At 45.9% G+C, this 57,671-nt stretch carries 42 protein-coding genes and 1 pseudogene (1 of these 43 running past the window's edge); 26 read left to right on the plus strand and 17 right to left on the minus strand.

Annotated features, from left to right (window positions below):
* Positions 1 to 361: 361 nt before the first annotated feature.
* From rodA to QT979_RS18220, 3 genes are all read right to left on the minus strand, one after another.
* Positions 362 to 1,621: a rod shape-determining protein RodA gene (rodA, locus tag QT979_RS18210; RefSeq protein ID WP_333311321.1), complete on the minus strand. Its 1,260-nt coding sequence runs from the start codon at positions 1,619 to 1,621 to the stop codon at positions 362 to 364.
* A 330-nt stretch (positions 1,622 to 1,951) separates the two neighbouring features.
* Positions 1,952 to 2,299 (minus strand): VOC family protein, encoded by a 348-nt coding sequence (locus QT979_RS18215; protein WP_190661613.1) that lies wholly within the window; start codon positions 2,297 to 2,299, stop codon positions 1,952 to 1,954.
* Positions 2,300 to 2,360: 61 nt separating this feature from the next.
* The gene (locus QT979_RS18220) at positions 2,361 to 4,772 is read right to left on the minus strand and encodes a tetratricopeptide repeat protein (RefSeq protein ID WP_333311322.1); all 2,412 of its coding nucleotides are present in this window, start codon (positions 4,770 to 4,772) and stop codon (positions 2,361 to 2,363) included.
* A gap of 214 nt (positions 4,773 to 4,986) precedes the next feature.
* On the opposite strand from QT979_RS18220, the gene QT979_RS18225 reads away from it, so the two are divergent.
* The 3 genes from QT979_RS18225 (at position 4,987) to QT979_RS18235 (ending at position 6,658) form a co-directional block, all read left to right on the plus strand.
* Entirely contained in the window at positions 4,987 to 5,199 is a 213-nt protein-coding gene (locus tag QT979_RS18225) for an NfeD family protein (RefSeq protein WP_333311323.1), read from the plus strand.
* A gap of 29 nt (positions 5,200 to 5,228) precedes the next feature.
* Positions 5,229 to 5,411, plus strand: a complete 183-nt coding sequence (locus tag QT979_RS18230; protein ID WP_333212176.1) for an NfeD family protein — start codon at positions 5,229 to 5,231, stop codon at positions 5,409 to 5,411.
* A 614-nt stretch (positions 5,412 to 6,025) separates the two neighbouring features.
* A complete protein-coding gene (locus QT979_RS18235) occupies positions 6,026 to 6,658 on the plus strand; it encodes a polysaccharide deacetylase family protein (protein WP_333311324.1) in 633 nt (210 codons plus the stop codon).
* 431 nt (positions 6,659 to 7,089) lie between these two features.
* Here the strand turns inward: QT979_RS18235 and QT979_RS18240 are convergent, their stop codons facing one another.
* Complete coding sequence (locus QT979_RS18240) at positions 7,090 to 8,304, minus strand: lipid-A-disaccharide synthase-related protein (protein WP_333311325.1); 1,215 nt, start codon at positions 8,302 to 8,304, stop codon at positions 7,090 to 7,092.
* Between the two features lie 122 nt (positions 8,305 to 8,426).
* On the opposite strand from QT979_RS18240, the gene QT979_RS18245 reads away from it, so the two are divergent.
* From QT979_RS18245 to QT979_RS18285, 9 genes are all read left to right on the plus strand, one after another.
* Positions 8,427 to 9,590: a GuaB3 family IMP dehydrogenase-related protein gene (locus tag QT979_RS18245; protein WP_333311326.1), complete on the plus strand. Its 1,164-nt coding sequence runs from the start codon at positions 8,427 to 8,429 to the stop codon at positions 9,588 to 9,590.
* 777 nt (positions 9,591 to 10,367) lie between these two features.
* Positions 10,368 to 10,691 carry a thioredoxin gene (gene trxA / locus QT979_RS18250; RefSeq protein WP_006631199.1) on the plus strand — a complete coding sequence of 108 codons (324 nt, stop codon included), beginning with the start codon at positions 10,368 to 10,370 and terminating at the stop codon, positions 10,689 to 10,691.
* A 189-nt stretch (positions 10,692 to 10,880) separates the two neighbouring features.
* Positions 10,881 to 11,948: an LOG family protein gene (locus QT979_RS18255; RefSeq protein WP_333311327.1), complete on the plus strand. Its 1,068-nt coding sequence runs from the start codon at positions 10,881 to 10,883 to the stop codon at positions 11,946 to 11,948.
* Between the two features lie 353 nt (positions 11,949 to 12,301).
* Positions 12,302 to 13,507 carry an urease accessory protein UreH domain-containing protein gene (locus QT979_RS18260; protein WP_333311328.1) on the plus strand — a complete coding sequence of 402 codons (1,206 nt, stop codon included), beginning with the start codon at positions 12,302 to 12,304 and terminating at the stop codon, positions 13,505 to 13,507.
* Positions 13,482 to 13,955 carry a hypothetical protein gene (locus tag QT979_RS18265; protein WP_333212168.1) on the plus strand — a complete coding sequence of 158 codons (474 nt, stop codon included), beginning with the start codon at positions 13,482 to 13,484 and terminating at the stop codon, positions 13,953 to 13,955. Before QT979_RS18260 ends, QT979_RS18265 begins: the two co-directional genes overlap by 26 nt.
* Positions 13,956 to 14,228: 273 nt before the next feature.
* Entirely contained in the window at positions 14,229 to 15,671 is a 1,443-nt protein-coding gene (locus QT979_RS18270; RefSeq protein ID WP_333311329.1) for a cytochrome ubiquinol oxidase subunit I, read from the plus strand.
* An 8-nt stretch (positions 15,672 to 15,679) separates the two neighbouring features.
* Entirely contained in the window at positions 15,680 to 16,693 is a 1,014-nt protein-coding gene (cydB, locus tag QT979_RS18275; protein WP_333311330.1) for a cytochrome d ubiquinol oxidase subunit II, read from the plus strand.
* Positions 16,694 to 17,128: 435 nt separating this feature from the next.
* Positions 17,129 to 22,510 carry an AAA family ATPase gene (locus QT979_RS18280; protein ID WP_333311331.1) on the plus strand — a complete coding sequence of 1,794 codons (5,382 nt, stop codon included), beginning with the start codon at positions 17,129 to 17,131 and terminating at the stop codon, positions 22,508 to 22,510.
* A 164-nt stretch (positions 22,511 to 22,674) separates the two neighbouring features.
* Positions 22,675 to 28,050, plus strand: coding sequence for an AAA family ATPase (locus QT979_RS18285; RefSeq protein WP_333311332.1), 5,376 nt, complete (start codon positions 22,675 to 22,677; stop codon positions 28,048 to 28,050).
* 86 nt (positions 28,051 to 28,136) lie between these two features.
* Here QT979_RS18285 and QT979_RS18290 read toward each other — a convergent pair whose 3' ends face one another.
* Together QT979_RS18290 and QT979_RS18295 are read right to left on the minus strand one after the other, a co-directional pair.
* A complete protein-coding gene (locus tag QT979_RS18290) occupies positions 28,137 to 30,359 on the minus strand; it encodes a PAS domain S-box protein (protein WP_333311333.1) in 2,223 nt (740 codons plus the stop codon).
* A 421-nt stretch (positions 30,360 to 30,780) separates the two neighbouring features.
* Entirely contained in the window at positions 30,781 to 32,259 is a 1,479-nt protein-coding gene (locus tag QT979_RS18295) for a leucyl aminopeptidase (protein ID WP_333311334.1), read from the minus strand.
* A 338-nt stretch (positions 32,260 to 32,597) separates the two neighbouring features.
* On the opposite strand from QT979_RS18295, the gene QT979_RS18300 reads away from it, so the two are divergent.
* Positions 32,598 to 34,799: a transglycosylase SLT domain-containing protein gene (locus QT979_RS18300; protein WP_333311335.1), complete on the plus strand. Its 2,202-nt coding sequence runs from the start codon at positions 32,598 to 32,600 to the stop codon at positions 34,797 to 34,799.
* 231 nt (positions 34,800 to 35,030) lie between these two features.
* Here QT979_RS18300 and QT979_RS18305 read toward each other — a convergent pair whose 3' ends face one another.
* A complete protein-coding gene (locus QT979_RS18305; protein ID WP_333083386.1) occupies positions 35,031 to 35,528 on the minus strand; it encodes a pentapeptide repeat-containing protein in 498 nt (165 codons plus the stop codon).
* Between the two features lie 109 nt (positions 35,529 to 35,637).
* Between QT979_RS18305 and QT979_RS18310 the strand changes: the two genes are divergently transcribed.
* Positions 35,638 to 36,006 carry a phage holin family protein gene (locus QT979_RS18310; RefSeq protein WP_333228596.1) on the plus strand — a complete coding sequence of 123 codons (369 nt, stop codon included), beginning with the start codon at positions 35,638 to 35,640 and terminating at the stop codon, positions 36,004 to 36,006.
* A 4-nt stretch (positions 36,007 to 36,010) separates the two neighbouring features.
* On the opposite strand, the gene QT979_RS18315 is transcribed toward QT979_RS18310, so the two are convergent.
* Entirely contained in the window at positions 36,011 to 36,808 is a 798-nt protein-coding gene (locus QT979_RS18315; protein WP_333311336.1) for a cobalamin biosynthesis protein, read from the minus strand.
* Positions 36,809 to 36,928: 120 nt separating this feature from the next.
* Here QT979_RS18315 and QT979_RS18320 point away from each other — a divergent pair, with 120 nt between their 5' ends.
* Entirely contained in the window at positions 36,929 to 37,291 is a 363-nt protein-coding gene (locus tag QT979_RS18320) for a hypothetical protein (protein WP_333212150.1), read from the plus strand.
* Between the two features lie 50 nt (positions 37,292 to 37,341).
* Here the strand turns inward: QT979_RS18320 and QT979_RS18325 are convergent.
* Positions 37,342 to 37,563 (minus strand): annotated as a pseudogene (locus tag QT979_RS18325) (TetR/AcrR family transcriptional regulator); the annotation flags it as partial.
* A gap of 98 nt (positions 37,564 to 37,661) precedes the next feature.
* Between QT979_RS18325 and QT979_RS18330 the strand changes: the two are divergent.
* Positions 37,662 to 38,024 (plus strand): hypothetical protein, encoded by a 363-nt coding sequence (locus QT979_RS18330; protein ID WP_333212148.1) that lies wholly within the window; start codon positions 37,662 to 37,664, stop codon positions 38,022 to 38,024.
* Positions 38,025 to 38,108: 84 nt separating this feature from the next.
* Here QT979_RS18330 and QT979_RS18335 read toward each other — a convergent pair whose 3' ends face one another.
* The gene (locus QT979_RS18335; protein WP_333212146.1) at positions 38,109 to 38,726 is read right to left on the minus strand and encodes a helix-turn-helix domain-containing protein; all 618 of its coding nucleotides are present in this window, start codon (positions 38,724 to 38,726) and stop codon (positions 38,109 to 38,111) included.
* A gap of 312 nt (positions 38,727 to 39,038) precedes the next feature.
* Here QT979_RS18335 and QT979_RS18340 point away from each other — a divergent pair, with 312 nt between their 5' ends.
* Positions 39,039 to 40,634, plus strand: a complete 1,596-nt coding sequence (locus QT979_RS18340) for a pitrilysin family protein (RefSeq protein WP_333311337.1) — start codon at positions 39,039 to 39,041, stop codon at positions 40,632 to 40,634.
* A 144-nt stretch (positions 40,635 to 40,778) separates the two neighbouring features.
* The gene (locus QT979_RS18345) at positions 40,779 to 42,260 is read left to right on the plus strand and encodes a pitrilysin family protein (protein WP_333212142.1); all 1,482 of its coding nucleotides are present in this window, start codon (positions 40,779 to 40,781) and stop codon (positions 42,258 to 42,260) included.
* Between the two features lie 95 nt (positions 42,261 to 42,355).
* On the opposite strand, the gene asnS is transcribed toward QT979_RS18345, so the two are convergent.
* The gene (gene asnS / locus QT979_RS18350) at positions 42,356 to 43,747 is read right to left on the minus strand and encodes an asparagine--tRNA ligase (RefSeq protein ID WP_333212139.1); all 1,392 of its coding nucleotides are present in this window, start codon (positions 43,745 to 43,747) and stop codon (positions 42,356 to 42,358) included.
* A 109-nt stretch (positions 43,748 to 43,856) separates the two neighbouring features.
* A complete protein-coding gene (locus tag QT979_RS18355; protein ID WP_333212137.1) occupies positions 43,857 to 44,222 on the minus strand; it encodes a DUF2203 domain-containing protein in 366 nt (121 codons plus the stop codon).
* 204 nt (positions 44,223 to 44,426) lie between these two features.
* Between QT979_RS18355 and QT979_RS18360 the strand changes: the two genes are divergently transcribed.
* Positions 44,427 to 44,702 (plus strand): DUF6439 family protein, encoded by a 276-nt coding sequence (locus QT979_RS18360; protein ID WP_333311338.1) that lies wholly within the window; start codon positions 44,427 to 44,429, stop codon positions 44,700 to 44,702.
* A gap of 272 nt (positions 44,703 to 44,974) precedes the next feature.
* Here QT979_RS18360 and QT979_RS18365 read toward each other — a convergent pair whose 3' ends face one another.
* Positions 44,975 to 45,463 carry an anti-sigma regulatory factor gene (locus tag QT979_RS18365; protein WP_333083403.1) on the minus strand — a complete coding sequence of 163 codons (489 nt, stop codon included), beginning with the start codon at positions 45,461 to 45,463 and terminating at the stop codon, positions 44,975 to 44,977.
* A 696-nt stretch (positions 45,464 to 46,159) separates the two neighbouring features.
* Here QT979_RS18365 and QT979_RS18370 point away from each other — a divergent pair.
* Together QT979_RS18370 and QT979_RS18375 are read left to right on the plus strand one after the other, a co-directional pair.
* Entirely contained in the window at positions 46,160 to 47,053 is an 894-nt protein-coding gene (locus tag QT979_RS18370) for an alpha/beta fold hydrolase (RefSeq protein WP_333212133.1), read from the plus strand.
* Between the two features lie 144 nt (positions 47,054 to 47,197).
* Positions 47,198 to 48,184, plus strand: a complete 987-nt coding sequence (locus tag QT979_RS18375) for an aldo/keto reductase (RefSeq protein ID WP_333311339.1) — start codon at positions 47,198 to 47,200, stop codon at positions 48,182 to 48,184.
* Between the two features lie 351 nt (positions 48,185 to 48,535).
* Here QT979_RS18375 and QT979_RS18380 read toward each other — a convergent pair whose 3' ends face one another.
* Together QT979_RS18380 and QT979_RS18385 are read right to left on the minus strand one after the other, a co-directional pair.
* Positions 48,536 to 48,676, minus strand: coding sequence for a hypothetical protein (locus QT979_RS18380; RefSeq protein ID WP_006631167.1), 141 nt, complete (start codon positions 48,674 to 48,676; stop codon positions 48,536 to 48,538).
* A 108-nt stretch (positions 48,677 to 48,784) separates the two neighbouring features.
* Complete coding sequence (locus QT979_RS18385) at positions 48,785 to 50,476, minus strand: transglutaminase domain-containing protein (RefSeq protein ID WP_333212200.1); 1,692 nt, start codon at positions 50,474 to 50,476, stop codon at positions 48,785 to 48,787.
* A 422-nt stretch (positions 50,477 to 50,898) separates the two neighbouring features.
* On the opposite strand from QT979_RS18385, the gene QT979_RS18390 reads away from it, so the two are divergent.
* The 3 genes from QT979_RS18390 (at position 50,899) to QT979_RS18400 (ending at position 54,203) form a co-directional block, all read left to right on the plus strand.
* Complete coding sequence (locus QT979_RS18390; RefSeq protein ID WP_333212129.1) at positions 50,899 to 51,765, plus strand: DUF928 domain-containing protein; 867 nt, start codon at positions 50,899 to 50,901, stop codon at positions 51,763 to 51,765.
* 116 nt (positions 51,766 to 51,881) lie between these two features.
* On the plus strand, positions 51,882 to 52,007 hold the full coding sequence (locus tag QT979_RS18395) for a hypothetical protein (RefSeq protein ID WP_333212128.1): 126 nt from the start codon (positions 51,882 to 51,884) through the stop codon (positions 52,005 to 52,007).
* A 75-nt stretch (positions 52,008 to 52,082) separates the two neighbouring features.
* Positions 52,083 to 54,203, plus strand: a complete 2,121-nt coding sequence (locus tag QT979_RS18400; protein ID WP_333311340.1) for a ShlB/FhaC/HecB family hemolysin secretion/activation protein — start codon at positions 52,083 to 52,085, stop codon at positions 54,201 to 54,203.
* Between the two features lie 62 nt (positions 54,204 to 54,265).
* On the opposite strand, the gene QT979_RS18405 is transcribed toward QT979_RS18400, so the two are convergent.
* The gene (locus tag QT979_RS18405; RefSeq protein ID WP_333225423.1) at positions 54,266 to 54,664 is read right to left on the minus strand and encodes an alr0857 family protein; all 399 of its coding nucleotides are present in this window, start codon (positions 54,662 to 54,664) and stop codon (positions 54,266 to 54,268) included.
* Positions 54,665 to 54,944: 280 nt separating this feature from the next.
* Positions 54,945 to 55,460 carry an HNH endonuclease gene (locus tag QT979_RS18410; protein ID WP_190660760.1) on the minus strand — a complete coding sequence of 172 codons (516 nt, stop codon included), beginning with the start codon at positions 55,458 to 55,460 and terminating at the stop codon, positions 54,945 to 54,947.
* A gap of 582 nt (positions 55,461 to 56,042) precedes the next feature.
* On the opposite strand from QT979_RS18410, the gene QT979_RS18415 reads away from it, so the two are divergent.
* Together QT979_RS18415 and QT979_RS18420 are read left to right on the plus strand one after the other, a co-directional pair.
* Positions 56,043 to 56,378 (plus strand): ribbon-helix-helix domain-containing protein, encoded by a 336-nt coding sequence (locus QT979_RS18415; RefSeq protein ID WP_039886507.1) that lies wholly within the window; start codon positions 56,043 to 56,045, stop codon positions 56,376 to 56,378.
* A 262-nt stretch (positions 56,379 to 56,640) separates the two neighbouring features.
* Positions 56,641 to 57,671, plus strand: the 5' portion of a protein-coding gene (locus QT979_RS18420) for a D-alanyl-D-alanine carboxypeptidase (protein ID WP_333311341.1). The gene runs 319 nt beyond the window's last position; only the first 1,031 of its 1,350 coding nucleotides appear in the window; it begins with the start codon at positions 56,641 to 56,643; its stop codon lies beyond the right edge, outside the window.

Below are 57,671 nucleotides of genomic sequence, written 5' to 3' on the forward strand. Positions count from 1 at the left end.
GCTTGAATATAATCTACAATTATAACGGGGTGGAATCAATGCCGAAACAACTTATATTTAACCAAGCTTGAATATATGGATCGCTCCTGCTCTTGGTTGGCTATCGATTATTCAGCAAGCCCTAATTAAGTTGATCTACTTAAGCTGTTAGGACTCTAAATTTTATTGTTGGGCGGGTTCTCGCCGCGCGCGCCAGACAATAATTGTATCAAACTTGACACTCATCAAGGCTCCGCTCAGGAAGCGTAAAATTTAGATGCGCCTTGGCAGATCAAAAAAAAATGCGATCGCCCGCAGAATTTCTCGAAAGAAATCAAAAGGGCGATCGCATTCCCAAAACTCATTAGCCATTACCAATGACCTAATTCCAACGCTTCTTGCGCTGTCGTTGGCTGGCCACCGCCTCCACCAGCCCCAGGGCGAGAAAATTACTCAGCAGCGACGCATTCCCGTAACTTAGGAAAGGCAGCGGAATGCCCGTAACCGGAGCCAAGCCAATGTTCATCCCAATATTGACGAATACCTGAAAAATCAACATTGACAGTACGCCGATTGCCAGCAAAGAACCAAAATTATCGTTAGCAGTTTGAGCGATCGTCACCAACCGGAAACAAATTATCCAGAATACCAACAACACGCTAATACAGCCAATAAAACCCAATTCTTCGCCAATAGCTGAAAAGATAAAGTCCGTATGCTGTTCGGGAATAAAGTTAAGCTGAGTTTGCGTTCCCTGAAACAAACCCCGGCCCTTCAGTTCTCCAGCGCCAATAGCAATCCGAGATTGAATCAAGTGATATCCGCTGCCTAAAGGGTCTTTCTCGGGGTTTAAAAACCCTGTCAGACGCATTTTTTGATAATCCTTGAGCACATTCCAAAAAATATGTCCGAGGTGTCCAGAAACAACGTTCACCAACACAGCACCGAAAGTGCCTAACCAAGGCCAAGGCAGGGTTCGCCAAGCAATAATACCCGCAACAACTACCCAGGCTATCCAAATCGGTGTAGACAGGTTATTGAAGAGAACTGAGATGAGAGGAGAGAATAGCAATATTAGCCAGCCGGGATTGACATTACCCCAGTAAAACATCCCCATTGTGATTGCGCCGAAGACTAAGGAAGTACCTAAATTTGGTTCGGCAAAGATCAATCCCCAGGGTACAGCCATAATCGCCAGCATCTTCAACATATTACCCACCGTGGGGACAGCCTTGTCGTGCAGGAGAGCTGCTAAAGTGACAATCATGCCTACTTTGGCAAATTCTGAGGGTTGCAGGTAGAAGCCGCCGATGTTGATCCACCGCTGGGCACCGAGCCCGGTAGTACCGATAAACCGCACTGCGATCAGGGACAAATTGATTAATATGTAAATCAGCCATTTCCACTCAAGCAGTATTTGGTAGCGACAGCGGGAAATGATGATGGCGAGGAACAAACCGACTGCCCCAGTTACCCAGTGTCGCCACCAGTCGATCAGCCCCTGGTTGATTTCGACGCTGCGGATCATGACTCCCCCGAAGATGGTGAGGGCGATGCAAGCGCCAAACAGCCAAGGGTCTGCTTCTTCCCAGGGTTTGAAGATTGATTTCCAGCGGTTTCTGACTTGTATTCTCTGCAACATGAGGATTTTAGATTTTAGATTTTAGATTTTAGATTATCGAGCCGATTTTCGGAAGTTGTGGATATATTTCGGATTCACAGCCTGCACCTTACTTGAGAAGCCTCGGTGTTAGTACCTCAGATTATTCGGGGAGTTGTAGGGATGTTCCGGGAACGGAAGAAGGAACGCCCAACCGGGTATCTGGTGTATTCTATTTTTTTCTGGGCGCTTACTTAATTTAGTTCGCGCACGTGGTCAGAAACCGGGTTTTTGTCGAGAAGACGCACTGCAACTTGCAGAAACCGCTAAAAACCCGGTTTTTTGGGTTTTGATTCGTAAGCCCTAGAATCGTCAGGCCGGTTCGTAAAGGTATTCAAAACCGTTCCCATCTGGATCTCTGCCGTAAAAAGATGCAGTACCGTCGCGGTGTTCGTGGATGTGGGTGACGGAAACACCATCGGCTTTGAGTTGTTCGTAGGCGGATTCCATTTCGGTACGATCGTCAAATACAAACCCAAAATGCGGCCCTGCTTGGTCGTAACTCGGACTCAACAGCGCCAGTCCGTCCTCTCCTGCTTTCAAATAAGCCCAGTCTGCATCTTTCCAAACTAACTCCATACCCAAGTTGCGGTAGAATTCAGCAGACTTCTCTATGTCTTGCACGCAGACGGCTACGTGTCCCAATCGTTTTAGTTTCATATCTACAAAGTTTATGGTTGTTCTTTCATTTATTGTATCTATTTTATGATTTTTTGCTCGATTAATTAGCTATTTTTTCTGTTTTTTTTGTTGCGGCTAACTGTACTTTTTCTACTTGTTTGCTGGCGTCCATTTCGCTGAACAGTTGAATGGCGCACTCAAAATTTTCTTGACTTTTCTCGATGTTACCAAGTTTTTGTTCTGTTAGTGCTAGTTGATAGCAAGCTTCGGCTCGGTCTAATTTAGCGCTGGTTCGATCGAGTATTTCTATTGCTTCTGCATGGTGCTGCAGGGCTTGGTCAATTTCTCCCTGTTCTCGGTACAGCGCTGCTATACCGCTGAGAGATTTGGCTTTGATGGTGCTGTACTGGTTTTGGTCGGCTTGGGCGATCGCTTGGCGGTACAAGCTCAAAGCTTTCTCTGTCTCTCCCAGGTTTTGATAGGTGGCGGCGAGAAAAACTAACTTGTATCCAGTACCCACCAACTGACTGTTTTCCCGCTCGGCATAAAGTTTTTCGGCGAGTTCTTCCGCCTCTTTTTTTGCTCCCACACAGGAGTTGAGGAAAGCTAAGCCGACATTGATTGAATAGCTATTAATCCCGATTTCGTCCCGCGAAGTTTTCAGCTTGACAAATATCTCCATAGCAGATTCTAATTCGCCCATTTCTATTTGACAAAAACCTATATTAATTGCAGCGTTAACTTTCCAGAATTCCAGATTAGCTTGTTTGCCGTTTTCAGGCTCGCTGCTTTTCGCTATAATTTGCAAAGATTTAGTTGCTTTTATTTCTGATATTTGATGGCATTCTATGGCTTGATTTATTTCGCCTAAAATCCGGTAGCAAATGCCTAAAATACTGTATAATCCACTCAAATAGTAATCAGAAGTCACATTGTTGACGATGCGAGTAGTGGCTGAAATTATGGGGTGCAAGAAACCTAATTTGTATAGTGCTCTACCGAGCTTGTAATCTTTGGCAAACTGGATATTGATTTTTTTGAGGATGACGCTAGCGGCCTGCTCGAAACAGCTAATTGCCACATAATGATAGTAAGCTTCAAAAGCTTTCAGCGCATCTTCTACAGTCTCAATATTGTCAACACTCTCTGTCCAGAACTCGGCGGCTTTGCGATTGGCAGTCTCCCAGTCTCCGGGCGATAGCCGATCAACCGCTTCTTCCCGAATTGCTGGATGCAGCCAGTATTCGCCCTTCTGAGACTCAACTAGCGATCGGTGCAACAGCGATTTAATGATTTGTCGGCGTCCGGCTTCGGGCACGTCCCACAGCAAACACAAAAGTCCGTCAGTAGGGACTGTCGGCACGTCTTGATAGCGGTAACAGCCCAAGCGACACAGGAGTTGATAGGCTTCGGCATCGAGTTCTTGCAGGCGGTTGAATTGACTGGTAACTAAATTTTTTAAGTCTGTTTCAAGGAGGGGATCTTCGCTGTTTTCTAGCCAGTAAGCTGCCATATCTCCGTCAAAATCTTCTCGGATCGTGCCGCAAATAATGCCCATTGCTTTGGCATTACCGCCGTAAACTTTGTGCATTTCCTTGAGGGCGACATCATCTATATTGATATTGCGGGCGCTAAAAAACTGCCGCCAAACTTCAACTTCCAATCCTGGAAGCAGGTAGTGTTCGACGGTGACATCAGAATCGCACAGTCGATCGCGACTGGTAATCAGCGTTACTGACTGCACCGCTGCGTCAGCCAAAACTCGCAACAGTTCCACGTAAAGCCGATGGGGTTCAATAAACTTACCTTGTCCGTCGAGTGCGGCTTCCAAATTGTCAATCAATACGCCGACTTTGTGAGTCTGAAGCTGCCGCTTCAGTCGCCCCAGGGTGACGCCAAAGTCTGGCCCTGGTTCTTCCTGAAAGTCTTGCTTGAGCCATTCTTCGATCGCGCTTTCCAAAGCTGTGATATTCTCTGTCTCTTTTGCCATCAACAGTTCAATTACTCGATCGAACCCTTGAGATTTGAGATACTGTCTGGCCAAAGTCGTTTTGCCGATACCGCCGGCACTTTGGATGACAATCACTTTTGCACCTTGATCGACAAGAGTATTGAGATCTTCGATCGCCCCGAACCGGCCCAAAAAATTCGGGTTTTCGATTTCCAAATCCGCATCAAGTCCGAGAGATACTTGTGCCGGAACAGTTTGTCCCGACTGCGGTTCTACTTTCGAGTAGCTACGCCAATAGCGCTCTACAACCGCCTGAAGGTTGTCTCTTTTGACTTTTTCTCCTTCTCCAAACAGCGCTGAAAGCCGCTTCCACAAATTAGAGGCAGCATCCTTAACAGTCCCTACTCCATACCCTTCACTATCTGCAACCTGTTGGTACGTCCTGCCTTGCACTCCCATCCAAGCTTCGCGAAATATCGCGCTGTCAAGGTTGTCGAGAGTTTTCAGGTTTCGAGCCACAAGTAACGAGTTGGTAAAATCCAGTGCACGATCGGCTTCCATTGAGTCACCAGGTTTAGCGTTACCAATATGACACAACTTTAACAGACTTTTTCCGACTCGCTTACACGCTCAAACAGTGGACTTGTATAGACTTTTACCGACTGACACGGCCGAGGTTGGCCGGGGATACTGTTGAGTGTGCAGGGGAAGTTGACAGACAAGCTTCTAACTTACACACCGATCGAGTCGAGTTTATATTTGGGAGCAAGCAGCGATGTCTATTAACGATGTTGATGTTGAAACAGCGATCGTAGATGAACAAATTCGCCCTCAAGAATGCGGCCGGGTTCGTTTCCAAAACAGTTGGTGGCCGGCGAAGTGCGATCGAGACATGACTTTTGAACCCGGTGAGGTGGTTCGCGTCGTGGGGATTGAAAATATTACTTTGATCGTTGCAGCGTCGTTTGCGATCAATGCTGAAAGTTAAGGCAAATCTACAATCGGGAGAAAGTAATCATGACTGTCAGCCATTTAGAAAGAGCGATCGTTGAAGAAGAAATTAAACCCAATCAGTCCGGCAGTGTGCGATTTCAAAGCAGTTGGTGGCCTGCCAAATGCGTTCGAGAAATAACTTTGCAACCCGGTGAAATTGTTCGCGTCGTGAGACTTGAGAACATTACTCTGATAGTTGAAGCGTAGTGGGGAAGTAAGGAGTTAGCGAGTCGAGCTATAAGTTGCTCGCATCTCCAAGTTCCGCCAAACTTGGTATTATGAACCCAAAATCATGATTTTCGGCTATTTGGAAAAAGCGATCGTAGAAGAAATTCCGTCTGACAAATGTGGCTTCTTTCGCTTTTAAAGCAGTTGGTGGCTTGATTGGGTGCGATCCTCTTCGAGGGCTTCGCTAACGAGGCATAATTTTTACACTGGCGAAACTCGTTTAGGTGGTGGGAATTGACAAGATTACCTTGCTGCTGGAGGGTATGGCTTAAAGTGTCGGAATTTGCGATTGCGCTGCCATTTAGGTGGATATCTCTTCAAATCTCTTCACAGGCGCGATCGCTCTTCTCACCTCTGTTTGCTTTGATATTTTAGCGTAGAAACTCAACAAGGAATCTCCGTCGGCAGTAGTGCTGACATTTTTTTGCAGACGGGACAAGCGCGATCGATATTAATGCCATCCGCAGCAAATTGTGATAATCTGACAACAATCCAATTTCATTCTCGATCGAGTGCGTGCAGCTATGCGAATCGGTAAAAATTTACAAAACTTTCTGCTTTTCACAATAGCATTATTTTTCGCAGTATCGCTGTTGATTAAAGTTACTAAATTTCATAATTATTTCGGCATCAACCGCGCCGATACCGACGTGAAAGTTGTTGCCCTCACCTACGATGACGGGCCATATCCTCCATATACAAATCAGCTTTTAGATATCTTAGACCGCTATCAAGTTAAAGCAACTTTTTTTGAAATCGGCCGCAATATTGAGAAACATCCAGAAATCGTGAAAATGATTGTCGCGAGGGGAGATGAGTTGGCAAACCATTCCTACTCTCACAAAGACATGATGTTTAAACCCCAGGAATTTTTGCTGTCTGAGATTGAAAAAACCGACAAACTTTTGCAGGAAGTTGGGGTTAAGCAAGACAGTATTAGTTTTCGGCCACCTTGGGGTCGGCGATTTGTAGTTTTGTCTTATTTGCTATCCCAAATGCACAAAAAACTGATTATGTGGGATGTGGATTCCCACGATTATGAAAAAACACTCACGGCGGAAGATATCGCAAATCGGGTGATTGACAATGTGCGATCTGGTTCGATTGTGGTGATGCACGACGGCGGGGGCGATCGCTCGAAAACCGTAGCAGCAACTGAGATGATTGTCAAGGATTTGCAGTCGAAAGGTTACGAATTTAAAACTGTTTCTGAGTTGTTGAAATAGCAGTAGGGTGCGTCAGCCACAATTATTTTTGCGACAAATCAACACTCTCGTACTGACGCACCAGGAAATAAATAGTGCGTCAGAATTAGACTTTTCGTGGCGCTTGAAAATTTTAAACCTGACCGAAAGCATCCAGGATACAAGCCCCCGGATTCATTCCGAAAGCAGACTCAGAACCCAGAAATAAAAAACCTGTATCCGATGAAACTTGCCCCCCGAATTTATCCCTGGGGTCAGTCGATTTTAGATTTTCGATTTTAGATTTTAGATTCTCGATTTACCCCACAGATAAATCTGGGAGCTTGAACTAGGGTCGAAAATTTTTATCTTTCCACGACTCCTGTACGTGGCAGCGTATCCGTTTTTGGGCTGGGTCAATGCTTCAATCTAAAATCTAAAATCTAAAATCTAAAATCGATTGACGCACCCTACTACAATCCATAGCGAAGATAGTTTGCCACATAATTAGCAATTTTTATGCTGCCGCCCGATCGCCCCATTCTCTCTAAACCATTTTGAATGCAACTGGCTAAATATTTATCATCTTGTAAAGTGCGATCGACTGCCAAAGCAGCTTCCTTGAGAATATCAGAATTTGCTGGTTGTGTGCCAATAACCTGCACCGAATCACCTAAAAGCCGATTTTGAGCCTCCGCAAATCTATAGGTAAAGGCAGGGCCGTTTCCCGGTACTGCAATTACAGGTTTTCCCAAGCCCACAGCTTGTTCGACAGCAGTTCCCGTCATCCCAATTACTAAACTCGACTGCTGCAAAATATCGGCAAAAGCATCGGCTGAACACATCACTTCGACTAAGTTTTGTTCATAAAAAGACCGTTTGATTGCTGGAAACATGAGCTTGCCCGATCGCATTTGCCATGCGGATAGCGCCGCAATATCATCTAATTCAGGCATCAAAGCTGGAACTAAAGCAGCCCGAAACTGCACCGGTAAAGTAGAGTTACTAGCAATTTCTTTAACCAGTTCCAGCAGCAAAACGAGGTTGTCGGTGGCTTCCGGGAGGCGAGAACCGGGGAGAAGGGCGATCGTCCGAACTCCGGGTATTAACTGCAAATCTTTGCCCGTAGAATTGAGGTTGTCCATGACAGGATTGCCAACAAACTGAGCTTTCTTTAAACCCTGTTGGTTTAAGTCAGCAGCAGTCAAAGCATCTCTAGTAAAAACCGCCAGACATTTCTCTGAGCAAAGCAACTGCCACAAGATTAAACCCAAATTGACTCGCCCCTCGTAATAACTAGAATGAGCCGATAGAAAAATTATATAGGGGCGGTTGCTGGCATGGGCGATCGCCCCGGCGACAATATCCCCAGTCGCCACCACCAAATCGCAGTGGCGCGAATGCGTCCAAACAGCTTGCAATTGCTGCCAAGTCAAAGCAATCAGCCCCGCCCCAATATCTTTGAGGAAAAACAGGGGATTCATGTAAAAAACTCCCCCAGACGGCATTTGACTGGTGGGCCCAATAATTGGCACGGTCGATCGGCGGTAAGCAGCCCCGTCACCGACAACCGGCATCGCCGAAACATCAACATCCGCGCCAGATCCTCTCAAAGCTTTGATAATTTGACAGTTAATCGCGTCTTCCCCGTGTCCGTTGCTGAGGAAAAGTATCCCCTTCGATTTCATATAATCAGAATACAATCAGAATCAGTGCCGAGCTTTTTTTAAAGACAGCCGTGCGATAGCTAAACTCGGGCGGGCTAACTTTTTGTTAGTCTAATTTAAATACATTGTGGAAGTGAAACAGCGTGAATATTGAAATTGGGCGGGGCAAAAGCGCTCGCCGAGCTTACGGCATAGATGAAATTGCGCTTGTACCCGGACAGCGCACCCTCGATCCGAGTTTGGCAGATACCAAGTGGCAGATTGGCGGGATCGATCGAGAAATCCCGATCATCGCCAGCGCCATGGATGGAGTAGTCGATGTCCGCATGGCCATTTTGCTGTCAGAATTAGGAGCAATGGGCGTTCTCAACCTAGAAGGAATTCAAACCCGCTATGCCGACCCCCAGCCAATATTAGAGCGCATCGCCAGTGTGGGGAACCACGAATTTGTTTCTCTGATGCAGCAACTCTATGCCGAACCCATCAAGCCAGAATTAATCGACCTGAGAATTAAAGAAATTAAAGCAGGAGGAGGGATTGCCGCCGTCAGCGGTACACCAGCCGGCGCGAGCAAATACGGCCGGACGGTTGCTGAATCTGGAGCCGATATATTTTTTGTGCAAGCAACAGTAGTCTCGACAGCTTTCCTTTCCCCTGAAGCGATCACGCCTCTAGACTTAACTCAATTCTGTCAAGAGATGCCGATCCCAGTAATTTTGGGCAACTGCGTGACCTATGAAGTCGCCCTGAATTTAATGAAAACTGGCGCTGCGGGCATTCTCGTGGGCATTGGGCCGGGGGCTGCTTGCACATCTAGGGGCGTATTGGGTGTCGGCGTGCCCCAAGCCACAGCGGTAGCAGACTGCGCCGCCGCGCGGGACGACTACTATCGCGAAACTGGCAAATATGTGTCGGTGATTGCTGACGGCGGTTTAATTACCGGCGGCGATATCTGCAAGTGCATTGCCTGCGGTGCCGATGCAGTGATGATTGGTTCGCCTTTTGCCAGGGCCGCCGAAGCTCCTGGCCGCGGCTTTCACTGGGGGATGGCGACTCCCAGCCCGGTTTTACCGCGCGGCACTCGCATTCGCGTGGGGACTACGGGTACTGTGGAGCAAATTTTGCGGGGGCCTGCGGTGCTAGATGACGGTACGCACAACTTGGTCGGAGCTCTGAAAACTAGCATGGGTACCTTGGGTGCTAAGGACATTAAGGAGATGCAGCAAGTGGAAGTGGTAATTGCTCCTTCTCTGCTGACTGAGGGTAAAGTCTATCAAAAAGCTCAGCAGTTGGGCATGGGTAAGTAGATTTACCGATCGAATACCAGCATACCTTGACAAAATTTGTTCCACAGTCTCGAAATTTACAGAATTATTGTGGAATTATCGAGAAGGAGATGTCACAATAGAAGAAGCGGAGACGCATGTTTCCGTTCACTCCTCACACCACACTCCGCCCGGACTACTGTTCGGGCGGTTCCTTTTTTGCCGGAAATCTTGGCTCTTGCTTACTAGATACACAACTGAGGCTTTTACCTCCGGAGAGGGGGAGAGGGGGAGAGTGGGAGAGTCTGGGGGTGGGAGAATTTTTTTTCTACATAAGTGCATTCTGCCTTGGGAAACATCAGTGCCTTGGGAAACATCAGTGCCTTGTTCCTTCAGGAATGAGAATTAAATAACTTCCACTCTTGAAAGTGGGATGGGCCTAAGAGCCCGTCCAAAAAAGACGGGCTCTTAGGCCCATCCCACAATAACAATTAAAATTGTAAGTTATTTAATTCGTGATCCTCAGAAACCTTGTGCCTTCTTCCTTATACCGTCTTCCCTCTTCCTTCTTCGTTCAGAAGCCTTCTCTTAAAATCGTTGACCGAAAGCAGACTCAGGACCCAGAAATAAAAAACCTGTATCCGAGGAAACTTGCCCCCCGAATTTATCCGTGGGGTCAATGCTTCAATTCTAAAATCTAAAATCTAAAATCTAAAATCTAAAATCTAAAATCTAAAATCTAAAATCGATTGACGCAAGTGGTTACATTTTTTGCTAGACTTGTTATCCGAGAAATAGTATTTACAAGGATGGCTAGGGATGTCAGCAGCCGCGCAAGTAACCGACTCTACCTTTAAGCAGGAAGTGCTCGATAGCGAAGTTCCAGTTCTAGTGGATTTTTGGGCTCCCTGGTGCGGGCCCTGTCGGATGGTGGCACCCGTCGTAGACGAAATTGCCCAGCAATATGAAGGGCAGGTCAAGGTAGTAAAAGTTAATACCGACGAGAATCCTAACGTGGCCAGCCAATACGGTATCCGCAGCATTCCGACGCTGATGATATTTAAGGGGGGTCAACGGGTGGATATGGTGGTAGGGGCAGTTCCGAAAACTACTCTAGCCAACACTCTGGAAAAGTACATTTAACTGAATTGCGAGCGGTTTCGCGCTGTTCTTTGTGGGCCGCGAAAGCTAACTCGCTTCAGAACCGGGGCAAAGCTACGGGAAAAGTTATTAGTGGTCAGCAGGGCAATTTGCTGGTGGCTATTGACTTCTAACTTTGGCTTGCCCCTTAATTTTTAGTAGCGACAATTTGTTACCGTTTCGGAAAAATTCATGATTCGTTCTGGGTCTGGTCAAGGTTTTGAGTCCCTCCAAGCTGAATTGATCGATTTGCTCGATCGCTTGCCAATGTTGAAGCACTCTGAGTGGATCGAACGATCGCTCTCTACTATAGTGCAAATGGCCGGAGAGGAGCTCGATCGCCTAGACTGGAAAATTATTGCGGCGTCGCTCCGAGATATGGAGAGCGCTTTTGAGATGTTTTATCCTTACCGACACGTTCGCAAAATTGTGATTTTTGGTTCGGCGAGGGTGTCACCGCAATCGGCAGAATATTTGATGGCCAGAGATTTTGCGCGGGCGATCGCCCAGCAGGGGTTTATGGTGATTACTGGCGGCGGCGGAGGAATTATGCAGGCGGGGAACCAGGGGGCGACTGCTGAACGTTCTTTTGGGCTGAACATTCAGTTGCCTTTCGAGCAGAGTTCTAATCCTTTCATTGCCGGCGATCCCAAATTGCTCAATTTTAAATATTTTTTCACTCGTAAGTTATTTTTTCTCCGGGAGAGCGATGCTTTAGCTCTGTTTCCGGGCGGTTTTGGCACTCTGGACGAGGCTTTTGAGTGTCTGACTTTGACTCAAACTGGCAAGTTCGGACCGGCTCCTGTGGTATTGATCGATCGACCGGGAGGAGATTATTGGCACGATTGGAATTATTTTGTACAAAAACAATTGCGCGGCCGGGGTTTGATTTCAGCCGACGATCGCAGCCTGTATACGATTACTGACGATATAAATGTCGCTTGCGAGGCGATCGGTAGTTTTTATCTGGTTTATCACTCCTGCCGCTACGTGCGCGAAAAACTGGTAATTCGCTTGAAGACACAGCTTTCTGATGAGAATGTCGATCGGATAAATACTGATTTTAGCGATATTGTTGTCACCGGAAAAATTGAAAAAAGTCAAGCTTTGCCGCCGGAAATTGGAGATGAAACTTTCGATATGCCGCGCCTGACTTTGCATTTCAACCAGCGGGATTTTGGGCGGCTTTATCAGCTAATTGCTGCTATTAATCAAATGGGTGCAGCTTCGCCGACGGCGGCCCATCCAGAACAAAAGTAGTTATTAGTCATTAGTCATTAGTCATTAGGGGCGGGTTTCACGAGAAATATTTGTAACTAACTCAGGGGATAAATAAACCCGCCCCTCTGATTGAGATAAATTTGACCACGAAATTCAAAGGTGATACCCGCCACGTGATTTATCCGTGGAATCAATCCAAAATCGAAAATAGAAAATCCTCAAGCCCCCGCATTTATCTCGCGCAAGTCAATCTAAAATCTAAAATCTAAAATCGATTAACAGACTGTCTTTTGACAAAATCGATAGGCTACATTTATGATATTCAACACTCATCAATAATCAATCAGCAGTAAAAAAACTAATAACTAATGACTGCTGACTACTGACTCCAGATGCTAGACCTGCTGCTAATTGCAATTTTGGGATTTCTCGGCAGTTTCGGTCACTGCGCCGGGATGTGCGGCCCGCTGACAATGGCGTTTTCTCTTTCTAATTCCCGCAACGATAAATTAGCTGCTTTCCGCTTTCATTTGCTGCTAAATTTGGGGAGAATTACTGCTTACGCTTTGGTTGGTGCTGCAATTGGCGGGCTGGGTTCGGTGTTAATTGCTGGCGGACTTTTGGCCGGTACGGGTAGCGAATTGCGGCGGGCGATCGCACTTCTGACGGGCACGATGCTGATTTGGTTCGGAGTAGTGCAAATTAAACCGAACTTGCTGCCGGAATTGCCGCGGTTGCACCCGCTGTCGCACGATCGAGTCGGACAAGCAATGAGCAAGCTTTCGGCACAAAAAAACTGGTGGGTGCCGGTTGCTTTGGGTTTGCTTTGGGGTTTGATTCCCTGCGGTTTCCTCTACGCGGCGCAGATTAAGGCGGCGGAAACGGGAAACCCGGTTTTGGGTGCGGCGACGATGCTGGCTTTTGGACTCGGCACGCTGCCAACTATGCTGGGAGTGGGTTTTTTTGCTGGCAGATTGAGCGCGGACAAGCGCAGTCAACTGTTTCGTGCGGGTGGTTGGGTGACGGTGGCGATCGGGATTCTTACCTTGTTGCGAACCGATGAAATGGTTGATTTTACTGGCCACGCAGCGCTGCTGTGCTTGATGCTAGCACTGTTGGCGCGTCCGGTTAGCAAGTTTTTGCCGCAACTGTTGCGCTACCGCCGCGCTTTGGGTGTGGGCGCGTTTTTCCTCGCAGTCGCCCACACGTTTCATATGCTGGATCATACGCTGAAATGGAATTTTGACGCGCTATCTTTTATGTTGCCGCAGCATCAGTTGGGAATGGCGGCTGGGATGCTGTCGCTGCTGTTGATGTTGCCGGCGGCGGTTACAAGTTGCGATCGTATTCAAAATTATTTAGGCCAACTGTGGCGAATGTTTCACCTGTTAAGCGTTCCAGCTTTCTTGCTGTGCGCTGTACACGCGGCACTCATCGGTTCCCACTATCTCGGCGGTTTTGAATGGAAGTTGCACAATCAACTGCTGACAGCGGTGTTAGCGGTGGTTGTGGTGTTAGTTATGTTTGTGCGATCGCGCTTCTTTTGGTCAGTTTTATCACTGGAGAATTTCTATGTTTCGCCTGTCAAACAAAAGTAAAAGTTTGGGATTGTTAGTTTTTTTAGGATTGCTAATTGAAGCAACAATTCCCAATGCGCCGCAGTTAAACTCGATTTTAGTTTTGGCGCACGAAGTCGAAGTATCGGGAGATGTCGCCGCTACCTTTCACCTAGAACCCAACCACAATCCCCGCGTCGGACAGCCTGCGAGAGTGTGGTTTGCGCTCACTCGCAGGGGAGGTCAAATTATCCCGCTAGAGCAGTGTAATTGCAAATTGGCTGTTTATCCTAAAAATCGTAAAGAGGGGGATAAGCCGCTGATGCAGCCGCTTTTAACCGCCATATCTGCAGAGAAATATCAAGGGATTCCGGGAGCTGATATCGTGTTTCCCAAGGCTGGAATTTATGAACTAGAATTGAGCGGAACAGCCAAAAATAAAGCTAACTTTAAACCCTTTAAACTGACTTATACAGTCACGGTTCGCTAAGATAATCTTTCCCTCACCGAACATAAATCTTGTAGGGCGGGTTCACCAACAATAAATGCCTCAAACCCACAATCTCATAAACCCGCCCCCACCCAAGGGCAAATCCTAATCTACCTATTTTAACATACAAAAAAATACAACCGAAATCTGTATAAAACCTTAAAAGTTGCCCACTCTACAAAATGTCACAAATTTTTACACTACATTATAACCAGTGTCCCTTATGGAATTTGTGCAAGCTAACCTCTCTTGAACTGAGCAAAAAATATAACGATGGATATCTTATCTAACACCGTGGCGCTATCGCGGATGCAATTTGCGCTAACCGCCATATTCCATATGCTGTGGCCAGTTCTGACTACGGGAATGGGAATTTATCTGGTAATTGTTGAAGGAATGTGGCTGAAAACTCGCAATCCCGACTACTACCATCACGCTCGTTTTTGGTCTAAACTCTACGTCCTCAACTTCGGTATTGGAGTAGCTTCAGGAATTCCGATGGAATTTCAGTTTGGCACAAACTGGGCACCATTTTCGGAAGCGGTTGGTGACTTTTTTGGCAGCATTTTAGGCTTTGAAGCTTCCATGGCATTTATGCTAGAAGCCGGCTTTTTAGGCATTATGCTGTTTGGTTGGGAGCGCGTTCACCCGATCGTCCATTATTTCGCTACAATCATGGTAGCCTTCGGCGCTAACCTATCCACAGTCTGGATTTTAGTCGCTAACTCTTGGCTGCAAACTCCTGCAGGCGGAGAAATGGTCAATGGCAAGTTTATTGTCAGCGATTACTTTCAAGCAATTCTGAACCCGTTCGCATTAAACAGCATTCTCCATATGTTTTTTGCGACGTTAGAAACTTCGCTGTTTGTCATTGGCGGAATTAGCGCTTGGTATATTCTTAATAAGCGCAACCAAGCGTTTTTTTCCAAGTCTTTAAAAATTGCCATAGCGACAGCAATCGCCGTTGCACCTTTGCAGATATACATCGGACATTTGAGCGCTGAACAAGTTTATCACTATCAACCCACTAAATTAGCAGCAATCGAAGCTAAGTGGGAAACTTCACCAGCGGGAGAGTCAGCCGATTGGACTTTGCTAGCTTTGCCTAATGAAAAAGCCCAAAAAAATGACTGGGAAATTAGCGTACCCAATGGCTTAGGCTACGTTCTGGAATTCAAGCAAAAACTCTCCGAACCCGTACTCGGATTGAAGGAATGGAAGCCAGAAGATAGACCCCGGATGGTGGGTTTAATCTATTATTGTTTCCGCATCATGTCCGGGATTGGGTTCTTCTTTTTAGCACTGATGCTGTTCAGTATAATTCAGTGGATGCGAGGCAAACTTTCTGCTGAAAATATTAGCAGTCAACCTTGGCTGATGCGCGCTTGGGTATTAGCTGCTCCCCTAGGATATATTGCTGTAGAATCGGGTTGGATTGTCCGCTGTGTCGGCAGACAACCGTGGGCTTTATACGGGCAAATTCGCACTGCTGATGCGGTGTCAAACATCCCCGCCAGCAATGTTTTAACTTCTCTTAGTTTCTTTGCAGTTATTTACAGCTTTTTGTTTGTTTGTGCATTGTATTTTGGCAGCCGAATTATCCGCCAAGGGCCTAATTTAAGTCTGCCTGTGCCTGGTTTAGACAATGAACCTGCCATCGAAAGTGAACCCGCAGAACACATTCCCGATCAACGTCCCTTGGAAGCACAACAATAGGAGATTTTATGCAAGCTTTGGAGCATTTTCTCCCACAAGTTTGGTTTGTAGTTTTGGCTTTGTTTCTCCTGCTATATGTCATGCTAGACGGTTTTGACTTAGGAGTAGGCATCCTGTCTCTGACTGCTTCCGACGAGGAACGCCGGGGCATTTTAATGACGAGTTTGGGTAACGTTTGGGACGCTAACGAAACTTGGCTGGTGTTAATGGGTGGCGCTTTATTTGGCGCATTTCCCCTCGCTTACGGTACGATTTTGACAGCGCTGTACATACCGATTTGCATGATGCTTTTTGGTTTGATATTTCGGGCTGTAGCCTTTGAATTTCGCGAGCATTCTAATCGCAAGTTATTCTGGAATTATGCCTTTGGTGCTGGCAGTTTTTTAGCAGCTTTAGCTCAAGGATTTGCCCTCGGTGCGGTGCTCGAAGGCATTGCGGTTGATGAAGCTGGTCACTTTGTAGGTTCTACTTGGGATTGGCTGGATTGGCGATCGATCTTGGTTGCTTTGACGCTGATTCAAGGCTATGTTTTGATCGGTTCAACCTATCTAATTATGAAAACGGAGGGCGAACTGCAAACAAATCACTATCGCACGGCTAAAATTGCGGCGGTGACGACTTTAATCGGAGCAGTTTTAATTACGATCGCCACTCCGATTTTTTACGAAAGCGCTAGATCCAGGTTGTTCGAGAAACCGCTAGTTTATGTCTTTGCCACGATTCCTTTGTTGGGAGTGCTATTGGTGGGACTGCTGCTGAAAAGTCTCGCAAATAAAGAAGAACGCACGCCGTTTGTCTGGACGATTCTGATTTTTTTGCTTACTTTCATCGGGTTGGGATTGATTGTTTTCCCCTACATTATTCCCTCACAAATCACGATTTACCAAGCCGCAGCTTCGCCCAGCGCCCTGGTATTTATGATTGTGTTCATGGGCGTTCTGCTCCCGATTATGATTTTTTACAACATCTACAATTATGTTGTGTTTCGGGGTAAGGTTGTCGGCGGCCACTACGGGGAATAAAACATAATACAACCGCAGATGCAGGCAAATATACGCAGACAGTATCAAGTTTATATACTGGTTAATCTGCGTATATTTGCGGTTAAAAATTACAAATAATTGTTTTATGATACCATCACAACTTACGAAACTATACTATACATACCATAGAGCCAATAGTGCAGAATAGAGAAAAGAACAGGTTGAGAATTAGCGATCGCACCTCATGCGATTTGAGATTTGAAATTTGAGATTGAACTCACGGATGAGTCCGGGGGCTTGTCACCACATTGCTTGGTTGTCAAATAATAGTTGATAAACATAGGGAAAAAATTACAGTTAATTCTGTACCTAGCGAGGGTGCAGAGTGTGCGATCGCTATCTTTGTCAAATAATAAAATACAATGGAATAGAAGGTTTTAATTTAACTGTTTTATAATAAAGGGTTAATAAGTTATGGATGCGATCGCAAATTTGTCAGGTTATGAAATTACAGAGAAACTTTATGTAGGTACACGTACCTTAGTCTATCGAGGCATCCGTACCCGTGACCAGTACCCAGTCGTCGTCAAACTGCTGCGAAACAAATACCCCACCTTCAACGAGTTCGTCCAGTTTCGCAACCAATATACCATTGCCAAAAATCTCGACTTCCCTCACCTCGTCAAACCCCTGACGCTGGAAGTATACCAGAATAGCTATGTCCTAGTAATGGAGGACTTTGGCGGAGTCTCCCTATCTACTTATCTCAAAACCGCAACAAATGAAACCGAACCATCTCAAGTTTTACCTTTAGCAGAATTTCTCCAACTCGCCATACAACTAACAGACATTATCCACTATCTATACCAAAAGCGAGTCATTCACAAAGATATTAAACCCGCTAATATTCTCATTAATCCAGACACCAAACAAATCCAACTAATTGACTTTAGTATTGCCTCCCTCCTACCGCGAGAAACGCAAGAAATACAGAATCCCAATATCTTAGAAGGAACATTAGCCTATCTCTCTCCCGAACAAACAGGGCGGATGAATCGAGGCATTGACTATCGGAGTGACTTTTATTCCCTGGGTGTGACTTTTTATGAATTGTTGACAGGAAGGTTGCCATTTATCTCCGATGATCCGATGAAATTGGTGCATTTCCATCTCGCCACACCGTCGAAACCGATCCATGAAATAAATCCAGAGATACCCGTAATTTTATCGCAACTTGTCAGTAAGCTGATGGCCAAAAATGCCGAAAAACGCTATCAGAGTGCATTAGGACTCAAGCACGATTTAGAGATTTGTTTAGGTCAGTTACAAAAAACAGGCCAGATAGAATATTTTGAACTCGGAAATCGAGATATTAGCGATCGCTTTACTATCCCTGAAAAGCTCTACGGTAGAGAAAAAGAAGTTGAGCAACTATTAGCTGCCTTTGAGCGAGTCAGCACAGGTAGCACCGAAATGATGCTAGTAGCAGGTTTTTCGGGAATTGGGAAAACCGCCGTTGTCAATGAAGTTCATAAACCGATTGTCCGTCAGCGCGGTTATTTTATCAAAGGCAAATACGATCAATTTCAACGCAACATTCCCTTCAGTGCCTTTGTGCAAGCTTTCCGCGACTTAATGAGTCAATTGCTATCAGAATCGGATACCGAACTGCAAACATGGAAAACCAAGATTTTAGCAGCAGTAAGAGACAACGGACAAGTCTTGATTGACGTGATTCCTGAGTTAGAAGGTATAATTGGCGCTCAACTTCCTGCAACAGAATTGTCAGGAAGTGCCGCCCAAAATCGCTTTAACCTGGTAATGCAGAAATTCGTGCAAGTTTTCACGAGCAAAGAACATCCTTTAGTGATGTTTTTGGATGACTTGCAATGGGCGGATTCAGCATCCTTGAATTTGCTACAATTATTGATGAAGGATACAGGATATTTATTAGTATTGGGGGCCTATCGAAATAATGAAGTTTCGCCAGCGCATCCATTTATCTTAACAGTGGATGAGATAGTTAAAACTGGGGCAACAGTTAATACGATTACTTTGCAACCCTTAAGCGAAACTGACATGAATTTGTTGGTGGCGGATACGCTGAATTGCGAATCATCACTTGCCCAACCTTTGACAAAATTAGTCTATCAAAAAACTCAGGGAAATCCTTTCTTTGCCACTCAGTTTCTCAAGGCATTACATGACGATCAGCTAATTAGCTTTAATTGGGATATTCGGCATTGGCAGTGTAATATTGCCCAAGTTAAAACCTTAGCTATCACTGATGATGTCGTTGAATTTATGGCATTACAGTTGCAGAAGTTTCCCAGAGAAACTCAGGATGTTCTCACATTAGCTGCTTGTATAGGAGCGCAGTTTGATTTGAATACCTTAGTAATTGTCAGTGAGAAATCTGCTGGAATGACGGCTACCGCTTTATGGAAAGCATTGCAGGAAGGTGTGGTGATTCCCACAACCAAAATCTATAAGTTCTTTACCCAATCGGATAATGATGAAGTTTTCCAGGCTTCAGCTAATCCAACTTATCGATTTTTACACGATCGCGTCCAGCAAGCCGCATATTCACTCATTCCCGATTCACAGAAAAAAGCAACTCACCTCAAAATCGGACAATTACTTCAGCAAAATTTTTCAAAAATAGAGCAAGAAGACAAACTGTTTGATATTATCGGGCATTTAAATCGAGGGATTGAGTTAATTACCCAACCTAGCGAACGAGAAGCCTTAGCTAAACTGAACTTGGCAGCCGGTTGTAAAGCCAGAAATTCTACCGCCTACATGGCAGCTAGAGTTTATCTGCACACAGGCATTGATCTACTAACAGCCAACTGCTGGCAAAGGCAGTATGAATTAACCCTGAACCTCTATGTTGCTGCTGCTGAAGCTGCCTATTTGAATGCTGACTTTGACGGCATGGAAGAGATAGCAGTACAAGTGTTGCAAGCATCCCAGACAATCTTAGACAAAATCAAAATTTACGAAATTCAAATCGCTGCCCAGACAGCACAAAGCAAGTCACTAGAAGCCATTGCAGTAGCAAGAGATGCACTCTGGCAATTGGGGATTGAACTACCCACTGCACCTGACGAAGCCTTGATTAGCCAAGCGCTACAAACCGTTGCTAGCCAACTCCAAGGTAGAACGATTGAGGAACTGGTGGATCTGCCTGTGATGAGTGATCCTCAGACTCAGGCAGCTATGCCAATATTGGCCATGTTATTTGCACCCATTCTCCAGGGAATTCCCGGCTTAGTGCCCCTACTTAGCTCCACGATGGTAAGTTTATCGCTCTCGTTTGGGAATGCACCCGCATCGACGGTGGGCTATGCGATTCACGGACTTGTATTAAGTGCTTTTTTGGGAGAGGCAAAAACGGGTTATAGCTTTGGTAAATTGGCACTCTCATTGCTCGATCGGGTAAATGCACCAGAATTTAAGTGCATTACTCATAATATGTTTGGGGCATTTATTCAGCATCATCAAAATGCTATGAGGGCAGGGCTACCAACGCTGAAAGAGGGCTTTATAGCTGGCATGGAAACTGGCGATTTTCTTAACGGTGGCTACAACATAGCTACTTACAGCTACATCAACTTTTACGGTGGGGTAGAACTGGATACTTGGGAACCGGAACTTGCAGGCTACAATGCTACCTTGGCTCAGGTGAAGCAATATTCTGCTCAGACTTATTTGCGTATGGAGCAGCAGATGTTGCATAACTTGAGGGAAGTCGTGCATCAGCCGGATTGCTTAATCGGAACTGCCTATGATGAAACGGTGATGATTCCTAAGCACTATCAGGATCATGAATTCAGTGCGATCGCCCTTATCTACGTCTACAAACTACTGCTTGCCTATTCCTTTGGTAATTATCCGGCTGCTCTAAACTACATTAGCTCAGCCAAAGAGTGTGTGATGGCATTATCAGGATTGGTTCATGTTCCCATTTTCCATTTCTATGCAGCCCTGACGTACCTGGCAGTGTTTTCCACACAGCCAGAAATTGAGCAAGCTGACCTTCTCGCCTCTGTGGAAATCCATCAAACGACTCTGCACCAATGGGCGCAAAATGCTCCCATGAATCATCTGCATAAGTGGTATTTAGTTGAAGCAGAACGGCAGCGGGTTTTGGGCAATAAAGCAGATGCACTGGACATGTACGATCGCGCTATCCAACTCGCTCAAGAAAATCTATTCATCAACGAAGAAGCTCTCGCCAACGAACTAGCAGCCAAATTCTACTTAGAATGGGGCAAAGAAAAAGTAGCTCAAGCCTACATGATTGAAGCGTATTATTGTTATGCCCGATGGGGAGCTAAAGCCAAAATTGAGGATTTGGAAAAACGTTATCCTCGCCTACTAGGTATTATCCTTCAACAACCTCAATCCTTTAGTTTATTAAAGGAAACGATCGCCCGCGGAACAATTACTTATAATACCAACTCTTCTAGCAGCCACTCGAATTTTCTAGATTTGCCTACTCTGATCCAAGCCTCTCAAGCCATTTCTGGGGAGATTGAACTAGATAAACTTCTGACTACTCTCCTAAAAATAGCGATCGCGAATGCTGGCGCCACTAAGTGCGTCTTATTACTCAAACAAAAACAGTATTTACAGGTAGCGGCTCTTGTAGCAGAGGGACAGGAACCTAAGCTATTACCATCAATACCTCTAGAATCTAGTCAGGATGTAGCAATTAGTTTGGTTAACACTGTCAAGCGTAGTTTGAAACCTGTGGTAATAGTTGATGCTAGGGTAAGTTTCCAGGTGGCTAGCGATCGCTATATTGAACAGCACCAGCCGATCAGTGTTCTTTGTATGCCCATTCTTAATCAAGGGCAGTTGATAGGAGTTTTATACCTGGAAAATAACCTGACGGTTGGGGCATTTACGAGCGATCGCATTGAAATGCTAAATTTGCTGGCTTCTCAAGCTGCTATTTCTTTAGAAAATGCCCGTTTGTATCAAGAATCTCAACAAGCATTTACCGATTTAAAACAGGCACAGATAAAAATAGTTCAAAGCGAAAAAATGTCAGCATTGGGAAACTTAGTGGCTGGGGTTGCCCACGAAATTAATAATCCAGTGGGTTTTCTGGTTGGTAATATTCAACCCGCCTTAGATTATATCAAAGATTTGTTTGGATTGCTCGATTTGTATGAACAAAAATATCCGCAACTCGCTCCAGAGATTCAAGAAGAAATCGAGAACATCGATCTGGAATACATCCGGGAAGATTTACCGAAATTAATAGGTTCGATGCGGGAAGGCGTGAAGCGGATTCGGGATATTAGTACCAGTCTACGGACATTCTCCCGTGCCGATACTAACTATCCCGTAGCTTGCAATATCCACGATGGCATCGATAGCACCATTATGATTCTGAAACATCGCCTCAAGGCTAACGATACTCGTCCAGAAATCAAAGTGATTAGGGAATATGGGAATTTGCCACCCGTGGAGTGTTATGCCGGACAGTTGAATCAAGTATTTATGAATTTGTTAGGTAATGCGATCGACGCTTTGGAGGAATCAAATCAAGGACGACATTATGCAGAAATTGCTAATGAAATTACCATTAAAACCGATATTTTTCGGGACAACAAACAAGCGAGAATTTGGATTAAAGATAACGGTGCGGGCATGAGTGAAGTTGTGCAAGAGAAAATTTTTGATGAGTTATTTACTACCAAGGAAGTAGGGAAAGGCACGGGATTGGGTTTGGCGATCGCACGGCAGATTGTGGTTGAGAAACACGGCGGTACAATCGAGGTAAATTCTGTATTGAGAGCAGGGACGGAGTTTACAATTTTATTGCCGATGAAAGGATAAGACTATTATCTTGATAGAGCGCCATCTTTCTCTTCAAAAGTGAAAAAGAATAAAAGCGGTAGAGTCTGTCGCTTGGGGATTTCGCAGTTTTATTTTCCTCAGACTAGACCAATAAAAGTGTATAATTAGTTACAATAGTCAATGTCTGAGATGGGGTAATCCAGATGAGTGCAGCAGTGGATTTGACGAAGCGAGTTTCAGGATATCATGTGGTTGAGCAATTATACTGTGGTTCCAGAACCCTAGTTTTTCGAGCCATTCGAGAAACAGATCAGCTTCCGGTTGTCATTAAACTATTAAATCGAGACTATCCCAGCTTTACCGAACTGCTGCAATTCCGCAACCAGTACACCATCGCCAAAAACCTACGTCTGCCGGGAGTCGTTGAACCCTACAATTTAGACTCCTATCGCCACAGCTATGCCCTAGTAATGGAGGATTTTGGGGGCATTTCTCTGCGAGACTACGCCCAAGAGGCCTCGCTGACTCTGGCAGAAATATTGGAAATTGCCATTCAAATAACTGACATCCTTGACGGACTGTACCGAAACCGAGTCATCCACAAAGATATTAAGCCAGCTAACGTCCTAATACATCCGAAAACGAAACAAGTCAAACTGATTGACTTTAGCATTGCCTCCCTACTGCCGAGAGAAACTCAAGAAATTCAAAATCCCAACGTTTTAGAAGGAACCCTCGCCTATATTTCTCCCGAACAAACTGGACGAATGAACCGAGGCATCGACTACCGCACCGACTTTTATTCTCTGGGAGCCACCTTTTACGAACTGCTGACAGGAAAACTGCCATTTGAATGTGACGAACCCATGGAGTTGGTTCACTGCCATATTGCCAAACAACCTCCTTCAATAAACAGCAAACAAATCCCGCAGGTGGTTTCGGATATTGTGATGAAGCTGATGGCAAAAAATGCCGAAAAACGCTATCAAAGTGCATTGGGATTGAAGCATGACTTAGAACGGTGTTTGCAGCAGTGCCAACAAACTGGAAAGATTGAAACTTTTGAGTTAGGAACGCGGGATATATGCGATCGCTTCCTGATTCCCGAAAAACTTTATGGTCGAGAACGAGAAATACAGCAACTTTTAGCAGCCTTTGAACGAGTAGCACAAGGAAAAAGCGAAATGATGCTCGTTGCAGGCTTTTCCGGCATCGGAAAAACCGTTGTGGTCAATGAAGTTCACAAACCAATTGTCCGAAATCATGGCTATTTCAGTAAAGGTAAATTTGACCAGTTCAATCGCAATATTCCCTTTTCGGCATTTGTGCAAGCCTTTCGCGATTTAATGACACAATTGCTGAGTGAAAGCGATCTTCAAATCCAAGCATGGAAAACCAAAATTTTAGCAGCCCTTGGTGACAACGGACAAGTCATTATTGAAGTCATTCCTGAACTAGAACGGATTATCGGACAACAACCCCCAGCCCCAGAATTATCAGGGATAGCTGCTCAAAATCTGTTCAATTTACTATTCCAAAAATTTATCTCTGTCTTTACCACAAAAGAGCATCCCTTAGTAATGTTTCTGGATGACTTACAATGGGCTGATTCGGCATCTTTAAAGTTGATGCAGTTGCTCATAGGTGAATCCCAATCCAGTCACCTGCTATTAATTGGAGCCTATCGAGACAATGAAGTTTCCCCTGCCCACCCCTTGATGTTGACTTTAGATGAAGTCACTAAAACAGGGGCAACTGTCAATACCCTCACACTGGCACCTCTGGCTCGAACCAGTTTGAATCAATTAGTAGCAGATACGCTGACTTGTTCTCTTAACTTAGCAGAACCGCTGACGGAATTAGTGTATCATAAGACAAAAGGAAACCCATTTTTTGCGACGCAGTTTCTCAAGGCATTGCATCAAGATGGATTAATTATTTTCCATCTCCAAGGAGGCTATTGGCAGTGCGATATTAGCAAAATTACAGAAGCAGCCCTGACAGATGATGTAGTTGAATTCATGGCGCAGCAGTTACAGAAATTACCCGTTAAAACTCAGTCAGTTTTAAAATTAGCCGCTTGCATTGGCAATCAGTTCGATCTGACCACATTAGCAATTGTTTCCCAAATATCTGAGACTGAAACGGCAACGGCTTTATGGAAAACTTTACAGGAAGGTTTTGTTTTACCTCAGAGTGAGATTTATAAATTTTATGTAGGTGAAGAAGACAATATCGATCGAGCTACTTCTCAAACAGTTTCCTATCGCTTCTTGCACGATCGCGTCCAGCAAGCAGCTTATTCTTTGATTCCGGAAGAAGAACGCGCGATCGCCCATTATCAAATCGGGCAATTACTCCTGCAACAAATTTCAGCCGAAGCCAGAGAAGAACGCATTTTTGAATTAGTCAATCAGTTGAACTACGGAACCATAATGGTTGTAGAACAGCAGGAAAGGGAGGAACTCGCCCAACTCAACCTCACTGCTTGCCGCAAAGCCAGAGCAGCCACCGCATATCAAGCCGCCCGCGAATATGCCACAGTGGGCCTGAAACTGCTGGGAACAGACGCTTGGCAACGGCAGTACGAAATGACCCTATCTTTGTACGACTTGGCTGCCGAGGTGGCTTTTTTGGCAGGCGATTTTGAGCAGATGCACCAGTGGATTGAAGCGGTGATTCATCATGCGAAAACACCTTTAGAGCAGGTGCAAGTTTACCAAGTAAAAATCCAGGCATTGGTCGCCCACAATAAATTTGTCGAGGCGATCGCGATCGGTCAATCAGTCTTCCAAATGTTAGGCGTCAACCTACCAAATGAACCAACCCTAGACGATATTCGGCAGTTGAAGCAGGAAATTGATGCCCTAATTGAGGGTCGCTCAATTGAGACATTCATTCATCTGCCGAACATGACTGATGCCCAGCAGTTAGCAATTATGCAAAATGCGGCTCGTCTTACACCCGTCTGTTACATGACAGGCTCAAAGCTCTATTTCCTAATAGTTGCTCTACAGGTCAAATTATCAATTCAATTTGGAAATAGTCCTGTTTCGCCCTATTGCTACGCTGGTTACGCCTTCCAACTGAGAATTCTGTGGGGAGACATGACAAAGGTGCCTCAGTTTGGGCAATTAGGATACCAACTCGCCTCAGAGCCAGATGCCAAAAATATTCGAGCCGCAACAGCCCTGTTAATGGGGGGATATGTTGGTCATTGGACGACCCATCTACAAGAATCGCTGCCCATTCTTCTCGATGGCTATCAAGCTGGATTGGAAACCGGCAATCTAGAATTTATGGGCTACGACGCCCAGTTGTACTGCTTTAATGCTTATTGGTGCGGTCAACCGCTAAGTGAACTCGAACCCCAAATTCGCGCCTATTACCAACAGTTGTGCGACCTCCACCAAGTCACAGCAGCAAACTGTGTTTTGGCTTACTGGCAAGCTGCTCTCATTCTGCTGGGTCAGTCAGAGAACGAGATTCCCTTACGCCAAGATTCATACGAAGAAAAAATCCTAAATGAGGCCAAAGTCGATTTTTACCGACTATCCTTCTTTTATCTGTATCGATTCACATTAAATTACTGGCTCCAAGACTTTGCCCAAGCGGAACACGATGGGGCTCAAACCCGACAGTATTTGGCCGGAGGGATGGGAAGTGTCGTGGAACCGATCTTATATTTCTATGATTCTCTGACCGTGCTGGCTACTCCTGGTCAATCGAAAACTGAGTCGGAGCCTCGATGGCAGCGAATGCAAGAAAATCAAGCAAAGTTAAAAGAATGGGCGCATTATGCTCCCATGAATTACTTGCACAAGTACCATTTAGTTGAAGCCCAAAAGCATCAACTCCTCAATTGCAAAACAGAAGCTCTAGAATTTTACGATCTAGCAATTCAAGGAGCCAAAGAAAATGGTTATATCCAAGAGGAAGGATTAGCCAACGAACTCGCAGCAAAATTCTACTGGGAATGGGGCAAAGAAAAAGTCGCCGCCAGCTATATGCAGGAAGCATATTACTGTTATGCCCGTTGGGGTGCACTAGCCAAAGTTGAAGACTTAGAACAACGCTATCCCCAATTACTTCATCCCATCCTGAATCAGCCCAAACTTCGCTTTAATCCCCTAGAGACGCTGGCAACGATGAGCCCGTCTTCACACACTTCCACCAGCAGCAGCACGAGTATTTCCGATGCCCTTGATTTCGCATCTATTGTGCAAGCTGCTCAAGCTTTATCCAGTAAAATTCAGCTTGATGAATTACTCGACACCCTCAACCAAATTATTTTGAAAACTTCTGGGGCCGAAACTTGTGCTTTGCTACTTCCTCATCAGAATGAATGGCAAATCCGAGCAATAACTCACATCAATCCAGATAACGAGTTACCCACAACCCTGCTGCAAACCCAACCTATAGATGGCTCGGCGGTGATTCCGCTCAAGCTTGTTTATTATGTCAAACATACCCTGGAAACTGTGGTTATTGAAGGCGGCAAAACCAATATTCCGGGTTTAATGAATGACTGTACGCTCCAGTATCAGTCTCAGAGTATGCTATGTAGTCCAATTGTCGATCGCGGGAACTTAGTTGCGATACTCTATCTCGAACATAGCTCGACAAAAGGAGTGTTTACTCGCGATCGGCTCCTCGTCCTCAACTTCCTCTGCACTCAGGCTGCCATTTCCTTAGAAAATGCGCGACTGTATCAGCAAGCGCAGGACTATGCCCACCAGGTTGAACAATCTCAACTGCAATTAGTGCAGAGCGAAAAAATGTCGGCTTTGGGCAATTTAGTAGCCGGGGTAGCCCATGAAATTAATAATCCAGTCGGTTTTATTTCTGGGAATATCCATGAAGCGATCGCCGCTGTCAAAGATCTGACCAAATACCTGCAAGTCTACCAAGAAAAATTTCCCCATCCTGGGGATGAAATCGAGCAAATAGCAGAAGAACTTGATATTGAATATCTCGTAGAAGATTTACCCAAAATGTTGAATTCGATGCAAATCGGGTGCGATCGCATCCAAGGTATCAGCACCAGTCTTCGCACCTTCTCCAGAGCAGACAAAGACTACAAAGTTCCTTTCAATATTCATGACGGAATTAACAGTACAATTTTGATTCTCAAACACAGATTGAAAGCGAACGAACAGCGTCCAGCGATTGAAGTTGTGAAAGAGTACGGCAACTTGCCATCAGTTGATTGTTTCCCCGGACAATTAAATCAGGTGTTTATGAATATATTGGCGAATGCGATTGATGCAGTGGAAGAATCAAATCGCGAAGCAGGTTTAGAGAAGATTAAAACCCCAGCTAATTGCATCACGATTCGGACAGAAAGGAAGTCTTCTGAGTGGGTGACGATTCGCATTTATGACAACGGCCCAGGGATATCCGATGAGATAAAAGGTCATATTTTTGACCACTTATTTACAACCAAAGGTGTAGGGAAAGGTACAGGGTTGGGTTTGGCGATCGCACGGCAGATTGTAGTTGAGAAACACTCTGGTATGCTAGAAGTCAACTCAACTTTAGGTCGAGGTACAGAATTTACGATTTCACTGCCATGTTGATTATTACCTTGGTAATTTATAGCCAATTTTTGGATTTTTTTTGAAAATGGATTTTTTTTTATAACCCACTTGACAATCGCACTAATTCATAAAGGAATTTCGATCGCAAATTCCGTACCTTCTCCTACGGTGGAACGGCAGCTCAAGGCTCCGGCGTGTTTTTCCGCCACAATTCGGTAACTGATGGCTAACCCTAAACCAGTGCCTTTTCCCATCGGTTTTGTCGTGAAAAACGGGTCAAATAATCGGCTCCGCACGTCTTCTGTCATGCCGATCGCATTATCGGCAATGCGGATACAAATACTATTTTCGTTCAGGGCTTCTGTGCGAATGCTAATAGTTGGTTTCCAATCGTCGCCGACCGCCGCAGATCGCCTTTTTTGGTTGCAAGCATCTTCCAAGGCGTCAATACTGTTGCTAAGCAGATTCATAAATACCTGATTGAGCTGACCTGCATAACATTCTATTAAAGGGAGTTGACCGTAATCTTTGATTATTTTTATTTCGGGATAGTCGCCTCTGGCTCGGAGTTTGTTGTGCAATATTAAGAGGGTATTGTCTATCCCTTCGTGAAGGTTAGTAGGTTTTTTTACCGAGTCGTCTAAACGCGAGAAGTTTCGCAAACTCAGAACTATTTCGCGAATGCGATCTGCTCCCATTTTCATCGAAGATAATATTTTTAGCAAATCTTCTATCAAAAACTCTAAATCGATATTATCAATACATTGTTGAATTTCTACCGCTGGCTGAGGATAGTGTTTTTTGTAAAGTTCCACAAGCTGCAACAAGTCTCTGATATATTGGCTAGCATAGGAAATATTGCCGTAGATAAAACTGACAGGGTTATTAATTTCGTGAGCTACTCCAGCTACCATTTGACCGAGACTTGACATTTTTTCGGTATGAATTAGGTGAGCTTGAGTTTCTCGGAGTTCTTTGAGAGCGATTTCTAGCTGCTGGGATCTGTTGTTGGCGATCGCCTCGGAGAGCCGCAAAGCATCCTCCGCTGCTTTGCGCTCTGTTATGTCAAAAATGGCGCCGTTGAGGGATAAAACTTTACCGTCTACATTGAAAAGGGCTTGACCTTTCTCTACAACCCACCGCACATTTCCGTCGCAGTGAATTAGGCGATATTCGATGATGTAAGGTTGTTTTGTTTTAATAGCCCGATCGATAATTGTCTCGATATGCTGCACGTCATCGGGATGAACTATACTCGGAAAAGCCTGCACCGGTTTTTGCATAAAGTTAGCTGCGGGATAGCCGGAAATAGCTTCTATGCCACTGCTGATAAAAGTTAGGCTCGATCGCCCAGCAGCACTACATCGGTAAACCGCACCGGGAATGCTAGAAACTAATGACCTAAATTCTTCTTCCCTTTCTCGCAAAGCTGCCTCAATCCGCTTACGTTCGCTAATGTCACGAGCAAACGCGCACTGATATTCTTTGCCGTTAAATTCCAAATGATCGATCGTAATTTCTACCGGAAAAATGCGACCGTACTTAGTGACGTGGTGAACTTCAATATTAACCGAACCGCAGCGTTTTAAGACTTTCCAGTGCAAACTCCAAGCAGTTTGGGGAAAATCTGGATTGATGTCGTGTACTGTCATCGAAAGCAATTCTGCTGCAGAATATCCCAATGAAGTGCAAGCAGAGTCGTTGACGTACAAAAATTTACCGTCCGACCCGATCCAGAATACCGCATCTGCCGATCGGTCGATCGCAAACTGAGTCAGTTGCAACTTTTCCTCAACTCGGTGGCGATCTGCAATTTCTTTTTCTAACTGTTCGTTAAGCGAATTGATATCTAAAGCGCTATCGACAATAGTATCAGAAAGGGAAAAATTGAGTGATGGTTTTGCCAATTCTCCTTTGTGGATATCATGCTGGTGATGGTTTTTTTCTACCTGTTTTAACGGCAGTTGTTGAAGATTTTCTTTGTGATTTAAACCAGAATCTGCAAGTGCTTTCGGCATGAGGGCGAGAGCGACTGCGGCTAAAAGCAAAGAAATCAAAGCACTTGCAGCTTTGAGAGTTACCGACAGCCAATATATGGAATGCCAAAGCGTCCAAACTTCCGTCAATTTAGCAGCGCCCCAGGCAAAAAAAACAACGGCAAACAGCCGGAAAATCTTGCGCTGAGAACCTTGGCGGGAAAAATAAACTAAAGAGAGGGCGATCGAGCAATAAGCCAGTGCCGTCAGGGAGTCAAAAACAGCGTACAGTCGCAACTCCGGTACCGCGTTGCAGCCGAGTGTGGAAGATACAGCAAGTGTTGAAAAAAAAATTGTTAATTGTTCTTGCATAAAGTTCAAGAAAAAAATTATCTGTACCAATGCAAATCAGATCAAATCTAATTATTTGATTTTGGCTAGTGAAATATTTACATAATTATATACTTTTTTCATTTTTTATGAAACCGCTATTTTGTAAAGGAATGTCAAAACTGTCTCGGTTAGGCTTTGGGAGCGAAGGTTTCCCGAAGTATGAGCCATGCCGAGCGTCACGGCTCGCAACGCTTACAATGCTTACGTTACTCCCTGTCACGGAATAGATAGGTTCGCCTACTGATTGCTTCAGAAACATTTAAATTGTTAATGATCACTATTAAATTTTCTTTTAGATTACTTAAGCAGTGAGCCAGGGGTTTGTAACCTCTGGCTCACAGATGGACTAGCAGACTTTTAAGGCAGAGAAAATCTCAATTTTTGCGCTGGGAATCCACAATTAAGCGCCGCCGAGCGCCCAATGGACCAAAGTCCGAACTCCAAAACCAGTAGCGCCAGGGCCATTGTAGCCATTTTCTTTGTCAGTCCAAACCGGGCCGGCAATATCTAAATGCGCCCATGCAGTATCCTTTACAAACTGCTTCAAAAATAGCGCCGCCGTAATTGAACCGCCGGGACGTGGGCCTGTGTTTTTCATGTCAGCGTGCAATGCTTTCAAGCCCTCAAAATACTTCTCTTCCATCGGCATTCGCCAAAATTTTTCGCCTGCCAATTCTGAGGCAGCGACTATTTCGGCGGCGACGCTATCTTGAGGACTCCACAAACCAGCGATATCGTCACCTAAAGCAATTACGCAGGCCCCGGTTAGAGTTGCTAAATCGACAATCGCGTCAACTCCCAATTTATCAGCAAATACCAAAGCATCAGCGAGGGTTAAACGACCTTCAGCGTCGGTATTGTTGACTTCAATTGTTTTGCCGTTGGAAGCTGTAAGGATGTCTCCAGGACGCATGGCGCGGCCGCTGATCATGTTTTCAGTGACGGCGCTGATAAAGTGAACTTCCACATCGGGTTTGATGTGTCCGATCGCCTTTGCTGCTCCCAAAGTAGCCGCAGCGCCGCCCATATCTATTTTCATCATTTCAATGCCGCTGCCCGCACCTTTGATGTTCAAACCGCCGGAATCAAAGGTCAATCCTTTGCCCACAATTGCTATTTTGCGGCGCGGTGTGCCTTCTGGTTTGTAAGTTAAATGGATGAATTTAGGTGGTAAATCAGATGCTAGTGCCACGCCGAGAAAGGCTCCCATGCCTAGTTTTTCGCAGTCTTCCCGCTCCAGTATTTCTAATTCTAAACCGCATTCGGCAGCCAGACTTTGAGCAGTTTCTGCCATGGTAATCGGGGTGACAAAATTTGCAGGCGCTGCGACTAATTCGCGTGCTAAAATGACTCCGGCAGTGATTTGACGGGCGCGGGCGATCGCACTTTCTGTACCGGCAAAACCGAGCAAATGAATTTGTTCGATTTGCGGGCTTTTGTCTTCCTGTTCCGATTTGAAACGGTTGTCTTGATTCAGAGAGAGTTCTACACCTTCGGCGATCGCGCTTGCTGTAACATCCGGCGCGTTTTTCCACACCGGAAAGCTAATTCCGAGGGTTTTGCATTTCTCTTTTTTGGCTAACTTGGCGCAAACGCCTGCTGCTTGCCGCACGGTGTCTAATTTTAAGTCCTCTGTTTTGCCCAAACCGACGATCGCAATTTTGCGAATGGGATTATTGCCGCCGACGCGGGTGATGGCGCTCGTACCCACTTTGCCCTTAAAATCTACTTCCAGTAGCAGCTCTTTCAAAGTGCCTGCAAGCTTTTCATCTAATTGTGCCAGCTCGCCGGTGAGTTCCAAGCCGTCCTCAAATAGACCAATTGCCAGGGCGTCTCCCGTCCAAACAGAGCGGGGCGTATCGGTGACTAGAAATTCCATGTTTTGATTTACACTTTAGATTTTAGATTTTTGATTGTACTTTGCAGTGGGTGGTTTGTGGTTTTTCGTTGGTGCGGGTAAATAGATCGATCGCACAAATTCTTCGCTCCACATCGAAATAAATTCTGCTACTATATCAGCCAAGTCCGCCTGCGATCGGATCTTCCACCAATCTCAATCATCTGTGTGGGGGTGGGCTGTCCGTTTTTGCCCCACTATTAACATTTATTTCTCGTTGAACAGGCATCCTGCCTGTGATGGCGTGGAACACCCATCCTGTCTGTGATGGCTTTTGACAAACGATCGGTTCTTTATATCTTATTCTCTTAAATTTTCCCATGCTAAAACGACGCCGGGCCCGATTTTCTGTTTTAATCAGCGTTTCAGTTTGCGTTATTGCGATCGGATCTTTGGTTGCTGCGATGAAATGGATGGGTTTTGGCTCGGTCCAGAAGGCCGAGCAGCCACTGAATGCAGCGAATTCCGAATCGCAAGTCAAGATGCTGGTATCGCTATCACCGATCGAGCGATCGGCGAAATTAGTTGAACTCGCAACCAGTCAGTCTGCAAGTACGAACCCGCAGCAGGAAATCTCCCCTCAAAGCCGCGCCCGCTATCTGCTTGCCAGCGATTTAATCCAGCAAGGAAATGCGGCCAAAGCATTAAAGTTATTGGATAAATTAGAGCAAGAATATCCGGTTTTAGCTGCTCACATTGCCCTAAAAAGGGCGCAAGCTTACCAATTGAGCGGCGACAAAGGCAAAACTCAAAAAGCTTGGGAGGAACTGCTCAAAAACTATCCGAGCGACCCGGTAGCAGCGGAAGCTTTATATATTTTAGGGAACTCAAAACCGGAATATTGGCAACAGGCAATTACTGAATTTCCGGGTCATCCCCGCAGCGTAGAAATTGCCCTCCGCAAGTTAAAAGAAAATCCCAATCAGCCGAAGTTGATGCTGCTCGTAGCAAAACACGGTCATTATGTCAAAGATTACGGGACAATTTTGGAACAACTGGTGCAGCGAAACAGCGCCGGTTTGAAACCGGAAGATTGGGAAGAAATTGCCTTTGGCTATTGGGAAAAACAAAATTACGGCAAAGGAGCTATTGCTTACGGGAAAGCTCCCCGCAACGCCAAAAATCTTTACCGCAAAGCTCGCGGTTTGTGGCTAGACGGAAAAATCCCGGAATCGAGAATTGCCTATCAAGAATTAGTGCGGGAGTTTCCCGATGCCGAAGATACTGGTTTGGGTTTAATTCGGCTGTCGCGGCTGAGCGAACCGAAAGAAGCGATCGTTTTGCTCGATCGAGTTATTAGCAAATTCCCCAATTATGCCCCCGAAGCTTTGTTAGATAAATCCCAACTTCTCGACAAAGCACGCAGCGGTCAATCCGCCTCAGATACCCGGAAGTTGCTCTTGACAAAATACAATAATTCTGATAAAGCAGGGGAATTGCGGTGGACGATCGCCCAACAGTTTGCCAAAGGCGGAGATTTAAAATCAGCTTGGCAGTGGGCGAGAGAATTAACCACCCACAATCCCGACAGCGAACAAGCTCCAGAAGCCGCATTTTGGGTCGGGAAATGGGCACAGCAACTCGGTCGGCAACAAGACGCCAAGACTGCATTTGAGTACACTATATTACGCTATCCAGAATCATATTTTGCGTGGCGATCGGCTGTACTTCTCGGCTGGCCCGTCGGCGACTTTACCACAGTCCGAGATTTGTCTCCCAATGTAGTGCGGCCACCTCAGCGCCCCGAACCAACTGCGGGTTCTCCTGCGTTGAAAGAACTCTATCAATTAGGTCAAGATAGAGATGCTTGGACGCTGTGGCAAGTTGAATTTATCGATCGCGTAGAACCAAGTATTGCCGAACAGTTTACCGACGGTTTAATGCGAGTTGCAGTCGGAGACAATTTAGACGGTTTGTGGATGGTTGGGAGTTTGCGGCAGCGCGATAAACCAGATGATAGAAGCCAATACCTCGAACTCAGACAGCAACCGATTTATTGGCAAGCACTTTATCCTTTTCCTTACTTAGAAACCATTGTCAAATGGTCAAAAGAACGCACCATAAATCCAGTATTAGTAACTGCATTAATCCGGCAAGAATCGCGGTTTATGCCCGCCATCAAATCATCAGTTGGCGCTACTGGTTTAATGCAAGTAATGCCAGAAACAGCAGCTTGGGTTGCTGGACAAATCAGCCTCAAAAAGTATTCATTGGAGAATGTAGACGACAACGTTAAACTTGGTACATGGTATTTAGATCACACTCACGACGAGTACAAGAATAACTCGATGTTAGCTGTGGCGAGTTACAATGCCGGGCCAAATGCAGTAGCAGATTGGTTGAAGAGGTTTAATTTTAGTGACCCGGATGCTTTTGCGGAAAAGATTCCGTTTCCTGAAACGAAAGGATACGTGAAATCGGTGTTTGAGAATTACTGGAATTATCTGCGGATTTACAATCCAGAAGTTAATCAGTTAATGAGTGAGCATTATGCGGCTGCTCAGAAAAAAGCAAAGCCTTAGTAAATTTGGTTTAGGCTGTCAGGAACGGGCGTGAGAACCCGTTCCACAAACAAATTTATTTGTTGTATTTATTGATTGTGGGCTGGGCTTCTAGCCCGCCCTAAACCGGCTCTCCGGCCCGTCCCACAAACAAATTTATTTTGTGTATTTATTGATTGTGGGCTGGGCTTCTAGCCCAGAACAGGCAAGGTGCCCGTTCCACAAATTGAAATTATGGGATTGTAAAATAAATCAGCGGCATCCCAAGGAATCACGAGTAGAAATCCCTGTTTGAGAATTAATACCGCTGGCTTTTGTGCACAATTCTTTAACTTGTGATCCGTCCATAATTGCGTCGGTAAAGTCAGCCCCAGTGATATCAACTCCGTCAAAAGTAGAACGCAGCAAAATTGTTTCCGCCAAAATTGCATCACTTAAATCGGCATTAGTAAATTTAACTTGATCAATCATTGCATTAGTTAAATTAGCGCCGTGCAAATTCGCCTGAGTCATCACCGAAGCGCTCATAATTGCTCCCCGCAAATCGGCATTAGAAAAATTAGTCAAGTCCATATTAGCGTTAGAAAACTCAGCGGCCCGCAGCATTTGACCGGAAAAATCGCGTCTTGTCAGTTCCGCGTTGCTAAAGGACAACGGCGGAGCGTAATATTTAGATTGAGCTTGGGCTGGCTGCGGCAGGATGAAGATAGTTAGCGCCAAGAGCAATGCTGCTAGTTGCCGGAGTTTCATAAATCTGATATTCTCGCAAGGTGGATATTTCGTAGTGTATCCCGAACTTTGGTCGATCGACTAAACAGGTACAATCTTAATTAATAGTGATGGGGATGGAAAAAAAGATATGCTAAGTTTTTTCTTAACTTGGATAGTAGCAGCGGTGTCGCTGATCATTACCGCTAACATTGTACCAGGTATTGCGGTGGTTAGCTTTCCGGCTGCGATGGTGGCTGCTGTTGTTATCGGATTGGTGAACGCGGTTGTCAGACCGATTCTTACATTGCTGACGCTGCCTTTGACCATTATTACTTTAGGTTTGTTTTTATTCGTTGTGAATGCAATTTCGCTTTCCCTGGCTTCGTGGTTGGCGGGTGCGTTCAATATCGGCTTTGCTGTTAACGGTTTTTGGCCGGCTTTGTTTGGTTCGATTGTTTTGTCATTCGTTTCTGGGGTGATTGGTCGATTTGTGAATGCCAATACTTTGTCTCAGTAATACATTATCCCAGATACTCGATCGCGGAAACTGCAACCGCTACTGTTACCGCAGAACCCGCCCTAACCCCTCCTTGTGAAAGGGGGGGATTTTTGTTGCGAAATATTTGTTTAGGGACTAAAAGCCTTTCACGGGCGCGTAGGATACCCACCCCACAACCAGATTCACTCTTTGTGGAACAGGCATCTTGCCTGTTGTTGAGAATGGTACAAGATATCAGTTCGATCGCACAAAGTGCCGCAGCTTCTGCTACACTAGGCGTCCCGACTTGTTTGACTACAATATTTGAAGGATTGGGGACTTCTACGGAACTTAAAATGTCAGCAGCAAAGGTTTTTAACGGCCAGTTTCGCGCTTGACAAAGTTCTAACAAGCCGACTTCACCTGCTTTAGTGTCTATTGTAGCAATACCTGCGATCGCACTTTCCGCTAAATGATAACCGCGACATACATTTTGAATCGCAGTTTCGATTAATTCTCGCCCTGTTCCGCGTTCGCAACCTACCCCTATCCACAACACTCTTGGATGCCACTGAACCTTTGGCAAAGCAGATTCCGGCGAAAATCTTCTCTGGGTGAAACTAATCCAAATTCGGGCTTTGATAGTTGATATATTTTCGCCATCCCAATACAAAGAATGTTTTTCGGGCAGGCTGTTGTGCCACAAAGTAGAACCAACTTCTTGAATTACTTCGACAGTTTCCCCTCTAGCAAGAGCCGCCGCCACTCCTGTCCAGTCACCTTCGCCCCGGCTCCAACCGCTGGGAATGTCTAGCATATCTAAAGTAAATTCATCGCTCATTATTCAGTTATCTATTCTGTAGTTTCACTGCGACCGCAATCTAAAAAAAAACTTAACACTCTGTTGAGTGAAAATTTTGGTACAATTGTAGCACAAACTACAAAAAACCCAACATTTAAGATGGTAGAACTAAATCAGTTACTGTTAGAGTTTGAAAGCAACCTCAAATGGGAAGGAGTTACACAAAAATGGATAGAGCGCCGGGAAAGTTGGGTGAGCGATGTTGCAGCATCAGTTAACCTGACATATCTAGCAGAATTGCTAGTTGAATTGGAATCTAACTTGCAGTGGGAATCGGTGGATATTCAGTGGCAAGAGCGTCGAGACCGTTGGGTAGAAGAATGTCTGGGAGCATCGATTGTTCAAGAAGTATCAAGTTTATTGCTGGAACTTGAAACCAATACCAATTGGAAAGCTGTGACAGATGAATGGCAGCAAAATCGCGAGAAATGGGTGCAGGAAATGCACAAGTTTAACGAGTAGTTTCGAGGGGTTAGAGCCTGCAAACATGCGTTTCCTGGCTCTAAAATTTCCTAATGACTAATCACTAATTCTTGATATTTCAGCAAAACCCCATTCAGAAAAATATCTGCGAGTCCTTCAGCCATTTCCTGCATTTGCGGCCGAGAAGCATTCGGCTTCATAATCGTATTTTGACTGAAGGGCGCGACTGCAAACATTCCCAAAAATACCTGAGCGACAATTCTCGGACTCATCTTTGGATAAACTTGTTTTCCCATCGCCGTTTCCAAATAAAGCCTCAGCTACATAGCTAATTATAAAAAAACCAACACTCTCAATCAATAAAATTTGTACAAAAATAGCACAAACTGCAAACAAGACAAAATTTAATATGGTAGAACTAAATCAATTACTGTTAGAGTTTCAAGCCCACCTAAACAGGGACGCAGTGACGGAAGAATGGAAAGAACGTCGCAACTGTTGGATGAGCGAGGTGTTAGCAGCAAGTGACGAAAAACACCTCGCCAAATTGCTAGTTGAATTAGAATCAAATTTTCAGCGAGAAGCAGTACAAAGCCTCTGGAAAATGATCCGTGAAAGTTGGGTAGAAGAATGTCATATAGCATCGACGCTAGAAGAAGTATCAAGTCTCTTGCTGGAACTTGAAAGCAATACAACTTGGGAAGTAGTGACGGATGAATGGCAGGATTATCGGGAGAAGTGGGTGCAAAAGATGTACGAATTTATAGAGTAAGTGGGGAGTGGTGACTACTTATTGGTTATTGGTTATTAATTATAATCACCAATAAGTAACAACCAATAAATAACCCATAACTAATTATTGATCTTTCAGTAAAACCCCATTCAGAAAAATATCAGCAAGTCCTTCAGCCATTTCCTGCATTTCTTGCGGAGAAGCATTCGGCTCCATAATCGTATTTTGACTGAAACCCGCGACTGCAAACATTCCCAAAAATACCTGAGCGACAATCTTCGGATTCATCTTTCGATAAACTCCTTTTTCCATCGCCGTTTCAAAAAAAGCCTCAGCCACATCGCTCATTTTTCCGATGACTTCCAACTGAATTCTGTCGCGCAAATCCGGGTGAAATTGCGCCTCCAAAAAACACACCCGCATCATGTCGCTATTCTCGCGGATATTCAGCATCCGCCGCCGCATCACCTGAGCCACTGCTTTGTAACTGCCCATCTCGCTCAATTCAGTCAGCAAATCCGTCAGCAACTCCACCCATCCTTCCGTCGCCACCTCAATCAAAATCGCTTTTTTATTATCAAAATGCCGAAATAGCGTACCCTCGGCTACCCCCGCCGCCGCTGCTAAATCACGAGTTGTCGTGCCGTCGTATCCGCTGCGGGCAAACAACCGCTGAGCTGCTTGTAAAATTCGCTTCTTAGTTTCTGTTTCAGAAGGAGGAGACTGATTAAAAATTCGCATGGCTTTGCAATCGGTAATTGGCTACTTGGAACTACGGGAGCTGGACTGAGGGACTAATTGATGTTAAGTTTTAAAAAGAATCTCTGGCATTGAGGGCAAACATTTTTTTGTTTGACAATCCAAAATCCAAAATCTAAAATCTAAAATCGAATGACCCTTTTTGAGATTTGCTGTATCAGCCTAACATCTGCGGCGCAACAGATCGCTTATGCCTCAAAAAATCTTTATCCTGAGAAAAGAATCTCTGGCCACCGAGCACAAACATTTTTTTGTTTGACCATCCAAAATCTAAAATCTAAAATCTAAAATCGAATGACCCCGCAGTTCCAAAAACCCCGTGAAGCGAAGCTATCCCGTAGGGAATCGCCCGTGAGCAAAACTCGATTCATTGCCTCCCTGCTGGCCGCTGTACTGCTGTGGTGGGGACTTTTCCCGGAAATCGCCCTCGCCCGCCCCAACCCCGCTAGCGGCTCCCAAGCAGTCTCTGTTCAACCGTCGCTCGATCGAGTAATCAGCCAAGTCAGCGAATTTAAGCTCGACAACGGCATGAAATTTATCGTACTCGAAAGGCCCAGAGCGCCCGTAGCATCGTTTCTGATACACGCCGATGTCGGCGGCGCAAACGAACCCGACGGCCAAACCGGAGTCGCTCACTATCTCGAACATTTAGCCTTCAAAGGCACGCCAAAAATCGGCACTACCGACTACCAAGCCGAAAAGCCGCTGCTAGAAAAACAAGACCAACTCTTCGAGCAAATGCAAGCAGCCAAGGCCAGCGGCAAAACTGAAGAAGTCGCCCAATTAAAAGCAGAATTTGACAAAGTTGAAGCCGAAGCTTCGCAATTTGTCAAGCGCAATGAACTCGGCAAAATAGTGGAACAAGCAGGCGGAGTCGGACTAAATGCCGCTACTTCCACCGACGCCACAATGTATTTTTACAGCCTTCCAGCTAACAAGTTAGAAATGTGGATGTCGCTGGAATCCGAGCGATTTCTAGAACCAGTATTTCGGGAATTTTACAAGGAAAAACAGGTAATTTTAGAAGAGCGCAGGCTGCGAACCGAGAATTCTCCGATCGGACAAATGGTTGAAGCTTTTGCCAACAAAGCTTTCTCTGTTCATCCCTACCGCCGCCCTGTAATTGGCTCCACTGAAGACATTCAAAACCTCCGCCGCAGCGACGTGCAGAAGTTTTTCGAGACTCACTACGTTCCCAGCAAGCTGACTGTGGCGGTGGTAGGAGACGTGAAAGCTTCGGAGGTGAAGCGACTAGCTCAAATTTATTTCGGCCGTTACAAGGCCTCACCAGCGCCTCCAGAATTGCAGATTGTCGAACCTCCCCAAACGCAAACGAAGGAAGTCACGCTGAAATTAAAAACTCAACCTTGGTATTTGGAAGGGTATCACAAACCGGCGATGAATCATCCCGACAATGCCATTTATGAAATGATTGGTTCTTTGCTCAGCGATGGCCGCACTTCTCGGCTTTACAAATCTTTGGTAGAAGAGCAGCAATTGGCGCTGGCTGCTCAAGGTTTCAGTGGTTATCCGGGGGAAAAGTATCCGAATTTGATGTTATTTTACGCTCAAACTGCTCCGGGCCGCACGGTTGATGAGGTGGCGGCAGCTTTGAGCAAGGAAATCGAGCGCCTGAAAACAGAGCCGGTTTCTGCTTTGGAATTGGAGCGAGTGAAAACTCAGGCGAGAGCCGATTTGTTGCGATCGCTCAATTCTAATATGGGTATGGCATTTGCGCTGGTTGACTATCAAGTGAAAACTGGTTCGTGGCAAAATTTGTTTAAGGAATTGGATGCGATCGCCGCTGTTACTCCCGCTGACATTCAGCGTGTCGCTCAGGCAACTTTCCGCCCGGAAAATCGCACGATTGGTAAGCTTTTGCCGCTTTAAGGAAGTCAGTTGTCAGTTGTCAGTTGGCAGTTGGCAGTTGTCAGTTGGCAATTGTCAGTTATCTGTTGTCAGTGGTGAGCTTTTCCGCAAACAGCCAACAGCGAACAGTCAACATTTGTCAGAATGTATAACTTAGGAGAAAGAATGAAAAGGACTAAATTGAGACTGAAAAAAGTAAAGTTATTTCTGCTGTCGCTTTGCTTTTTTACTGTTTCACTGGGCACGTTTAATTTGTTACCTTCCTTTGCGGCTGCACCCAAACACTACGACCAATTAACCTTTCCCCCGCTGTCAGAAATTAAACTGCCTAAATACACTCGCTTCGAGCTGAAAAATGGCATCCGGGTGTATCTGATGGAAGACCGGGAACTCCCGTTAGTCGGGGGAACGGCGCTATTTCGCACGGGCGAGCGTTTTGAACCTGCCGATAAAATTGGATTGGGAGGTTTGACGGGAGAAGTGATGCGAACTGGCGGCACGAGTCGGCATACGGCTGATGAATTAAATCAGTTGCTAGAACAGCGAGCAGCTTCGGTAGAAACGGGGATTGATGTTAGTTCTGGGAGCGCTAATTTTAGTGCTTTAGCTGAAGATTTGGAACCCGTATTTGACTTATTTGCAGAAGTGATTCGGGAGCCAATATTTGCTAAGGAAAAGTTGGATTTAGCCAAGAACCAAACTCAAGGTGCGATCGCCCGCCGCAATGACGATCCTGACGGTATTACCGGCCGCGAGTTTCAAAAATTAATTTATGGCGATCGCAGTCCTTACGCGCGCACGGTAGAATACAAAACCCTCGCCAATATTTCCCGCGACGATTTGGTGAGTTTCTACCAGAAATATTTCCATCCCAAGAATATGATTTTGGGTATTTCTGGCGATTTTGATACAGCTAAAATGCGATCGCTCGTCGAGCAAAAATTCGGCAACTGGCAACCGAGTCAAAGTGCAGAAGTGCCTGCACTACCAACCGTAGCGCCAGCAAATGGGGGCGGCGTATTTTTGGTAAATCAGCCGCAATTAAGTCAAAGTTACGTGCAAATGGGACATTTGGGCGGAATGCTCAGCAGTCCAGATTACGGTGCTTTGGATGTGATGAATGGGGTTTTGAACGGTTTCGGTGGCCGTTTGTTTAATAACGTGCGATCGCGCCAAGGCTTAGCTTATTCAGTATACGCGGCTTGGAGTCCGAGATATGACTATCCGGGGGTGTTTGTCGCAGGAGGCCAAACGCGATCGGATGCCACAGTACCATTTATCCAGGCAATTCGCGCCGAGATCGATCGTATCCGCACCGAACCAATTACCCCGGAAGAATTAGCTTATGCTAAAGATTCCACCCTGAATTCTTTTATCTTCAAATTTGAAAATCCCAGTCAAACTTTGTCGCGATTAATTCGCTACGAATACTACGGTTATCCCGAAGATTTCATTTTTCGCTACCGCCGCAGCATCGAAACAGCAACAATTGCCGACGTGCAGCGCGTAGCCAAGACTTACTTGAAACCGGAAAATTTGGTAACATTAGTAGTGGGAAATACGGAGGCAATTCAACCGCCGTTATCGAGTTTGGGAACTTCAGTCAAAGTGGAATCTGTTGATATCACAATTCCCCCAGCGACTTAATCGGTAACAAAGGCTTGCATTCCTCTGTTTTCAGGAGACGGCAATGCCTTGTCCTCCGCCCAAGGTAAGGACACGGCAATGCCGTGTCCCTACTACTAAAAATCAATGCTCAAAGGTGCTCTCGGAAATGGAATCACATCCCGAATATTCCCCATTCCCGTCATAAACTGCACTAACCGCTCAAATCCCAAACCAAACCCAGCGTGAGGCACAGTACCGTAGCGGCGCAAATCCAAATACCACCACAATTCCTCCTTATTCATACCCTGGGCTTCCATGCGCCGCTGCAACACATCCAGCCTTTCTTCCCGCTGCGAACCGCCGATAATTTCCCCAATATTAGGAGCCAAAACATCCATTGCTCGCACGGTTTTTTCGTCATCATTTAAACGCATATAAAATGCTTTAATCCCGACGGGATAATCGCTGACAATCGTCGGCTTTTTAAACAAGTCCTCAGCCAAATAACGCTCGTGTTCTGACTGCAAATCTAAACCCCAACTGACCGGAAAATCAAATTTTTTGTCGGCTTTTTCCAAAAGTGCGATCGCCTCCGTATAAGTAATCCGCTCGAACTGATTATTAATGATATTTTCAGCAGTAGCCAAAACCGTTTTGTCAATGCGCTCATTGAAAAACTCCATATCTTCCGGGCAACGCTCCAAAACGTATTTAAAAATGTACTTTAAAAACGCCTCAGCCAAATCCATATCTCCCTGCAAATCGCAGAAAGCCATCTCCGGTTCAATCATCCAAAACTCAGCCAAATGTCGCGAAGTATTAGAATTTTCCGCTCGGAAAGTCGGGCCAAAAGTGTAAACGTTGCCGAAAGCCATCGCCATAACTTCCGCTTCCAACTGGCCGCTAACTGTTAAATAGGCGCGCTTTCCAAAAAAGTCTTTAGCATAATCAACCTCTTGCGAATCAGTGCGCGGCACATTCTTTAAATCAAAGTTGGTAACGGCGAACATTTCCCCCGCACCTTCGCAGTCGCTAGCAGCAATAATTGGAGTGTGAACCCACAAAAAACCACGTTCTTGAAAAAATTGGTGTACCGCCGCCGAACAAGCATTTCGGACTCGAAAGACAGCACCGTGGGTGTTTGTGCGCGGCCGCAAATGCGCGATTGTCCGCAAAAATTCAAAGGAATGGCGCTTTTTTTGCAACGGATAAGTTTGCGGGTCTGCATCACCGTAAACTTGTACTTGTGAGGCTTTCAACTCAATTCGCTGTCCTTTTGCCGGAGATGCTACCAGCACTCCCGACACTTCTAAAGATGCACCTGTATTCAGTTGTTTGAGTACATTTTCAAAGTCTGGCAAATCGGAATTTATGACTACTTGCAAGTTAGCCATCGCCGAACCATCGTTGACTTCGACAAAGGCAAATTCTTTCAATTCGCGCTTAGTGCGAACCCAACCTTGAACAGTTACAGTTTCGTCGGGTTCACCTGCGCGCAAAATTGCTGCTATTCGTTGATTTGTCATATTCACTCCTGTTTATTTAATATTTTGCACCATATTTCTCTCTTTTCTCTGACTCTGCGCCCTCTGCGCCCTCTGCGGTAAATAAAAAAATCATAAATCTCAACATAGTTCAACCTGCATAGGATTTCAAAATCCAACCCATCAAAATACCGAGTCCCCCAAAGCGAACTGCTTGCCAAAAAGGTTGTTTTATGCTTCCCCAAGAAAACAGGCTGCTTTCTAAATTCAACTCGATTGTTTCCAATTCTTGCTCAATTTCCCGCAATTCTTTTTTGAGTTGCGGCAATGGATTTTGGCGTTTGGACTGGCGGATTTCTTCGCGGCGATGGCCGAGTTCGACTTGGCGCTGTCGATCGACCTGAATTTGAGTGTACCGTTCTTTGACTGCCGCGAGCGATCGCTCCACTGCTGCGATCGCTTGAACAAACTCGCTTTCTTGCTCTTCCGGATTTAACTCTGACGGCTGTTGAGGCATTTCGATCTGCAAACCTGACAATAATAAAAAAAACCGATTTCCAATTAAATTGTTATTATATGCAGTATATTTTCTAAATTAACGAACTCTAGCCAAATAGACATAAGTATAGCAACTTTATCGGCATTTAAAACGTTTTTAATTGCTGAAACCCTTGATTTTCTCGCATTTTCCTTCTTCCTTCTTCCTTCTTCCTTACCACCTATGCTTGAAAATACACAAACAGCCCAAACTGTGAACCTCAACGAGCTGAGCACGGTAGAACTAGCCCAAGCTCTAGCCGCGCGCCTCGCCATCCACGAAAAAGATTGGCACCGCCTCAAAGCAAACCGTTCTGCGCGGGCCTGTGAGCAAGCTGCGGCCGCTTTGGTGTTTTTGCTCAAAAAACAGCCTGAAGAAGCTCTCCCGCGCTTACAACAAGCAGCAGGATGGCTGGATCGATCGATATCTGCTCCTCCCTGTCCCACCCACGGCAAATGATTAGATTGCTTCGTTGTTCCTAACGCTTTGCGGTTTTGATTCTGGAGTTTTGACTTGATTAGTCGCTCAAAACTTAGACAATCGCGCCCCTCGATCGAGCAGCGCGATTGTGAGTTCAAAAGATTTATACTTTTTTAACTCAAAACTAACATTTTGCATTATGATCAGCTATCAATAGCCAGAGAGTTCAAATTCTCACTGCAAACTTCAGTCCGGGAACGAAAAAATTTCTAGGTCTAGCTGAGGTAAAAACTGCTGCTTTCATAGCAGTTCTAGCGCAAGCGAGGCAGCCGATAGCGACTGGGAAGTTCTTTGCACAGCCGTAACTCTGTACCTTGAGAATTCCACTCTACCCGATCGAATATTTGGTAAAGAATAAACAACCCCCTACCGCATTCCTGTTCCACATGGGGTAGTCCAGAGTTATCTGCAACGTCCTCTGCTAGGAGACTGTCGCAATCATCGGTATAAAGGTTACAACTGCAAGGGGCCTTAAAGCCAGAACCTTCATCCGATATCACCCACCAATATTGGTTTTGGACGATCGAAAAACGGACTCCAACAGTTTTACCGGGGTCTAACTTGTTTCCATGCTTAGCAGCATTTACCAAAGCTTCTTGAAGCCCCAACCGCAATTCCGCTTGCCAGTGATCCGGAAGCTCTGCTAGGAGCAGATCCAAAATAGGACAAAGGTATAGGGTAGAAGCGAAGCTAATCGTAATCCAATTGCGTCCGACGGGACGAGGTGAAATAGCAATCACTCAGAAAACTCCCTAACTTTCAGGTGGATAAAGTTCACACCCTGCATAGTTGGCTCCCTAGTATTCAAAATGCTAATTAATTGAGCGGCGCAGCTCTACTTCTATCTTAGAGTATCCAAGCAATTAAGAACAGCAAACCACGTCACAAAATATTCAGCGATTCTGAGAAACTTCTGCAGAGAACCATCAGTAATTTTACTTATAGGTTCTCCCAGCAGCGAAATTTTTGATCTCGGCTTTGGCCAACTAGCAACCAAACGGCTAGCTGCCCCCCGAAGCCGTCAACACATCTTGAACAAACGATCCCCACCTGGAAAAGCTCGCAAATAACTATAAAAAAGTCGATCCCTTGACCCTCCCCAATCAGGTTCGACCGTCGCACCCCTAGGCAAGCGCCATCGCCCAGAACTTCCTCAGACCGCCAAACAGCCAAATCATCATACCTAGGTATGTTGCAGCCAAAACCCGATTTATTATCCCAAATGCGACCGGGCAAAATATCTCCCATTGCTGCGCCCCTCCTAAAATCAATAATTGTTACAAAACTTATTAATCCTGAGTACGGGAGATCGCGATCTCCCGTACTCGCCCAAATTGACCAATCCTTTGCTGGCGGAACTCCGAGGCGTTGGTCAAACTATATAAATCTGAATATCGCGATACAATAGTTAAAGTAAATAATTATTTCTTTACATTATGCAAACAACCCCAGCCATCACCGCAGCCCCCATAGCCGGCACTTACTGGCAGTGGCGGGGGCATTCAGTGTACTACGTTCGATCCAGCGATCGGTATCCAGAACGCCCTCCCCTGCTGTTAATTCACGGTTTTGGAGCATCCACAGACCACTGGCGCAAAAATATCAGCGGCCTGAGCAAAGATTTTGAAGTCTGGGCGATCGACCTTTTGGGATTTGGGCGATCGGCAAAACCCGAATTACAGTACAGCGGCGACCTCTGGCGCGACCAACTCCACGACTTTATCACCAACATCATCGGCCGGCCCGCCGTACTAGCTGGCAACTCCCTCGGAGGCTACGCCGCCTTGTGTGTAGCTGCCCAGCGCCCCGAATCAGCAGCCGGACTCATATTAATCAACAGCGCCGGCCCCTTCAGCGAACCGCAGCCCGCACCCGAAGCCCCGCCCTTGCAAAAAGCCATATCTGCAGTAGCTAAAACCTTATTTCAGCAAGATTGGGCAAGTTTTCTGCTGTTCCAGTACGTGCGCCAGCGATCGACAATTCGGAAAACCCTAGAAAAAGTTTATCTCGACCAAAGCGCCGTCACAGACCAATTAGTAGAAGAGATTTACCTTCCCTCCTGCGATCCCGGTGCCCCCAAAGTATTCGCCTCCGTATTCCGAACACCCCAAGGCGAAAAAATCGACGTATTGCTAAGTCAATTAAACTGTCGGTTGCTAATGCTGTGGGGAGAAGGCGATCCGTGGATGAATTCCGCAGAAAGAAGCGCCAAATTTCGCAAACACTATCCAGAGTTGACAGAACACTTTATCAAAGCCGGTCACTGTCCCCACGACGAAGTACCAGAACAGATAAACGAACTGATTCGCGCATGGATAATTGACCAATAATCGATCGGCATCTTGATAAATTTCCCCCGGCCGTGTCCTCCCTCGGAGAGGGGGAAAATAATCAGATTTGCAGTAAAAATATATTTATTGTGCCAACATAAAGCCAGTTAATTTATACTTACATATTCTGAGGAGACGGAAACAATGACCCGCAAAAAGACTCGCCGCAATTTTATATTGAGCAGTATAGTTGTTGCCAGTGGCATTGCAGGTGCTAAGGCGATCGAACAGCAGGATCGGGAAATCGCAGCCGCACCCAATAACCAGGCGGCCGCCACAGTAAAAATGCCAGAACGACTGTTAGGCAACACCGGCGTGAAAGTGCCGATTTTCGGTTTGGGGGGAGGCGGACAAACACCGCTGTCGCAGCCGGGAAGAGAAGCAGAAGCGGCGGTACAAATTGAACGCGCGATCGAACTAGGCATTCGCTATTTTGACACGGCGGCCGAGTACGGGCCCAGCGAAGAAAACTTAGGCAAAGTTTTGCCCAAATATCGATCGCGCATATTCCTAGCCACAAAAACCTCCGCCAGAGACAGAGATGGCGCGTGGAGACACTTAGAACAATCGCTCAAAAGATTGCAAACCGATCGACTAGACTTGTGGCAACTCCACCACGTCTCATTCCAAGCCGAATTAGACCAAATTTTCAGTGCCAAAGGAGCAATAAAGGCGATAGAAGAAGCCAAACAGCAAAAAATTATTCGTTTTTCCGGCATCACCGGACACCACGAACCTGCTATCATTGTGGCAGCCCTGGAGCGCTATCCTTTCGACACAACATTAATCTCCCTCAACGCCGCCGAAAAACATCATCCGCGCTCCTTTGTTACCAGCGCTTTACCAGTAGCCAAAGCCAAAAACATCGGCGTCATAGCCATGAAAATACCCGCTTACGGCAAATTATTTCAAAACGGTGTTTTAGATGGAATGCACCAAGCAATGGGCTACACGCTTTCACTTCCCGGCGTGCACTGCTGCATCATCGCCGCCGACTCAGTAAAGCAATTAGAAGAAAACTTAAAAGTCGCCCAAGCATTCCAACCCCTGAACACAACAGAAATGGCAGCACTTGAAAAACGCACCGCCGCCACTTGGCAAGAAAATACATTTTTCAGACAGTGGACTTAAGATATCAACTCCAAAATTCCCTTTTTCATCTGTGTTTATTTTAGTGTTGTTATTGTGGCGCGGGCGTCCCGCCCGCGATCTCAAATCCACGCTTCATCGGAATTATTCATCTCTCTTGTCTCCCTCTGTGTTCTCTGCGTTCTCTGTGGTTAAATCCTTCCGATCCAAGCGGAAACGATATGAATCATAGTTTTGTATGAAAACTCAAGTCCTCACTACGAACCTGCAACGTTTATGTTACCAAACTTGATATCATCTGCGGTGAAAGTACCTCAAATCACAAAACAAGGCGAGCCAACCCGGTCGCCTTGTTTATTATCATAAAAAATGCACTTTGTCAACAGCAAAAAGCTACTTTTTTTTCCGTTTCGCCTTATCTAACCGCCTGCGATCGCGCCACTCAACAGAAGTCAAATAAGCGACACCGCCAGTCACAGTTAGCAGCAGTACAAAGGCAACTAAAACGAGAATATTAGCAATCGAAAATTCCACAACCCCTCTTCCTCTGATTTTACATTTTCTACTTTTGATTTTAGATGAAAAATGTTAACAATTAACAGTTGAATATAGACGGCTAACTGTTAATTGTTAACACTCGATTCAAACTGCTGGCAAATCTTCCAAAATTGTAAACCTCACATGATTAATTGCCAGACTCCCCACGGAAACATCCTCCTTGTTCAAAGGGAGACCGCCGCTCGTGAGACTTTGAAACCGAATTCCCTTGCCAATTTCTACGTGATACCAAGCCAAACCCATAAAAAATCGCAAAGGATAAGGGCCTCTGTCTTGAATATCATCAGGATTAGATTCCATCGGCACCCAGCCAAAACCCGGAATGTAAAACTCCAGCCAAACGTGATTGAAATCCGGCTCCAGCGACACACCTTTTCTGTCAGCAAAAGCGGGGCACTTGTAGCGCCCGATCGTGCGGCAAGCAATCCCGTTTAACCTAGCCAAAGCCAACAACAAGCCCACGTACTCGCCACAAGAACCGATGCCCCGGCGTAATACAATATCTGGAGTGTCAATGTGAGGCCTAATCCCGTAAGAAAGTTGGTCGTAAACAAAATTGCGAATGCTCAGTAACTGCCTCAGAATATTAGTTTCTGAGCCAATGGCAGCCACAGCAGCCGATCGCACAATTTCCGTATCCATCGCCAAATTGTCATTATCCACCAAATACTTAGCTGCAAACTCCGGTGACAGCTTAGGAATCTTTTCCACATCCCTAGGTGACAACTGATACTTAATCGATCGAACTTCTAACAATGCCTTCCAGCCAAAAATTCGGCGTTCCCCAGGGTGCAGCCGATCGAACTTAAACACCGCCACCCGTTCTCCTTCCTGAATTTCCTCAGTAAAAGGCATTCCAATCGGCGTAATTTTCCTGACCTTTTGCCGGTGAGTTTCCGAAGGCAAAGCAATCCGCCATTCCAAATTTTCGATTTCTACCTCATCGAGAGGAGACAGTTCCTCCACATAAGACATTTCCATCAAAAAACCGTTTGACAAAGCGTAGCGGTCAGCTTCATTGTAGTGAAAAGACAAGGGCTGAATAAAAGTGCGATCGCGCTTGGTCAACTGAAAAGGATCTTCCGAATTCGGGTCATCCCGGATGTAAAGTTCATCCCCGGCATAAGCCACGTACAGAACCTCATCCCCCGTTTCGGAATCCTTGTGAAAAGCCAAACCAGAAGGCGACTCAAAGGGAGTCAAAACGCTAAATTTAATCTCCCCAGTTCCCCGTTCCAAACAGTAAACAGTTTGCTCAGTTTTGTCGCAAACCCAAATTTCCTCATCCCGGACTGTGATATTTTCTACCCCAATACCGGGAGCATAAAACCGAGTAATTTCCCGACCAGTTTTCAGGTCAAAAACCAGAATCGAGTTTAATCTCTGGCAAGTCACATAAAGCGTAGATTTCCAAACAGCAATCCCGTCAGCAGGATAAGAAAGTGAAACAAAATGTTCCGGTTTGAGTTCAGCGATCGCCCCGTCCCGAATTGCGCCCCGACAGCAACAAATATCCTCATCCCGCGCAAACCAGAGAGTATCTTCCGAAATAGCCAGCCCCGTTGCGCCGGTAAACTTAGCCGTTTGAAATGGATTCAAAACAGTAGTGTTGTCACTTTCTCGATCGATCTCCAATAGCAGCCCTTCGGCGCGATCGACAGCGAACAACCTATTTCCTAAAAAAGCAATGCCGTGCAGTGCCAAGACTCCGATGGGTCTTACCATCCGCAGCCCCGAAGGCTGTTTGTCCGAGAGAACAGGTGAATCGAGATTCATGCTAAATTTCTTGCCGGTATTGTACACAAAAACTGATTTGTAACTTGTAGCCGATCGCTTGAGGTTCACCAGCACAATTGCCGAGTTTCCTGATATCCAGGACTGACGCATCAACCAGGTGTTTTTACGAAAAGAGGCGTTGTAGCCTCTTGCTAGAGTTAAAAGACCCCGAATATTAGTCTTTGTCAAAGTTGGGTTTAACAAGCTCAACCCAACCTGCAGCAGTGAATGGAAGTAAGTATAACTACTAAGCTACCACTGACAAACGCGACAGAGAATTCTATGTTGAGCAGATCGACCCAAATAATCGTATCTGCCTGAAGATATAAATTAAGTACAACAGATTACGATATCCGTCAAAACCTTGGATAGAATAAAACCGTGCGATAAAGTTCCTAGGTTCACCAAAAGGCAGGTTCGTCATGGCTTTGAAGTCTGCTCTAAATATCGGTGCTCTTTCATTAATTCTGTCTTTAGAGGCAGTTGCCGCCGGTAGTTTTTTAATACCAGCAGAGGCTCTCAACAGCCCCGCAAACCTTGTCCAGCACTCATCCAGACCGCAGCTACCCCTCAACTGGCAAACAGTTCAACTCCCTGAACCCAGCGGAAGCAGACCGAACAGCCAGCAATTGGGAGCGGCGTGGAATAGCTTTCAACCGCCGGAGGACGGAGTACCCGGAAGGCGGGAAGGGGGAGGAACCCGCGGCTTAGAATGCCCCACGGCCACAACTGCCTTAACTGCCTTGATTCCCCAATCAACTATGGGGCAAACCATATCAGCAAAGCCAACATTTTTCTACTACCTCCCCGTAGCCCTCGACAAAACAGTTCAGTTTGAGTTAGCAGACCAAAGGGACAAAACACTATACAAAAAAAGTTTTCGCATGGTAACTAGCCGTGCAGGTGTCGTTAGCGTCAGCCTCGGCTCCGACGACAACTCGCCAGCCCTGGAAGTTGGCAAAAACTATCAATGGTACTTTACTATCAAATGCAACCCCAAAAATACACAAGATGATGTTCTCGTTTCCGGGTGGATCAACCGCACTGCTGTCGCTCCAAGCGTGAAAACAGAGTTGGATCGATCGCCCGATCTCACCAAACTCAGCATCTTCGCCCAACAAAATCTCTGGTACGAGTACCTGGCAACTCTAGCTAAATTGCGTCTCCAGTCTCCCAGCGATTCCAGTTTAGCGATCAAGTGGTCAGCAGTTTTGAACTCAGTCGAACTCGGCAAAATAGCCCAAGAACCCTTAGTCGCCAGTGAAATAACACCGATCACAAGAAAATAATTCAATACCAGTTTCACGCAAAGAATGTAACGGTAGGCCCTTGTCCCAAACCCTGATAGCCATAAGTCATTGCCAATTCTAAAATCTAAAATCTAAAATCTAAAATCTAAAATGGTATGAGGGGTGCAGCAAGTACGAAAAGCTCGGTTTCGATCGCGGTATTTGGCAGCGCCCCAGATGATTTTTGGTTGTTGCGGGTTGTTTGGTCGATCGCCCTAAATAAATTAAAATTTGTGTACTGATCAGAAGTTCGGACTTCTGGCATCTTGAAAGGCGGACGGTGGAAATTTTGATGGTCAAATTTCGCCTAATACTAAATGATAAACTGGCATAGTGAAGCAGCCGAGAAACTTATTTTAGAGAAATTATTAATTATGCGCCCGAATGCAAATATTGCACTATTTCGGTTGGGGATTTCACTTCTAACTGCACTGCCGATGGCTTGCTTTTATGCCAATAAAGCTATATCCCAAACAAACGATATTTCTCTGTTGCCTGTCGTCGCTGACAACTCAGCAGATACGGGCAATCAAGTATTAGCACTGCAAAAACTGGAAATCAAGCAGGATGAAACAGCAACAAACTTAAATCAGCTTCCCGATTCGATCGAGACCAACCCTGAACCAGAAACACCATCGAACCCCGCCGAGAACAGCCAAGAAGCCTGTTCCACAATCGATGAAACTGCTTGTGGTGCGGGCATCTTGCCCGAACAAACAAATCTCGTTGGCAACGATCCCCAATGTCAGAACCAGCTAGATTGCAATCATGTTTTAGCCCAGAACCAACCCTCGCTGCCTCCAAACCTGCCACCGCCGCCGACGGAGCCCGATCCAAATCGCGATCGATTTCTGCAACCAGCCCCGCAGCCTTCCCCAGAACCTCCCCAAGTACCACCCACAGTAGCGCCGCCGTCCCCGTCGCCAGTTCCCCCAACCCTGCCGAATACACCAATTGAGGTGAAGAAAATTCAAGTAGTTGGCAGCACAATTTTAAGCCAAGACGAAATTAATGCCTTAGTCAACCCGTTAGAAGGCCGTTCTACCACCCTAGAACAGCTCAAACAAATCGCCGACAAAATTACCGAAATTTACCTCAATCGTGGCTACATCACTTCGAGAGCAGTCTTGCCGCCCCAAACTATCACCGCAGGAGTAGTCCAAATTCAAGTTATTGAAGGCAAGCTAGCCCGAATTGAGGTAGAAGGAACTAAAAGATTGCATCCTAGTTACATCCGCAGCCGGATTCGACTCGGTGCGGGAATGCCTTTAAGTACAGCTTCATTAGAAGACCAACTCCGGCTGCTGCGAGTCGATCCTTTATTTGACAATGTAGAAGCCAGTCTGCGGGCTGGGGATAATGAAGGAGAGAGCATTCTGATCGTCCGAATCTCGGAAGCTAATCCATTTCAACCTACTTTCAGCATTGACAATTACTCGCCTCCCAGTGTCGGTTCCGAAAGATTGGGAGTTAGTTTGCGGCACCGCAATATAACAGGAAATGGCGACGAACTGGCGGCCGCTTATTATCGATCGATCGGCGATTCAGACGTGTTTGATTTCAGCTATCGCGTGCCGCTAAATGCGATGAACGGCACTTTGCAATTGAGGGCGGCACCGAACCGCAACAGTATTGTACAAGAACCTTTTGACAGTTTTGATATTTCGGGAAAATCGCATTTATTTGAAGTTAGTTACCGCCAGCCACTGCGGAGAACACCGATCGAAGAATTTGCCTTATCTGCCGGTTTTACTTATCAGACAGGCAGAACTTTTGTCGGTGGCGAACCGACTCCTTTTGGCATCGGCCCGGACTCCAATGGTGTCACCACTACGAGTGCAATTAAGCTGGGACAGGACTACATTCGGCGCGACCCGCAGGGTGCTTGGGCATTGCGATCGCAATTTACGATCGGCACTAGCTTGTTTGATGCTACTCAAAACGAAGGTTCCGATCCCGACGGACAATTTTTGAGTTGGCTGGGTCAAGTGCAGCGAGTACAGCGATTGAATGACAAACATTTATTAATTTTGCAGGCAGACTTACAGTTGTCAGCTAATAGTTTGTTACCTTCCCAGCAATTTGTAATTGGCGGCGGACAATCTTTGCGCGGCTACCGCCAAAATGTCCGTTCTGGCGATAACGGCTTTCGAGTTTCTATCGAAGATCGGATTACTTTGCAGCGCGATGCTTCGGGAAATCCCAAACTTCAATTGGCTCCCTTTTTGGATGCGGGTACGGTGTGGAATGTTGCGAACAATCCTAATACATTAACCAATCAGACATTTTTAGCAGGTGTAGGTTTGGGGGTCATCTGGGAACCGATACAGCGGGTGAACCTGCGCGTTGATTATGCTTTTCCTTTGGTGAGAATTAGCGATAAAGGCGACAATCTGCAAGATAACGGCATTTACTTCAACATAATTTATACGCCATAAGGAGAGAGGGGGGGAAAGAGAGAAATCTTCCCTCTTTCCTCTTCCTTATTCAACATCCGATATTAATCGCCGACTTCCCCGACAACCTCCGCAGCAGCCTGAGTTTCCAGCCAGAGTTTGAGCAGCAAGAGCTCCGCCCGATCGCCCAACACAGTCGCAAACACGCCGTCAGCCCCCTCAGACGCCTCAGAAATCCACGTACCGCGCAGTGTCACTTCTACAAAGTCAGCATCAGCAACACAAAGCTCGATCGCATCGTTGTCGTTTCGGCGGGCCTCAGATTCCAACAGAGACAGCGCCGGCAAATTCGCGGGCAGCAAAAATGCCGCAGTGCTCGGTTCGACGCTGATGCTTTGACCAACTCGCATAGCCAGCACAACTCGCAGCGCCACTAACTGTTCGGGAGATTGAGCCAAACGCTCGAGGTTAAAGCCCGTTTCAGTGTAAGTCAACTTCAGCATATTGACAGCCCTAAATTTGGAATAGAAAGTTAAAAATTGAAAATCGGGAATCGGGAATTGGGAACTGGGAATTGGGAATTGGGAATTGGGAATTGGGAATTGGGAATTGGGAATTGGGAATTGGGCATTGGGAATTGGGCATTGGGCATTGGATAGGAAGGAATGAAAAGTTTGCTATTGCGACCTAAAATCCGTTTCAATTACAGGACTGAATTAGCTATTAACTATTAGCTATTACCAATTACCAATCCCCCATGCCCCATGCCCCATGCCCCATGCCCTATTCCCCAATTTGATATTCGTGCCAAAACAGTTCTGCAAAAGCAACAGTGGGGTGTATAGGAGCCTTCGGCTTAGTTCGCAGAGACATTCCAGCTTCTATGGGAGTTCGATCGCCCTTACGAGAATTGCACCGTTCGCAAGCAGTCACCACATTGTCCCAAGTATGCGGGCCGCCCTTCGATCGAGGCATCACGTGATCCAGCGTCAAATGCCGATTGCTGCCGCAGTATTGGCAAGAATGAGCATCGCGGCGCAGAACTTCCCGGCGATTGACCGGGGGTACTTTCCACAGGCGTTCCCTGTTACCAAAAGTCAAGCGGATTTGTTCAGGTACGTGGATGCTGGTGCTGGGCGATCGTACCAGCCAGCCGTTGCCAATGCTAAAATCCAGAGGTTCAGCCTTGCCTGTTACCAACAGTACGATCGCCCGTTTGATGTTGACACGGCTCATCGGTAGGTAATTCTGAGAAAATACCACCACAGATTGCCTCAATACATCAGTTACTACGGTCACGGCTTGCTCCTCCTCGTCAATTTTGAATTTTAGATTTTAGATTTTGAATTTTAGATTGTCGATTGTGAATTTTGGTTACTTCGTCAGCATTGGCTACATCTGATTTTTTGCCAGTTCCCCAAGCCGATCGAATTTATCAAATACCCAATCAAATGCCCCCGCTTCTCTTACTTAGAAGCGGGGGCCAGAAAAACTGCTTTCATGCAAATTTTCATCCTGTCTTGGTACAGTAGTTTAGCTGTACCTCCCGCTTCGCGTCTCTCGATATGGCTGTGCCACTTGCCGACCGTGCTGATCTACCTCGTTGTCTTTAATTTCTGCAATTTCTCCTAATCCACTATAACCGTGTTTATTTAGGGCCAAGCCCGCCCACGAGGTCGCTGCGACAGTCGCAAAACCCGTGCTAAAGACCTGCCGTAACGACTCGGAGCGACCCGTGGGGCGATCGCACTTCAGTTGATAGGTGGAGTAGGTGGGGAGAAATTTCACTGTAGGCAGAAGGTGGTTAAGAGGCTTTCAATCTAGCTGTAAACATACTACACTGATATTACACATATGTCCACCCGTCACGGAGAAAAAATTATGCATACCCTACCTAGAACCTCAACCACCGAAATGGAAGTCACCAGCATTCGACTCGAAAGAGAGCTCAAGGAGAGACTTAAAGAACTCGCGGGCAATCAAGGCTATCAAGCTTTGATTCGAGATTTGCTCTGGAATTACGTGCAGCAGAAGTCTGGAGAGTATCGGCAGATGTTTTCTCGATCGGATATTCGAGCCAGCATTAATGCCACAGCACAGCAGGAGGAACGCTGCGCGCTTACAGGAGAGTTGATTCGACCGGGCGGGCCGATGTTATTAGGCCTGACAATGCACGGCGAAATGGTGCCGCTGAGTATAGGGAGTATGGCTGGATAAACCAGTTTATCGAAAATTTGTGAGAGCGATCGGCCTGGGGTGAAGGCCCCAGGCGCTGAAGATGGGTTTCCGAAGCATTTCAAGGAGATATATTTAACGAACCGCGAAGACGCGAAGTGCGCGAAGCAAGATTAGAGAAGGAAGAAGATAGGCAATTTTAGCGGTTCGGGAGTTTGGTAACGCAGATCCGGAGGCTCGCCCCACGCGCGAGAAGAATGCTAAACTTTCCATCGGGCGTGCCGAACAGACGATCGTACATTTGATGAACAAAATTAAAGTAATGCTGAAAAACCGCTACTTGACTGCTGCGAGTTCGATCGCCCTTCTCACAATTATTGCCGGATGCGCCGCTACTGAATCACCTCAACTTGCATCTCCCTCTCCTGTAGCTGAATCTTCCCCGCCCCCAGTTAAACCAAATCAGCCTCAGCCCTTAATAGTCTCTGTTAGCAATCCCGAAACAGCCACAAATACCAAAATCCAGCAATATCTCAACGGGTTGGCTGCCCAAGGTTTTGCCAAAGAAAACCAAGGAGTCTGGATGCAATCTGGCAACACTTTGCTAGCCAATCATCAAGGTACCGTTCCTCTGTCGGCTGCTTCTATTACCAAAGTAGCCACATCTCTGGTAGCACTGCAAGAATTCGGGCCGGAACATGAATTTATCACCTTAATTGGTACAACTGGAAAAATTGAAAACGGCGTATTAAAAGGCGATTTAATTGTACAGGGAAACGCCGATCCCTTGTTTGTCTGGGAAGAGGCGATCGCCCTTGGTAACGCCTTAAATCAAAAAGGCATCAAGCGAGTCAGTGGTAATTTGATAATTGTCGATAAGTTTTACATGAACTTTGAACTTGATCCCCTCAAATCGGGAGAATTGCTCAAACAAGGATTGAACAGTCAAATCTGGCCCAGCGAAGCCGCCGCCCAGTATCAAACACTGCCTCCCAATACGCCAAAACCCCAAATATCAATTGAGGGTACTGTAAAAGTTTTGGCAGCACCTCCTAATGACGTGCAGCCTTTAGTCAAACATTATTCTTTGCCCCTCGCCGAACTGATCAAAAAAATGAATCAGTACAGCAACAATCTCATGGCAGATATGCTAGCTGATACTGTCGGCGGCGCCAAAACAGTCGCGCAAAAAGCAGCAGCAGTAACCGGAGTTCCCCCCGCAGAAATTCAACTCGTCAACGGTTCGGGATTGAGCGAAGAAAATCTCATTTCTCCCCGGGCTGCTTGTGCGTTGTTTATAGCTTTAGAACGCTATCTTGAACCTTACAGCATGAC

This window comes from Microcoleus sp. w2-18bC1 (assembly GCF_036700365.1).
Taxonomy (GTDB): domain Bacteria; phylum Cyanobacteriota; class Cyanobacteriia; order Cyanobacteriales; family Microcoleaceae; genus Microcoleus.

What these genes read in the sequence shown, in the direction of transcription:
- QT979_RS18255 (WP_333311327.1), top strand. Translation starts at nt 10,881, where the DNA reads ATGATTCGTTCTGGGTCTGGTCAAGGTTTTGAGTCCCTCCAAGCTGAA.
- QT979_RS18405 (WP_333225423.1), bottom strand. Translation starts at nt 54,664, where the DNA reads ATGCTGAAGTTGACTTACACTGAAACGGGCTTTAACCTCGAGCGTTTG.
- QT979_RS18375 (WP_333311339.1), top strand. Translation starts at nt 47,198, where the DNA reads ATGACCCGCAAAAAGACTCGCCGCAATTTTATATTGAGCAGTATAGTT.
- QT979_RS18240 (WP_333311325.1), bottom strand. Translation starts at nt 8,304, where the DNA reads ATGAAATCGAAGGGGATACTTTTCCTCAGCAACGGACACGGGGAAGAC.
- QT979_RS18230 (WP_333212176.1), top strand. Translation starts at nt 5,229, where the DNA reads ATGACTGTCAGCCATTTAGAAAGAGCGATCGTTGAAGAAGAAATTAAA.
- QT979_RS18360 (WP_333311338.1), top strand. Translation starts at nt 44,427, where the DNA reads ATGCTTGAAAATACACAAACAGCCCAAACTGTGAACCTCAACGAGCTG.
- QT979_RS18270 (WP_333311329.1), top strand. Translation starts at nt 14,229, where the DNA reads ATGGATATCTTATCTAACACCGTGGCGCTATCGCGGATGCAATTTGCG.
- QT979_RS18225 (WP_333311323.1), top strand. Translation starts at nt 4,987, where the DNA reads ATGTCTATTAACGATGTTGATGTTGAAACAGCGATCGTAGATGAACAA.
- QT979_RS18220 (WP_333311322.1), bottom strand. Translation starts at nt 4,772, where the DNA reads ATGGAAGCCGATCGTGCACTGGATTTTACCAACTCGTTACTTGTGGCT.
- rodA (WP_333311321.1), bottom strand. Translation starts at nt 1,621, where the DNA reads ATGTTGCAGAGAATACAAGTCAGAAACCGCTGGAAATCAATCTTCAAA.
- QT979_RS18395 (WP_333212128.1), top strand. Translation starts at nt 51,882, where the DNA reads ATGAGGGGTGCAGCAAGTACGAAAAGCTCGGTTTCGATCGCGGTATTT.
- asnS (WP_333212139.1), bottom strand. Translation starts at nt 43,747, where the DNA reads ATGACAAATCAACGAATAGCAGCAATTTTGCGCGCAGGTGAACCCGAC.
- QT979_RS18310 (WP_333228596.1), top strand. Translation starts at nt 35,638, where the DNA reads ATGCTAAGTTTTTTCTTAACTTGGATAGTAGCAGCGGTGTCGCTGATC.
- QT979_RS18335 (WP_333212146.1), bottom strand. Translation starts at nt 38,726, where the DNA reads ATGCGAATTTTTAATCAGTCTCCTCCTTCTGAAACAGAAACTAAGAAG.
- QT979_RS18285 (WP_333311332.1), top strand. Translation starts at nt 22,675, where the DNA reads ATGAGTGCAGCAGTGGATTTGACGAAGCGAGTTTCAGGATATCATGTG.
- cydB (WP_333311330.1), top strand. Translation starts at nt 15,680, where the DNA reads ATGCAAGCTTTGGAGCATTTTCTCCCACAAGTTTGGTTTGTAGTTTTG.
- QT979_RS18415 (WP_039886507.1), top strand. Translation starts at nt 56,043, where the DNA reads ATGCATACCCTACCTAGAACCTCAACCACCGAAATGGAAGTCACCAGC.
- QT979_RS18390 (WP_333212129.1), top strand. Translation starts at nt 50,899, where the DNA reads ATGGCTTTGAAGTCTGCTCTAAATATCGGTGCTCTTTCATTAATTCTG.
- QT979_RS18300 (WP_333311335.1), top strand. Translation starts at nt 32,598, where the DNA reads ATGCTAAAACGACGCCGGGCCCGATTTTCTGTTTTAATCAGCGTTTCA.
- QT979_RS18330 (WP_333212148.1), top strand. Translation starts at nt 37,662, where the DNA reads ATGGTAGAACTAAATCAATTACTGTTAGAGTTTCAAGCCCACCTAAAC.
- QT979_RS18265 (WP_333212168.1), top strand. Translation starts at nt 13,482, where the DNA reads ATGTTTCGCCTGTCAAACAAAAGTAAAAGTTTGGGATTGTTAGTTTTT.
- QT979_RS18295 (WP_333311334.1), bottom strand. Translation starts at nt 32,259, where the DNA reads ATGGAATTTCTAGTCACCGATACGCCCCGCTCTGTTTGGACGGGAGAC.
- QT979_RS18260 (WP_333311328.1), top strand. Translation starts at nt 12,302, where the DNA reads ATGCTAGACCTGCTGCTAATTGCAATTTTGGGATTTCTCGGCAGTTTC.
- QT979_RS18280 (WP_333311331.1), top strand. Translation starts at nt 17,129, where the DNA reads ATGGATGCGATCGCAAATTTGTCAGGTTATGAAATTACAGAGAAACTT.
- QT979_RS18355 (WP_333212137.1), bottom strand. Translation starts at nt 44,222, where the DNA reads ATGCCTCAACAGCCGTCAGAGTTAAATCCGGAAGAGCAAGAAAGCGAG.
- QT979_RS18315 (WP_333311336.1), bottom strand. Translation starts at nt 36,808, where the DNA reads ATGAGCGATGAATTTACTTTAGATATGCTAGACATTCCCAGCGGTTGG.
- QT979_RS18400 (WP_333311340.1), top strand. Translation starts at nt 52,083, where the DNA reads ATGATAAACTGGCATAGTGAAGCAGCCGAGAAACTTATTTTAGAGAAA.
- QT979_RS18290 (WP_333311333.1), bottom strand. Translation starts at nt 30,359, where the DNA reads ATGCAAGAACAATTAACAATTTTTTTTTCAACACTTGCTGTATCTTCC.
- QT979_RS18345 (WP_333212142.1), top strand. Translation starts at nt 40,779, where the DNA reads ATGAAAAGGACTAAATTGAGACTGAAAAAAGTAAAGTTATTTCTGCTG.
- QT979_RS18320 (WP_333212150.1), top strand. Translation starts at nt 36,929, where the DNA reads ATGGTAGAACTAAATCAGTTACTGTTAGAGTTTGAAAGCAACCTCAAA.
- trxA (WP_006631199.1), top strand. Translation starts at nt 10,368, where the DNA reads ATGTCAGCAGCCGCGCAAGTAACCGACTCTACCTTTAAGCAGGAAGTG.
- QT979_RS18370 (WP_333212133.1), top strand. Translation starts at nt 46,160, where the DNA reads ATGCAAACAACCCCAGCCATCACCGCAGCCCCCATAGCCGGCACTTAC.
- QT979_RS18385 (WP_333212200.1), bottom strand. Translation starts at nt 50,476, where the DNA reads ATGAATCTCGATTCACCTGTTCTCTCGGACAAACAGCCTTCGGGGCTG.
- QT979_RS18305 (WP_333083386.1), bottom strand. Translation starts at nt 35,528, where the DNA reads ATGAAACTCCGGCAACTAGCAGCATTGCTCTTGGCGCTAACTATCTTC.
- QT979_RS18215 (WP_190661613.1), bottom strand. Translation starts at nt 2,299, where the DNA reads ATGAAACTAAAACGATTGGGACACGTAGCCGTCTGCGTGCAAGACATA.
- QT979_RS18340 (WP_333311337.1), top strand. Translation starts at nt 39,039, where the DNA reads ATGACCCCGCAGTTCCAAAAACCCCGTGAAGCGAAGCTATCCCGTAGG.